The 56,379-nt window shown below is 65.8% G+C and carries 52 protein-coding genes (2 of these 52 cut by a window edge); 18 read left to right on the forward strand and 34 right to left on the reverse strand.

The features are described from left to right. Both H9638_RS11730 and H9638_RS11735 read right to left on the reverse strand, forming a co-directional pair. On the reverse strand, positions 1–152 hold the start of the coding sequence (locus H9638_RS11730) for an AzlD domain-containing protein (protein ID WP_191747522.1). 160 nt of this gene lie to the left of the window's left edge; only the first 152 of its 312 coding nucleotides appear in the window; its start codon is at positions 150–152; its stop codon lies off the left edge, out of view. After that, the gene (locus tag H9638_RS11735) at positions 152–826 is read right to left on the reverse strand and encodes an AzlC family ABC transporter permease (protein ID WP_191747524.1); all 675 of its coding nucleotides are present in this window, start codon (positions 824–826) and stop codon (positions 152–154) included. The genes H9638_RS11730 and H9638_RS11735 overlap by 1 nt, the downstream gene beginning before the upstream one ends. Before the next feature lie 58 nt (positions 827–884). On the opposite strand from H9638_RS11735, the gene H9638_RS11740 reads away from it, so the two are divergent. Further along, positions 885–1,439 carry a helix-turn-helix domain-containing protein gene (locus H9638_RS11740; RefSeq protein ID WP_191747526.1) on the forward strand — a complete coding sequence of 185 codons (555 nt, stop codon included), beginning with the start codon at positions 885–887 and terminating at the stop codon, positions 1,437–1,439. 42 nt (positions 1,440–1,481) lie between these two features. Here H9638_RS11740 and H9638_RS11745 read toward each other — a convergent pair whose 3' ends face one another. The 8 genes from H9638_RS11745 to H9638_RS11780 all read right to left on the reverse strand — a co-directional run bounded on the left by H9638_RS11745 (position 1,482) and on the right by H9638_RS11780 (position 12,106). Further along, on the reverse strand, positions 1,482–2,246 hold the full coding sequence (locus H9638_RS11745) for a CPBP family intramembrane glutamic endopeptidase (RefSeq protein ID WP_191747528.1): 765 nt from the start codon (positions 2,244–2,246) through the stop codon (positions 1,482–1,484). Between the two features lie 67 nt (positions 2,247–2,313). Then, entirely contained in the window at positions 2,314–3,189 is an 876-nt protein-coding gene (locus H9638_RS11750) for an NAD(P)H-hydrate dehydratase (protein ID WP_318241861.1), read from the reverse strand. Further along, a complete protein-coding gene (locus H9638_RS11755) occupies positions 3,167–3,892 on the reverse strand; it encodes a histidine phosphatase family protein (RefSeq protein ID WP_191747532.1) in 726 nt (241 codons plus the stop codon). The genes H9638_RS11750 and H9638_RS11755 overlap by 23 nt, the downstream gene beginning before the upstream one ends. Positions 3,893–3,931: 39 nt before the next feature. Continuing rightward, entirely contained in the window at positions 3,932–5,167 is a 1,236-nt protein-coding gene (locus H9638_RS11760) for a nitrate/nitrite transporter (RefSeq protein WP_191747534.1), read from the reverse strand. Positions 5,168–5,188: 21 nt separating this feature from the next. Further along, the gene (narI, locus tag H9638_RS11765) at positions 5,189–6,016 is read right to left on the reverse strand and encodes a respiratory nitrate reductase subunit gamma (protein WP_191747536.1); all 828 of its coding nucleotides are present in this window, start codon (positions 6,014–6,016) and stop codon (positions 5,189–5,191) included. Continuing rightward, a complete protein-coding gene (gene narJ, locus H9638_RS11770) occupies positions 6,013–6,711 on the reverse strand; it encodes a nitrate reductase molybdenum cofactor assembly chaperone (protein WP_191747537.1) in 699 nt (232 codons plus the stop codon). Before narJ ends, narI begins: the two co-directional genes overlap by 4 nt. Then, entirely contained in the window at positions 6,708–8,384 is a 1,677-nt protein-coding gene (gene narH / locus H9638_RS11775; protein ID WP_191747539.1) for a nitrate reductase subunit beta, read from the reverse strand. Before narH ends, narJ begins: the two co-directional genes overlap by 4 nt. Continuing rightward, positions 8,384–12,106 carry a nitrate reductase subunit alpha gene (locus H9638_RS11780; protein WP_191747541.1) on the reverse strand — a complete coding sequence of 1,241 codons (3,723 nt, stop codon included), beginning with the start codon at positions 12,104–12,106 and terminating at the stop codon, positions 8,384–8,386. The genes narH and H9638_RS11780 overlap by 1 nt, the downstream gene beginning before the upstream one ends. A gap of 128 nt (positions 12,107–12,234) precedes the next feature. Between H9638_RS11780 and H9638_RS11785 the strand changes: the two genes are divergently transcribed. The 3 genes from H9638_RS11785 to H9638_RS11795 all read left to right on the forward strand — a co-directional run bounded on the left by H9638_RS11785 (position 12,235) and on the right by H9638_RS11795 (position 15,383). Further along, positions 12,235–13,188, forward strand: coding sequence for a 1,4-dihydroxy-2-naphthoyl-CoA synthase (locus tag H9638_RS11785; protein WP_191747543.1), 954 nt, complete (start codon positions 12,235–12,237; stop codon positions 13,186–13,188). Between the two features lie 6 nt (positions 13,189–13,194). Then, positions 13,195–14,331, forward strand: coding sequence for an AMP-binding protein (locus H9638_RS11790; protein ID WP_191747545.1), 1,137 nt, complete (start codon positions 13,195–13,197; stop codon positions 14,329–14,331). Between the two features lie 164 nt (positions 14,332–14,495). Beyond that, positions 14,496–15,383: a 1,4-dihydroxy-2-naphthoate polyprenyltransferase gene (locus H9638_RS11795; protein WP_191747546.1), complete on the forward strand. Its 888-nt coding sequence runs from the start codon at positions 14,496–14,498 to the stop codon at positions 15,381–15,383. Positions 15,384–15,678: 295 nt separating this feature from the next. Here the strand turns inward: H9638_RS11795 and H9638_RS11800 are convergent, their stop codons facing one another. After that, positions 15,679–16,362: a response regulator gene (locus H9638_RS11800; protein ID WP_191747547.1), complete on the reverse strand. Its 684-nt coding sequence runs from the start codon at positions 16,360–16,362 to the stop codon at positions 15,679–15,681. Further along, positions 16,355–17,755, reverse strand: coding sequence for a sensor histidine kinase (locus tag H9638_RS11805; RefSeq protein WP_191747548.1), 1,401 nt, complete (start codon positions 17,753–17,755; stop codon positions 16,355–16,357). The genes H9638_RS11800 and H9638_RS11805 overlap by 8 nt, the downstream gene beginning before the upstream one ends. A 615-nt stretch (positions 17,756–18,370) precedes the next feature. Here H9638_RS11805 and H9638_RS11810 point away from each other — a divergent pair. The 5 genes from H9638_RS11810 to H9638_RS11830 are packed head-to-tail and all read left to right on the forward strand — an operon-like array spanning position 18,371 to position 24,373. Then, the gene (locus tag H9638_RS11810; protein ID WP_318241862.1) at positions 18,371–19,636 is read left to right on the forward strand and encodes a nucleotide sugar dehydrogenase; all 1,266 of its coding nucleotides are present in this window, start codon (positions 18,371–18,373) and stop codon (positions 19,634–19,636) included. Positions 19,637–19,673: 37 nt separating this feature from the next. Further along, a complete protein-coding gene (locus H9638_RS11815; protein ID WP_191747550.1) occupies positions 19,674–20,675 on the forward strand; it encodes a GDP-mannose 4,6-dehydratase in 1,002 nt (333 codons plus the stop codon). 49 nt (positions 20,676–20,724) lie between these two features. Further along, entirely contained in the window at positions 20,725–22,350 is a 1,626-nt protein-coding gene (locus tag H9638_RS11820) for a polysaccharide deacetylase family protein (protein WP_191747551.1), read from the forward strand. Positions 22,351–22,367: 17 nt separating this feature from the next. Next, on the forward strand, positions 22,368–23,114 hold the full coding sequence (locus H9638_RS11825; protein WP_191747553.1) for a hypothetical protein: 747 nt from the start codon (positions 22,368–22,370) through the stop codon (positions 23,112–23,114). Between the two features lie 29 nt (positions 23,115–23,143). Then, on the forward strand, positions 23,144–24,373 hold the full coding sequence (locus H9638_RS11830) for a glycosyltransferase family 2 protein (RefSeq protein ID WP_191747555.1): 1,230 nt from the start codon (positions 23,144–23,146) through the stop codon (positions 24,371–24,373). A 28-nt stretch (positions 24,374–24,401) separates the two neighbouring features. Here H9638_RS11830 and H9638_RS11835 read toward each other — a convergent pair whose 3' ends face one another. After that, positions 24,402–25,496 (reverse strand): SdpI family protein, encoded by a 1,095-nt coding sequence (locus H9638_RS11835; RefSeq protein ID WP_191747556.1) that lies wholly within the window; start codon positions 25,494–25,496, stop codon positions 24,402–24,404. 232 nt (positions 25,497–25,728) lie between these two features. Further along, positions 25,729–26,046: a DUF4229 domain-containing protein gene (locus H9638_RS11840; RefSeq protein WP_191747558.1), complete on the reverse strand. Its 318-nt coding sequence runs from the start codon at positions 26,044–26,046 to the stop codon at positions 25,729–25,731. A 112-nt stretch (positions 26,047–26,158) separates the two neighbouring features. Between H9638_RS11840 and H9638_RS11845 the strand changes: the two genes are divergently transcribed. Then, positions 26,159–26,536, forward strand: coding sequence for a PLD nuclease N-terminal domain-containing protein (locus tag H9638_RS11845; RefSeq protein WP_191747560.1), 378 nt, complete (start codon positions 26,159–26,161; stop codon positions 26,534–26,536). Between the two features lie 466 nt (positions 26,537–27,002). Here H9638_RS11845 and ccsB read toward each other — a convergent pair whose 3' ends face one another. The 5 genes from ccsB to H9638_RS11870 form a co-directional block, all read right to left on the reverse strand. Beyond that, entirely contained in the window at positions 27,003–28,046 is a 1,044-nt protein-coding gene (gene ccsB / locus H9638_RS11850) for a c-type cytochrome biogenesis protein CcsB (RefSeq protein ID WP_191747563.1), read from the reverse strand. After that, a complete protein-coding gene (gene resB, locus H9638_RS11855; RefSeq protein WP_404799661.1) occupies positions 28,046–29,815 on the reverse strand; it encodes a cytochrome c biogenesis protein ResB in 1,770 nt (589 codons plus the stop codon). Before resB ends, ccsB begins: the two co-directional genes overlap by 1 nt. A gap of 67 nt (positions 29,816–29,882) precedes the next feature. Continuing rightward, entirely contained in the window at positions 29,883–30,599 is a 717-nt protein-coding gene (locus tag H9638_RS11860) for a cytochrome c biogenesis CcdA family protein (RefSeq protein WP_191747898.1), read from the reverse strand. A gap of 77 nt (positions 30,600–30,676) precedes the next feature. Further along, entirely contained in the window at positions 30,677–31,276 is a 600-nt protein-coding gene (locus H9638_RS11865) for a TlpA family protein disulfide reductase (RefSeq protein ID WP_191747900.1), read from the reverse strand. Between the two features lie 95 nt (positions 31,277–31,371). Next, positions 31,372–32,034: a histidine phosphatase family protein gene (locus H9638_RS11870; protein ID WP_191747565.1), complete on the reverse strand. Its 663-nt coding sequence runs from the start codon at positions 32,032–32,034 to the stop codon at positions 31,372–31,374. Between the two features lie 145 nt (positions 32,035–32,179). Between H9638_RS11870 and H9638_RS11875 the strand changes: the two genes are divergently transcribed. From H9638_RS11875 to H9638_RS11885, 3 genes are all read left to right on the forward strand, one after another. Next, a complete protein-coding gene (locus H9638_RS11875; RefSeq protein WP_191747568.1) occupies positions 32,180–32,719 on the forward strand; it encodes a YceI family protein in 540 nt (179 codons plus the stop codon). A 221-nt stretch (positions 32,720–32,940) separates the two neighbouring features. Continuing rightward, complete coding sequence (locus H9638_RS11880) at positions 32,941–33,777, forward strand: hypothetical protein (protein WP_191747570.1); 837 nt, start codon at positions 32,941–32,943, stop codon at positions 33,775–33,777. A 672-nt stretch (positions 33,778–34,449) separates the two neighbouring features. Then, entirely contained in the window at positions 34,450–34,848 is a 399-nt protein-coding gene (locus H9638_RS11885) for a hypothetical protein (protein WP_191747572.1), read from the forward strand. Positions 34,849–34,852: 4 nt separating this feature from the next. On the opposite strand, the gene H9638_RS11890 is transcribed toward H9638_RS11885, so the two are convergent. Both H9638_RS11890 and H9638_RS11895 read right to left on the reverse strand, forming a co-directional pair. Further along, the gene (locus H9638_RS11890) at positions 34,853–35,569 is read right to left on the reverse strand and encodes a redox-sensing transcriptional repressor Rex (RefSeq protein WP_191747574.1); all 717 of its coding nucleotides are present in this window, start codon (positions 35,567–35,569) and stop codon (positions 34,853–34,855) included. Positions 35,570–35,704: 135 nt separating this feature from the next. After that, positions 35,705–35,968, reverse strand: a complete 264-nt coding sequence (locus H9638_RS11895; protein ID WP_191747576.1) for a glutaredoxin family protein — start codon at positions 35,966–35,968, stop codon at positions 35,705–35,707. A gap of 67 nt (positions 35,969–36,035) precedes the next feature. On the opposite strand from H9638_RS11895, the gene H9638_RS11900 reads away from it, so the two are divergent. Continuing rightward, positions 36,036–36,848, forward strand: coding sequence for an HAD family hydrolase (locus H9638_RS11900; RefSeq protein WP_191747578.1), 813 nt, complete (start codon positions 36,036–36,038; stop codon positions 36,846–36,848). 132 nt (positions 36,849–36,980) lie between these two features. Here the strand turns inward: H9638_RS11900 and H9638_RS11905 are convergent, their stop codons facing one another. From H9638_RS11905 to H9638_RS11915, 3 genes are all read right to left on the reverse strand, one after another. Beyond that, a complete protein-coding gene (locus H9638_RS11905) occupies positions 36,981–37,079 on the reverse strand; it encodes a 30S ribosomal protein bS22 (protein WP_003792170.1) in 99 nt (32 codons plus the stop codon). Positions 37,080–37,263: 184 nt separating this feature from the next. After that, the gene (locus H9638_RS11910) at positions 37,264–37,476 is read right to left on the reverse strand and encodes a helix-turn-helix domain-containing protein (protein ID WP_055239164.1); all 213 of its coding nucleotides are present in this window, start codon (positions 37,474–37,476) and stop codon (positions 37,264–37,266) included. A gap of 237 nt (positions 37,477–37,713) precedes the next feature. Then, the gene (locus H9638_RS11915; protein ID WP_191747581.1) at positions 37,714–38,823 is read right to left on the reverse strand and encodes a 3-deoxy-7-phosphoheptulonate synthase; all 1,110 of its coding nucleotides are present in this window, start codon (positions 38,821–38,823) and stop codon (positions 37,714–37,716) included. A gap of 437 nt (positions 38,824–39,260) precedes the next feature. Between H9638_RS11915 and H9638_RS11920 the strand changes: the two genes are divergently transcribed. Then, complete coding sequence (locus H9638_RS11920) at positions 39,261–40,478, forward strand: alpha-hydroxy acid oxidase (RefSeq protein ID WP_191747902.1); 1,218 nt, start codon at positions 39,261–39,263, stop codon at positions 40,476–40,478. 99 nt (positions 40,479–40,577) lie between these two features. On the opposite strand, the gene gdhA is transcribed toward H9638_RS11920, so the two are convergent. The 3 genes from gdhA to H9638_RS11935 form a co-directional block, all read right to left on the reverse strand. Then, a complete protein-coding gene (gdhA, locus tag H9638_RS11925) occupies positions 40,578–41,918 on the reverse strand; it encodes an NADP-specific glutamate dehydrogenase (RefSeq protein WP_191747583.1) in 1,341 nt (446 codons plus the stop codon). An 85-nt stretch (positions 41,919–42,003) separates the two neighbouring features. Then, entirely contained in the window at positions 42,004–42,558 is a 555-nt protein-coding gene (locus H9638_RS11930) for an ArsR/SmtB family transcription factor (protein ID WP_191747585.1), read from the reverse strand. Positions 42,559–42,615: 57 nt separating this feature from the next. Then, entirely contained in the window at positions 42,616–43,824 is a 1,209-nt protein-coding gene (locus H9638_RS11935; RefSeq protein WP_191747587.1) for an acetoin utilization protein AcuC, read from the reverse strand. 109 nt (positions 43,825–43,933) lie between these two features. On the opposite strand from H9638_RS11935, the gene H9638_RS11940 reads away from it, so the two are divergent. Together H9638_RS11940 and H9638_RS11945 are read left to right on the forward strand one after the other, a co-directional pair. Then, entirely contained in the window at positions 43,934–45,343 is a 1,410-nt protein-coding gene (locus tag H9638_RS11940; protein ID WP_191747589.1) for a TrkH family potassium uptake protein, read from the forward strand. Then, complete coding sequence (locus H9638_RS11945; RefSeq protein ID WP_066296444.1) at positions 45,336–46,004, forward strand: potassium channel family protein; 669 nt, start codon at positions 45,336–45,338, stop codon at positions 46,002–46,004. The genes H9638_RS11940 and H9638_RS11945 overlap by 8 nt, the downstream gene beginning before the upstream one ends. Before the next feature lie 16 nt (positions 46,005–46,020). Here the strand turns inward: H9638_RS11945 and proC are convergent, their stop codons facing one another. From proC to H9638_RS11975, 6 genes are all read right to left on the reverse strand, one after another. Further along, a complete protein-coding gene (proC, locus tag H9638_RS11950; RefSeq protein WP_191747591.1) occupies positions 46,021–46,866 on the reverse strand; it encodes a pyrroline-5-carboxylate reductase in 846 nt (281 codons plus the stop codon). 93 nt (positions 46,867–46,959) lie between these two features. After that, positions 46,960–47,793: a sugar phosphate isomerase/epimerase family protein gene (locus H9638_RS11955; RefSeq protein ID WP_191747593.1), complete on the reverse strand. Its 834-nt coding sequence runs from the start codon at positions 47,791–47,793 to the stop codon at positions 46,960–46,962. Then, positions 47,790–48,824, reverse strand: coding sequence for a Ppx/GppA phosphatase family protein (locus H9638_RS11960; RefSeq protein ID WP_191747595.1), 1,035 nt, complete (start codon positions 48,822–48,824; stop codon positions 47,790–47,792). Before H9638_RS11960 ends, H9638_RS11955 begins: the two co-directional genes overlap by 4 nt. Before the next feature lie 87 nt (positions 48,825–48,911). After that, positions 48,912–51,629, reverse strand: coding sequence for a type I DNA topoisomerase (gene topA, locus H9638_RS11965; RefSeq protein WP_191747596.1), 2,718 nt, complete (start codon positions 51,627–51,629; stop codon positions 48,912–48,914). A 157-nt stretch (positions 51,630–51,786) separates the two neighbouring features. After that, a complete protein-coding gene (locus H9638_RS11970) occupies positions 51,787–53,553 on the reverse strand; it encodes a DUF7059 domain-containing protein (protein WP_318241863.1) in 1,767 nt (588 codons plus the stop codon). Between the two features lie 102 nt (positions 53,554–53,655). Continuing rightward, positions 53,656–55,113 (reverse strand): MDR family MFS transporter, encoded by a 1,458-nt coding sequence (locus H9638_RS11975; RefSeq protein ID WP_225217346.1) that lies wholly within the window; start codon positions 55,111–55,113, stop codon positions 53,656–53,658. A gap of 143 nt (positions 55,114–55,256) precedes the next feature. Between H9638_RS11975 and H9638_RS11980 the strand changes: the two genes are divergently transcribed. Continuing rightward, positions 55,257–55,859, forward strand: a complete 603-nt coding sequence (locus H9638_RS11980; RefSeq protein ID WP_191747598.1) for a TetR family transcriptional regulator — start codon at positions 55,257–55,259, stop codon at positions 55,857–55,859. On the opposite strand, the gene trhO is transcribed toward H9638_RS11980, so the two are convergent. Next, positions 55,856–56,379: the 3' portion of an oxygen-dependent tRNA uridine(34) hydroxylase TrhO gene (gene trhO, locus H9638_RS11985; RefSeq protein ID WP_191747599.1), read on the reverse strand. Its footprint extends 370 nt past the window's final position; only the last 524 of its 894 coding nucleotides appear in the window; the start codon falls outside the window, past its right edge — the gene reads right to left on this strand; its stop codon occupies positions 55,856–55,858. The genes H9638_RS11980 and trhO overlap by 4 nt on opposite strands.

Genomic DNA, 56,379 nt, shown 5'->3' on the forward strand with positions numbered 1-56,379 from the left:
ACGGCGGCCAGCAGCACCGCGATGGCTGCATCAACCGTCCGGTCGGCAGACTCAGGGAAGTTATCCTGCTGCCCCATGGTCACCCCGGCCAGCCGCACCAGGTAGGTGGCGCCAGCCAGCACCACACAGGCAACCAGCAGTTCAGCGTCCATTATGACGCCCCCTGCACGGGGAGCATGAGGGCCAGGGCTGTCAGGGCCAGCATGGGCGCCACGCCACCGGGAACCAACGGCGCCGCCGCGGCGGCGATCACTGCCCCGCCGGTTACCGTCAGCGCTGTCCGCCGGTCCCGCAGCTTCCCGAGCAGCATGACCAGCAGGACGGTGGGAAAAACGGCATCCAGTCCCAGCATGGCTGGGTCGGTGACCACCTGCCCAAGAACCGTCCCCAGGCCGGTACCCAGCGGCCAGGCGCACAGGACCGCCCCGCCGAGCCCCCAGAAAGCCTTCCGCTGCGCTGCCGGACCAGCCGCCCGCGAGGCATAGGCCACCGTCTCATCATTTACCAGGTGGGCACCCGCCAGGCGCGTCCACCCCGGCTCGAGGAACCGGGAGGCAGCCAATCCGTACACTCCGTTGCGCAGGTTGACCAGCACTGCCCCCAATGCGGCGGCCAGGGGTGCGGCCTCCGCCAGCAGGCCGCCCACGAACAACAGCTCGGCCGAGGCAGCCAACACGGTGACCGCCAGTGCGAGCGTCAGCCATGCCGGAAAACCCGCCTGGACGGCGAGGGCACCGTAGGAGACACCAATAAGCATCACGGCGGCCGCGATCGAGACCACTTCCAGGACATTCTGCGCCGAAACCCCCATCTTGAATGAACTCATGTTCGATATATTGAACGCGTGAGGCCGGTTCGTCAACCCAGTTTCGTATAGTGAACGAATGACAGATCCCGAACTTCGACAGCGCATCAGTGAAGCAGTCCGCAGGGAGCGGCTTCACCATGGCTGGAGCGCAGCCGAGTTGGCCCGGCGGGCAGGTGTTTCGAAGGGAAACCTCTCCCAGCTGGAAGCGGGAGCGGGCAATCCGACCGTTGAGACTCTGTGGGCACTCAGCGATGCCCTGGGAATACCGTTCTCCACTCTGGTCGACCCCGGTCCGGACGGACCCGTGCTGGTCCGCGCCGGCAGCGTCCAGGACGTTCCGGCCGCCGGTGCGAACTACAGTGCGTCCCTGCTTTCCGCCTGCCCGCCCGGCGCCCGCCGGGATATCTATCTGGTGCGGGCAGAACCCGGGGAGGCCCACCGGTCCGCACCGCACCAGCCAGGCACCGTGGAGCACGTTGTCCTGGTCACCGGATCCGCCGACGTCGGCCCGGAGGAGGCTGCCGTTCGTCTGCACCCGGGCGATTATCTGGTCTACCGAGGCGACGCCCCGCACGTCTTCGATGCCCAAAGCCCGGGCACATCGGCGGTCATTGTGTCGGAGCTGCGCTGAGGCACGGCGTTGGGTGACGTACCCAACGGGCCGGTCAGGACACTACTGCTGCAGCAGCTCCACCGGCACGGCGTAGGTGATCACCACGGCAAGCAGGTTCTTGGCGGCATGCACGGCGTAGGAGAGCATGAAGTTGTTCCCGGCCCAGACGTATACGCCCACCAGGACCGCACCCATGGCCAGGTACGGGGTCAGGACTGCCAGGGAGAATTCGGTTTCCTGGACAACGTGGATTCCGGAAAACAGCAGGAGCGAGAGCAGGCAGCACACCCAGAGATTCCACCGCCGGGACAGCTTGCCGATCAGCAGGTGCCGGAAGATGTACTCCTCCACAAACGGTGCCAGCACCACGAACAACGGAACGATCACCCAGGGGGACATGGAGACCAGTAAACCCTGGGCCGCCTCCTGGTTCACCGCCGTCTGCGGCGGGCCGGTGAACAGCACCAGGACCATGGTGGCGACCAGCATCGCGATCACTGCGAGCGGTATAACGCCGAGGGTGAGCCAGGGCCGGGTGGCAAGGATGCGGGTTTCCCGCACTACGTAGGCACGGGCTGCCGTGAACGCCAGGATGCCCGCGATGAGGTAGAAGGTGAAGTTCACCGCGTAGGACGCCGTCAACGGATCCGGCACAAACGCGGTCACCGCGAGCGCCGCCGGCGTCAGGCTCAGCAGCAGCAGCGCCCCGGCGTAGAACGCCAGCGCCACACCGTCCGCCCGGGTGAACCGGTAGTTCAGCGGAGGCTCCTGCAGGACCGCACGGCGCCGGTCTGCGGGACGGGCCGGGAATTCGGGGGTTGCCATCAAACCACAGTATCGGTCCCGCATCCGGCAGGCATCACCCGCCCGCCGGAGCGGGACCTCCAGGGAATCACACGGTCAGTTCGGCCATAATCTGCGGCATCGCCTCAAGCAGTTCGCTGGCCAGGAAGCTGAGCGGACCCTTCGACGAGGACAGCCGGTCACCGGCCGAGGCGTGCAGGTAGGTTCCCCAGCAGGCGCCCTGATCCGGAGCAGCGCCGCGCGCCAGGAACCCTGCCACCGCCCCGGCGAGGACATCGCCGCTGCCCGAGGTCGCCAGGCCCGGATTCCCGGCGGGCACCTCCCAGGCGCGCCCGTCCGGCGCGGTGATCCGTCCCTGGCTTGTAACCACGGCGCCGTAGGTCCGTGCGATGTCCGCTGCGGCGGCCGCGGCGTCGTCCACTTCCTCCCGGCCGAGCAGCAGCGCTGCCTCCGTACGGTTGGGGGTCAGGACAAGCCGTCCGGACAGCGGCTCATGAATCCCGGTCAGGTCCCGGAACACCCCGAGCGCGTAGGCGTCCAGCACCACAGCGGCGTCCCGGGGAATTTCCGGAACGAGCCCCCGCAGCAGTTCGGCGGTGTCCCCGGCATTGTCCAGCCCGGGACCCAGCAACACCACGTCGGCAGCGGCCAGGTCAGCCGCCAGCACGGCCGGGGCCGCTGCGCCATCGATCCGGCCGCCACTCTCCGGGAGGCCGACGGCGCCGCTTTCCGGCAGCGCGACGGCGGAGGCGACGGCCGCTGACTCAGCCACCGCCAGAGTCAGGCGGCCCGCCCCGACGCGGAGCGCGGTCCGGCCGGCCAGGAGCGCCGCCCCGGGCGTGCGGCGGGCACCGCCGATAACCAGGACTGTGCCGCGGTCGTCCTTACCCTGGGCGTCCCGGGAAACCTGCCACGTGCGCAGCAGCGCGGGCGTGATCAGTTCACCGCGGGTGGACATCGTCATCTCCTGCGTGTTCGGTGACCGGTGCGCCCGCACCGGCCAAGTGGTCCACAACGTTGAAGGCCGCAGCCTCCCAGCTTCCGGCACCGGTGGGCCGGACCAGCCGGGTGAGTGATCCGTTCCGGACACTGCTGGCCGCCGCGATGCCCAGCAGCTCCGCTTCCAGCAGGCCCTCGCAGACGTAGCGCAGCAGCAGGATTACGGCGTCGTGGCAGATCACTGCCACCCGCCGCCCGTCGTCGGCGTCATCGAGATCGCGCAGCAGCGAGCGCAGCCTCAGGGCGACGTCGGCCCAGGACTCCCCTCCCGGCGGACGGTAGGCGAATTTACCCAGCCACTGCTTCCGCTGCGCTTCGAGCGGATAGCGGGCGGCTACGCCGGCGGAAGTGAGCAGGTCCAGGATCCCCAGTTCCCGGTCGCGCAGGCGTTCATCGACCCGGTACGGCGCCAGCCCGGCCAAATCGGCGGTCTGCCGCGCGCGGAGATACGGCGAGCACCAGACAGATTCCGGCCGCTCCTCCGGCGGCAGTCCGGCCAGCCATTTCCCCAGTGCCTGGGCCTGCTGCACCCCGGCTTCGCTGAGCGGTACGTCCGGGTCCCGCAGGTCGACGTCGATTACCTCCGCCCCGGTGAGCTGCGCGTGAGTGGCAGCGACATTGCCCGCGCTTTCACCGTGGCGGATGAGGATTAGTTCAACAGCACCCATTCGTCCGACTCTACCCGCGGCCGCCACGGGGCCAAGGGGCTAGGTCTCGGAGCGGGCCCGCTCATCGGTTTTTCCGCCGTTGCGCACTGTGAAGGTCAGCAGCAGTGCCAGGGCGGCGAAGACCGCCAGCAGGGTCAGGCCCACGAAGTAGCTGGAACGCTCGGCGTCGTACGTTGCGCCCATGACCAGCGGCGGGAAGTAACCGCCCAGGCCGCCTGCTGCCGCGATGATGCCGCCCACCGTGCCCACCTCCTTCACCGGTGCCGCCCGTCCTACCCAGGCGAAGACCCCGCCGGTGCCGAAGCCGAGGAACAGGGCCATCAGCAGGAAAGCCGTTCCGTAGACGCGTTCCTGGCCGGGCTGGAACGCCACCACCATGGCCAGGACCACGGTTCCGGCCAAGGAGGTGAGCGTGACGATCTTCGGCCCGAGCTTGTCCGCGATGGTTCCGCCGATCGGCCGGGCGATCACCGCGGCGACAGCGAAGCCGGCCGTCCGGGTTCCGGCAGCCGTCGCATCGTAGTCGTAGACATTGCCCAGATACGTCGGCAGGTAGTTGGAGAACGCCACGAACGCGCCGAAGACCACGCCGTAAAGGAAGCAGAGCTGCCACGTCACCTTGAGGGTGAAGGCATGCCGGATCTTCGGCAGGATAGGTTCCGTCGGCCGGCTCCACGCAGGGGATTCGCGCAGCACCAGCCAGCACACCACTGCCATGGCGGCCACGATGCCGGCGATGATGAGGTGGGTATTGAAGTAGCCCACCCCGGCGACCAGCCGCGGTGTGAAGAACGCCGAGACCGCGGTGCCGACCATCCCGGCTCCGAAAATGCCGGTGGCGAAGCCTTTGCGCGTGCGGTCATACCAGGCCGAGCAGAACGGTATACCGATCGCAAAGACCGTACCCGCTATGCCCAGGAAGAACGCGACGACGACGATCAGCGCGTAGCTGCCCGTTTCTCCGGCCACGGCCGTCAACAGGACCAGCGGTGCCGTGACGCCCAGGACGATGGTGAACATCCGCCGCCCGCCGTAACGGTCAGTCCAGGCGCCGACCGGGATCCGAGCGATGGATCCGACAAGGATGGGCATCGCCACCAGGACAGATGCCTGGGTGGGGGTGAGGTCCATTTCCGCCGTGTAGCGGGCAGAGAGCGGTCCGATGATGGTCCAGGCCCAGAAGCCGACGGTCGAGGCCGTTGTGGCGGTGATGAGGTTCAGCAGCTGCCCGGACTTCAGATCCGGTGCAGCGGAGGGAGCGGATGACGCTGCCATGGCTTTCCTATCTGTGGTTCCTCACTGCCGGGGAAGACCCCGGCGGTCCCGGTCCGGGGTGCCCACCGGCGCCCACCCGGGACGCGCCGGCTGGGCTCCGGGAACCGGCCGCTTCCCGCGTGAGCGGTAAACGATGTAAGGACGGAAGAGATAATGCAGGGGCGCGGTGAAGGCATGCACCAGCCGGGTGAAAGGCCAAATGGCGAACAGTGCCAGGCCCCAGAGGGTGTGGATCTTGAAGGACAGGCTCGCCGCGGTCATCGCGACAATATCGGGCTGGAAAATGAAGATCGAACGGAACCACGGGGAGACCGTCTCCCGGTAGGCGGTGACGTTCTCGTCGAAGACCGAGATCATAGTGGTGGCGAGGCCGGCCAGCAGAGCTCCGAGCAGCACCACGTACATCAGTTTGTCGTTCTTGGTGGTGGCCATAAACACCGGTCCGGTGGTCCGCCGGCGGTAGATGAGCAGCACGATGCCCACCAGGGTGCCGATGCCCGCGATGATCCCGATACTCAGGGCCATGGCATGGTAGGCGCTGTCCGAGATCCCCACCCCCTCGGTCCAGGACCGGGGGATGAGCAGCCCGACGACGTGCCCGACGATGACCGCCAGGATCCCGAAGTGGAACAGCGGAGAGGCGATCCGCAGGATGCGGGCCTCGTACAGCTGGGAGGAGCGGGTGGTCCAGCCGAACTGGTCGTACCGGTACCGCCACACGGAGCCGAGGACAAGGACAGCTATCACCACGTAGGGCAGGACACCCCAGAGCATCACGTCCCCGAGGGTGACCTCCACATTTTCCGGCGGAGGCTTTTCCAGGGGTAACCCGGCAATTACGGAGCTCATGGTGTTTTCCTCTCCGTCAAGGGCAGCAGCCGCGAACTGTAGGGCTCCAGCCCCACGGTCTCGGTGGGCGGTCCGTAGCCGGCCGTGCGCATCACGGCCTGGGCGTCCTCGGGTGAAACCCCGGGCAGGGTGGAGCAGACCATGGCCAGCACATGCTGATAGGGCAGGTCAGCGTCCTTCAGAGCCAGGCGCAGCAGTTCCAGCGACGGCCGGTAACGCTGCAGCAGTTCATAGCCGTCCTTGGCGGAGACCTTCGCAGCGAACTCCAGCACCAGGGGCAGGTAGTCGGGGAGCTCCGTTCCCTCGGGCAGCATCCCGTGCTCCCGGTAGATCTCTTTGAACGCCGCCAGCGCTTCACCGCGGCGGCGGGTGTCACCGTCCGTCCAGTAGGTCAGGTGGAGGCTGTGACGTTTGGAAAGGTCGAATTCCTGGACGTAGTCCGCCTGCACCTGGGGCAGCGGCCGGTCGGTGAACCAGTCCAGGAATTCCTGCATACCGGAATCCGCCGCCCCGACTTCGGCCAGGCTTTCCCGCAGGGTCGGCAGGGCTGCCACCAGCTCTTCGTCGGGATACTCCAGCAGCAGCGCAGCCGCCTGCCGGATCACGGCGCTGCGCCGCGGAGACCTGTCCGCGTAGGCCTCCGGAGCCAAGGTGCCCTTGCCGGGTTTGCCCAGCAGTTTCTCCAGCAGGCTCATGTCCGTTCGCCTCCGTCGCCCTGGTCCGGCGGGAACAGTCCCTGCGGGGATCCGCGGCCGTCCCAGTTCAGCAGGTTCACCCGTCCGGTCATGTCCCGGTTCCCGGCCGGGTCATCACCGCGCTGGCGGGCTTCCAGGGCGTTGAAGTTCTCCACCGCCACCGGCATCGGGCGGCCGGAGGCTTCCCCGAACACTCCGGTCTGTCCCATGCCCGGGCCGCCCTCCGTATCCAGGGAACAGCCGATTTCCTCCAGGTTGTGTGCATCCTCAAGGTGCGCATTCGGAATCACGTAGCGTTCCTCGTACTTCGCCACGGCCATCAGCCGGTACATCCGCACGATCGCTTCCCCGGTCATCCCCGCGCTCTCGGCGATCGACTCATCCGGTGGGTCGCCCAGGGTGATGTTACGCATGTAAGCGCGCATCGCGGCGAGCTTCCGCAGTACCGAGGTGACCAGATCCGCGTCCCCCGCCGTGAACAGCTCGGCGAGGTACTCCACCGGAATCCGCAGCGAATCGATCGCGCCGAACAGGTTGCCGGCATCCTCGCCGTCGTGTCCCGTTTCCTTCAGGACGTCAACGATCGGGGAGAGCGGCGGCACATACCAAACCATGGGCATGGTCCGGTATTCCGGGTGCAGCGGCAATGCCACCCGCAGTTCCTTGGCCAGGGCGTACACCGGGGACCGACGGGCAGCGTCCAGCCAGTCCTCCGGAATCCCTTCAGCCCGGGCCGCGGCAATGACCTCGGGATCGTTCGGATCCATCATCAGGTCCAGCTGGGCTTCGTACAGGTCCTGTTCATTGGGGGTGGCCGCCGCCTCGGTGACCCGGTCGGCGTCGTACAGGAAGATGCCGATGTACCGCAGCCGGCCCACGCAGGTTTCCGCGCACACGGTGGGGATGCCCACCTCGATGCGGGGATAGCAGAACGTGCACTTCTCCGCCTTGCCGGAGCGGTGATTGAAGTAGATTTTCTTGTACGGGCAGCCGGTGACGCACTGCCGCCAGCCGCGGCACCTGTCCTGGTCCACCAGCACAATGCCGTCTTCCTCGCGCTTGTAGATTGCCCCGGACGGGCAGGAGGCCATGCAGGACGGGTTCAGGCAGTGCTCGCAGATCCGCGGCAGGTAGAACATAAACGTCTGGTCGAATTCGAACTTGACCTTGTCCTCGGCATCCCGGCGCAGCTTCTCCACTATGGGGTCCCGCTGCGCGAGCTCCGGTGCCCCGCCCAGGCTGTCATCCCAGTTGGCGGACCATTCGATCTTCATGTTGTCCCCGGTGATCAGGGACTTGGGCCGGGCAACCGGGAAATCCTTGCCCGCGGGGGCCTGGATCAGGTTCTCGTAGTCGTAGGTCCAGGGCTCGTAATAGTCGTTGAGTTCAGGCTGGACCGGGCTGGCAAAAAGTCCCATCAGCTTCGCCATGCGGCCGCCGGACTTCAGTTTCAGGTTTCCTCGGCTATTGAGCTCCCACCCGCCCTTCCACTTCTCCTGGTCTTCGTAACGCCGGGGGTAGCCCTGGCCCGGACGGGTTTCCACGTTGTTGAACCACACGTATTCGGTGCCGGCGCGGTTGGTCCACGCCTGCTTGCAGGTCACCGAACAGGTGTGGCAGCCGATGCACTTGTCCAGCGCCATTACCATCGCCACCTGGGCCATGATCCTCATCAGTAGCTCACCTCCTGCGAGCGCTTGCGGACCACCGAAACGATGTCCCGCTGGTTCCCGGTAGGACCGAGATAGTTAAAGGCCCATGAGAGCTGGGCGTATCCGCCGATCATGTGGGTGGGTTTCACCAGGATCCGGGTGACCGAGTTATGGATGCCGCCCCGGCGGCCGGTGGCCTCCGACTTGGGGGTATCGATGATCCGCTCCTGGGCGTGGTGGACGTAGACGACGCCGGCGGGCATCCGGCTGCTGACGATCGCCCGGCCCACCAGCACGCCGTTGGTGTTCACGCATTCCACCCAGTCGTTATCCGCCACTTCGATCAGGGCCGCGTCCTGCGGACTCATCCACACGGCGGTTCCGCCGCGGGACAGCGAGAGCATAAACAGGTTGTCCTGGTATTCGGAGTGGATGGACCATTTGTTGTGCGGGGTCAGGTAGCGCACGGCCACGGACAGTTCGCCCCGGGTGCCGAGCTGGGGTTCCCCGAACAGCCGGTGCATGTCCAGCGGCGGGCGGAAAATCGGCAGGGCCTCCCCCATGTCCCGGATCCAGTCGTGGTCCAGGAAGAAGTGCATCCGCCCGGTCAACGTGTGGAAGGGCTTGAGCCGCTCGATGTTGATGGTGAAGGGGGCGTAGCGCCGGCCGCCCGACTCGGAACCGGACCACTCCGGGGAGGTGATCACCGGCGTCGGCCGGTCCTGGGTGTCGCGGAAAGTAATCAGTTTCTCTTCCATGCCCTCGGCGAGGTCCGCCAGCCGCGTGCCGGTGCGTTTCTCCAGGGTCTTGAAACCCTGGACGGCCAGTTCGCCGTTGGTGGTCCCGGAGAACAGCAGGATGGCCTCGGCCATCCTGGAATCGGTGTCGATGGCGGGCCGCCCGCGTGCCGCTCCGGAGTCGAAGACCCCGTGTTTGGCTGCGAGCTGCCGCACCTGCTTCGTCACGTCGAACTTGACGTATTTGGTGGTCAGTCCCAGCTTGTCGGCCAGCGGGCCCAGGGCCACGAACTTCTCGCCAATCGCGGTGTAGTCCCGTTCCACAAAGGCGAAGGATGGCATGTTCTTCCCGGGTATCGCCGGGATGTCAGTGCCTTTCCAGTCCGGGGCGTGCCCGCCGGGCTGGGCGATTTCGCCGGGAGTGTCGTGGGTCAGCGCGGTGGCCACCACGTCCGTGCGGACGCCGAGGTGCTTTCCGGCCTGGCGGGAGAGTTCCTCGGCGAGCAGCCGGAACAACTCAAAGTCCGACTTCGCCTCCCAGGGCGGCGAGATCGCCGGGGTGAACGCATGCACGTAGGGGTGCATGTCGGTGGAAGAGAGATCGTACTTTTCGTACCAGGTGGCGGCAGGGAACACGACGTCGGAGAGCAGGGTGGAGCTGGTCATCCGGAAGTCCGCGGAGACCAGCAGGTCCAGCTTCCCCTGCGGTGCGTTTTCCCTCCACACCACGTCCTTGGGCCGGGAGTCACTGTGGTCTTCGCCCATCACGTTGTTCAATGTGCCCAGCAGATGCTTCTGGAAGTACTCCTCCCCCTTCGCGGAGGATCCGAGCAGGTTGGACCGCCACAGCACCAGGGTCCGCGGCCAGTTCTCCGGCGCATCAACGTCCTCCACCGCGAAGCGCATGCTGCCTTCCTTGAGCCGGTCCGCCACCCAGCGGGCTTCGGTCCGGGCCTCGCCGCGGGCGACGCCGGCAGCGGCTTCGTCGGCGACGTCCAGGGAGTTTTTAGCGTCGAACTGCGGAAAGAACGGCATCCAGCCCATCCGGGTGGACTTGGCCACCACGTCCGCGGAGTGCATTCCGCGCAGGTGCCCCTCGGCCAGCGGCGACTGGATCGCGTCGGCGGAATAGCCGTCGGAGCGGAACTGGTCCGTATGCATGTACCAGAACGCCGTGCCGATCATGAACCGCGGCGGCCGGTTCCAATCCCCGGCGGAGGCCATGGTGGCCCAGCCGGTGATGGGCCGGCATTTTTCCTGGCCGACGTAGTGCGCCCAGCCGCCGCCGTTGCGGCCCTCGCAGCCGGTGAGCATCAGCATGGCGAGGATCGACCGGTAGGTCACGTCCCCGTGGTACCACTGGCAGATCCCGGCGCCGAGGATGATCATCGACCGGCCCTTGGACTTTTCCGCGTTGGCCGCGAATTCCCGGGCCGTGCGGATCACCGCCGACGGCTTGATCGAGGTCAGCTCCTCCTGCCAGGCCGGAGTGTAGGCGGTGCCGGCGTCGTCGTAACCGGCGGCCCAGTCCCCCGGCAGGCCGTCCCGGCCCACCCCGTACTGGGCCAGCATCAGGTCGAAGACCGTGGTGACCCGCTTCCCGGCCACTTCCATCACCGGCACACCGCGGTGGACCACGCTGCCGGTGCCGGAGGGATCCTCGAAGACGGGCAGGTCCACGGTGCCGGTCTCCCGGGCCCAGGAAGCGGCGTCGGCCAGGGACAGGGCCGGGCGCACGCCCTGCAGGTCCAGGTTCCACTTGCCCGCGTCATCGTCGTTGTAGCGGAAGCCCAGCGAACCGTTGGGAACCACCGGCTGGCCGGTGTCCCGGTCCAGGAGCACCGTCTTGAACGCCGCGTCCGCTGCCTCCGTGGCCGGGTCAAGGTCCGCTGCGTTGAGGAACTTGCCCGGGACTGTGGTGCCGCCCGGTCCGTCCACCAGGGTCACCAAAAACGGGAGGTCGGTGTACTGCACTACGTAATCCTCGAAGAACGGAACCCGCCGGTCCACGAAGTTCTCCTTGAGGATCACGTGCCCCATGGCCATGGCCAGCGCGGCATCGGAACCGGCCTGGGCAGGCAGCCACTCATCGGCGAACTTGGTGTTGTCCGCATAGTCGGGGCTGACCGAGACCACCTTCGTCCCCCGGTAGCGGCCCTCCACCATCCAATGCGCGTCCGGCGTGCGGGTGACCGGGATGTTCGAACCCCACATCATCAGGTAGGTGGCGTCCCACCAGTCCCCGGATTCCGGGACATCCGTTTGGTCCCCGAACACCTGCGGGCTGGCCACCGGCAGGTCCGCGTACCAGTCATAGAAACTGTTCATCACCCCACCAACCAGGTTGATAAACCGGGCACCGGCCGCGTGGGACACCATGGACATGGCCGGGATCGGGGAGAAGCCGGTGCAGTGGTCCGGCCCGTAGTTCTTGATCGTGGAGACGTGCGCGGCAGCCGTCATTTCCAGGGCTTCCTGCCAGCTGGAGCGCACCAGGCCGCCCTTACCGCGCGCCTGCTGCCAGGTCCGCCGTTTCTCCGGATCCGCGACCAGGGATTCCCACGCCAGCACCGGGTCTCCGCCCGCTCCGCGTTTGGCTTCCCGGTAGAGATCCAGCAGCACCCCGCGGATATAGGGGTAACGGACCCGGGTGGGCGAGTAGGTATACCAGGAAAAGGCGGCTCCGCGGGGGCAGCCGCGGGGTTCATACTCCGGGCGGTCCGGGCCAACCGTGGGATAGTCGGTTTCCTGTGCCTCCCACGTGATGATCCCGTCCTTGACGTAGACCTTCCAGGAGCACGATCCCGTGCAGTTCACCCCGTGCGTGGACCGCACCACCTTGTCGTGGCTCCACCGGTTCCGGTAGAAGGCGTCACCCTTCCGGCCGCCCTCACGGAAGACCGCACGGCCATCGGCCGTCTCGTCCCAGCGCGTGAAGAACCTGCCCAGTTTGAGTAGTGCATCGGATGCGGGGCCGTCTGTCCCCGTAACGGAGCTGCTAGCCATTCCTACAAGCTACGCCCGGGCGGAAAGCGTCAACAGGGACATTCCCCAAACCGGGTCCCGGACCGTCCAGTCTGCTGCTGCCCGGAGGCTCCGAGGGTTATCCTTTCCGCCGCGATAAACTCAACACCGTGAGCACTCAACTTCCCGCGCAGGTCTCTGACATTTTCGATCCCCGGCAGTGGAGGGTGGTTGGCGGTTTCGAAGACTTCTCGGACATGACCTACCACCGCCAGGTGGAGCGCGACGGCGACGGCGCCGTCCTGCGCGACCTCCCCACGGTGCGGATCGCCTTCAACCGCCCGGAGGTGCGCAACGCGTTCCGGCCCGGCACGGTGGACGAACTCTACCGGGCCATGGACCACGCGCGGATGACCCCGGATGTCGCCACCGTGCTGCTCACCGGCAACGGCCCCTCCCCCAAGGACGGCGGGCATTCGTTCTGTTCCGGCGGCGACCAGCGGATCCGCGGCCGGGACGGGTACCGGTACGCCGACGGGGAGACCCAGGAAACCATTGATCCGGCCCGCGCCGGCCGGCTGCACATCCTCGAGGTCCAGCGCCTGATGCGGACCATGCCCAAGGTGGTCATCGCCGTCGTCAACGGCTGGGCTGCCGGCGGCGGGCACAGCCTGCACGTGGTCTCGGACCTGACCATCGCTTCCCGCCAGCACGGCAAGTTCAAGCAGACCGACGCAACCGTTGGCAGCTTCGACGCCGGCTACGGGTCGGCGCTGCTGGCCCGGCAGATCGGGCAGAAGCGCGCCCGGGAGATCTTCTTCCTGGCCCGTGAATACTCCGCCGAGGACATGGTCGCCATGGGTGCGGTCAACGAGGCCGTGGACCACGCGGACCTGGAGAAGGTGGCCCTGGAATACGCCGCGGACATCGCCAAGCAGTCCCCGCAGGCCATCCGGATGCTGAAGTTCGCGTTCAACCTGGCCGACGACGGCCTGGCCGGCCAGCAGGTCTTCGCCGGCGAAGCGACCCGCCTGGCCTACATGACTGACGAAGCGGTGGAGGGCAAAGAAGCGTTCCTGGCCAAACGGGACCCGGACTGGTCCAACTTCCCCTACTACTTCTAGGACACGATGGAACTGCTCCCCGTCCACACGCCCGCCGGCTACAACGCCGGGGACCTGCTGGCCCCGCTCGCGGCGGCGCTGGCCGGTGAAGGCCCGGCGGTGGCACCCCATGCCGACCCGGCCCAAACCTTCTCCGGGGACCTGCCCAACGATGACATTGCCCTGGTGATCAGCACCTCCGGTTCCACCGGCACGCCGAAGCAGACCATGCTCAGCATCGACGCGCTGGCTGCGTCCTCGATGGCCACCGCCCTGTCCCTCAAAAAGGACGGACAGTGGCTGCTGGCGCTGCCGGTGCACTACATCGCCGGGGTCCAGGTGCTCATCCGGTCCCTCTTTGCGGGAACGGAACCGGTCCTGCTGGACACCGCAAAGCCCTTTGATCCGGGAGCGTTCACCACTGCGGCCCTGGAGATGACCGATAAGACCCGGCTGACCTCACTGGTACCCACCCAGCTGCACCGGCTGCTCGCCGAACCGGCAGCGGATACCCTGAAGGTCCTGCGCCGGTTCGACGCGATCCTGCTCGGCGGTGCGGCCGCCGGCCCGGCGCTGCTGGCCGAAGCCCGCGGGCTGGGACTGAACGTGGTGACCACCTACGGCATGAGTGAAACCGCCGGCGGCTGCGTGTACGACGGTGTTCCGCTGCCCGGCGCGGACATCCAGGAATATCAGGGCCGGCTCTGGATCGCCGGGGACATGCTGGCCGACGGTTATCTGGGCGCGCCGGAGCTGACCGCGGACCGGTTCGCGTTCCACTCCGGCAAACGCTGGTTCCGCACCGACGACACCGGCTCCGTTGCTGCGGACGGGACGGTGTCGGTTTCCGGAAGGCTCGACGACGTTATTGTCACCGGCGGGGTCAAAGTCTCCGGCGCTGCCGTGGCTGCCGCCGCCGAACAGCTGCCGGAGGTGCACCGGGCCGTGGCCGTGGGCCTGCCCGACGCCGAATGGGGCTCCGTGGTGGGGCTCGCCGTCGTCGGCCCGGTCAATCTGGAACGCCTGCGCGGGACGATCCGCGCGGCGCTCGGCGCACCGGCGGCCCCCAAGACCGTGGTGGTGCTGGAACGCATTCCCCTGCTGCCCAACGGGAAAACCGACCGGCTGGCTGTCCGCAGCCTGCTCAGTGCCGCCCGTTCCTAGGAAGTGCCCGCCCGTTCCTAGGAAGTGCCCGCCCGTTCCTAGGAACAGCACCCTTCTGCCTGTTTTCGCCCTGCGCTGCGAGGTGCGGGAGAATATGAGTGCCCGGCACTGCACCGCCGGGTAATCCGCACAACCTGACTGAGCATGTAAAGAAGGAAGATACTGTGGCCACAGCGGCGCAATGGTTCGAAGGAGCACGCCCCCGGACACTGCCGATGGCGGTGGCCCCGGTCATCATCGGTACGGCGGCGGCATTCGATCTGGGTTCCTTCCGCTGGCTCAATGCCCTGCTGGCCGCCGTCGTGGCGATCCTGCTGCAGGTGGGCGTGAATTACGCCAACGACTACTCCGACGGTGTGCGGGGAACCGATGACAACCGGGTCGGCCCACTGCGCCTGACCGGGTCCGGCGCAGCCGCGGCGAAGCACGTCAAGTACGCAGCGTTCGCCTGCTTCGGTGCTGCGATGGCGGCCGGACTGGCCCTGGTTCTGCTGTCGCAGGCCTGGTTCCTGCTGCTGGTGGGTGTTGGCTGCATCGCCGCCGCGTGGGGCTACACCGGCGGACGCAACCCGTACGGCTACCTGGGCCTGGGCGACGTCTTCGTGTTTGTGTTCTTCGGTCTCGTCGCCACGCTGGGCACCACCTATACGCAGGCCGGCCAGGTCAATGCGGCAGCCCTGATCGGCGCGGTCTCCACGGGTCTCTTCGCCACGGCACTGCTGATGGCCAACAACGTGCGGGACATCCCGACAGACCGCGAATCCGGGAAACGGACGCTCGCGGTCCGGCTGGGAGACGACGCCGCCCGGATCACCTACGTCATGATGCTGGCCCTGGCGCTGCTGCTGCCCCTGCTGCTGGTTGGCGACTACCCGTGGGTGCTGCTGGTCCTCCTGCTGCTCCCGGCCTGCCTGATGCCCAGCTGGCTCATGCTCAAGGGCAAGAAGCGGCGCAGCCTGATCCCGGTGCTGAAGCAGACCGGCCTGATCAACCTCGGGTTCAGCGTGCTCTATGGCCTGGCACTGGTGCTGACGCACCTGCTTGTCGGGTAGTAGCCGCCTGCGGTCCGCTGCGAGGCCGGAACCGGACCACGCCCAGGACCACGCCCAGGAACAGGACTGCGGAGGCGAGCAGGAACACCAGCGCTGTGATCCACCCGACGTCAGCCCAGGTGGCGTATTTCCCGTCAGCATGGCCGGGTGCCACACTGGCCAAGACTCCGACGCCGCACCAGGAGAGCAGGTGGACAACCGCCGCCGCCACGCCGAGGTGCCCGCCGGAGCCCCGGCGGGCTCCTTCCTCCGCCGGATATCCCGCGGGATTCAGCGGCCGCGCAGGTACCACAGCTCAGCCGCCCAGCAGGTGGCGCTCATGGGCAAAGCTCACCAGCTGAATCCGGGTACGGAGCTCCAGTTTGTCCAGGACGCTGCGCAGATGCGTCTTGATAGTGGCTTCGGAAACGAACAGGCTCTGCGCCATTTCCCCGTTGCTGAGTCCTTTCGCGGCCAGCAGGAACACGTCCCGCTCCCGGGCCGACAACACCTCCAGGACAGACAGGTCCGGCTGCGCCGCCGGAGCATTGCGGGCGGCGTGGTCGAAAAGCGAGTGGATTGAGCCCGGGGCGATCACGGAGTAACCCGAGTGGACGGTCCGGATGGCGGCCAGGAGAAATTCGGGCTCCGCGCTTTTCAACAGGTAACCGCTGGCTCCGGCCTGGACCGCCTGCACCACCGCCTGGTCCCGGTTGAACGTGGTCAGCGCGATGATCCTCGGATGTTCGGTTCCGGCTGCGTCCGCGTCCCCGATGATCCGGCGGGTCGCGGCAACACCATCCATCACGGGCATCCGCAGATCCATGAGCATCACGTCGGGCCGCTGCTCGGCGGCCAGGCCAACGGCCTGCTGCCCGTCGCCGGCCTGCCAGCAGAACTGCATGTCGGTCTGGCTGTCGATGAGCATGCGGATCCCGGCCAGGAACAGCGGCTGGTCATCAACAAGTGCAACGGAGATGCGGGTGCCGGATTCAGGCATTTTCGGTTTCCTCTCCGGTCGTGCCGGGAGCCGTTCCGGCAGGCGCGGGTCCCGTCAGTGCCGGTTGCCGGTGCTCGCGGTCCCGTTCTGGCTGCTCGATCCCGGCTCTTTCCCCGGCCCCGGCTCGATCTCCCGCGCCGGCCCCGTCCCTGTCCCTGTCGCCGGGATGTCCGTACGGGATGAAGACCGTGACCCGGAAGTGTTCGCCGTCGGGCCCGGCTGTGAGCCAGCCGCCCGCCAGATGAGCCCGTTCACGCATACCGGCCAGCCCGCGGCCCGGCCGGCCGGGTTCTTCAGCTGTTGCGGGCTCTTGGGCCAGTGCGGAAGCTGCGTGAAGGGTCAGCCCCGGTCCGCTCCAGTCGAAGTGCAGGCGGACCTCGGCACCGCGGCCCCCGTGTTTGAGGGCATTGGTCAGGCACTCCTGCACAATTCGGAAAACCGCCAGCTGCTGCCCACTGGAGAGTTCAACCGGCTGGCCGGAGGTGCTGTCGCGGATGGCCAGGTTGCTCCGCATCCCATCGACCATGTCCGTGATGTCCTTCATCTGCGGTTGTGGAGCGGTCATTCCGTCCTCGCTGACCCCCTCGATCACGCGCTGGGCATCGACGAGTGCGCTCCGGGCTGAACCGGCGATGGTCTCCAAGGCCTTTAGTACGGGCTGTGGCTGGTCCTTGACCAGGTACCGGGCGCCGTCGGCCTGGGCTGCAATCACCGCCAGGGAGTGTGCCAGGACGTCGTGCAGATCCCGGGAGATCCTGGTCCGCTCCTGTTCCACGATCAGGTCGATTTCCGTGTCTTTGAGCGTGTTCTGCGCCAGTTCCCGGGCGTGGAAAAGGCTGCCGCGTTCCTGGTACAGGGAAAGCAGCAACCCAACGAGGAAAATGCCCGCGCCGATCATCAACAGGAGTGCGAACAGCTGCGGTCCATACGTTCGGAACGTGTACCAGTCTCCGCTGTAGAGCTTGGGGAACCAGCCCAGGCCGGCGCTGTAGCGCCAGGAGAGCATCATTACAGCCATCACGGCGGCGAACACGGTGTTGGCCGCCGCGGCAATAATCCGCATCCGGGCTGTCCCGGTCCAGGCGATAAATCCCAGCGCGATAAAGGAGCCCAAATAGATGGCCCAATTGTTCGAGTACATGGGCGCAACCATGCGGGTGAGCTGACCGAGCAGCAGAAGACCGGTCAGTGCCAGCGACAGCATCGGCCACCTGGCAGCGACGGCGATGGCCGCCGTCATCAGCAGGAGCGGAACGGTACCGGGCCACTGCATAATGATCACGCCAGCAAAGGGTCCCATCCGGCCCGCTTCCGCGACGCACCACAGGACGAAGAAGAGCACGGCCGCCGCCGGGGCACCCCAACACCGCGCATGGTTCAAGACTGGTTCCATGCCTGTCACACTATCCACGGCTGGAGGGCGCAACGCGCAGAAACCGCCAGACGGCGGCGATCTCCAACCAGCGGCCAGCAGAATTCATCCCGGAAGCCAGCAGGTATGGGCCGCGGTTTCGGCGTCGGGCATTGCGAGGACATACCGCTGCGCGAAGCGGCCTCCAGAACCAGCGCCGGGTCGCTGCCCATGATGAAGTCGATGCCCTGTGCCCAGCTGGCTCATGCTCAAGGGCAAGAAGCGGCGCAGCCTGATCCACGTGGCCATCCGCCCGGCTCCGGTCTTGTCGGTGCCCGCGGCAAGCACGCGGATGCTCTAAGTACCCGCCTCTGAGCTGAGTAGAGCCCCCGATTTCTCCACGTAGATTCCCCCTGGAAAGCCGTAGTAGTTACGTATGTTTCCGGACCCCGGTGTCATTAGCCTGAACCAGCCGAAGCCGGAAGCATCCATTCCTTCCGACCTGGCCGGGGCAGATCCAGCTCGGGGCCGTCGGTGAAGAACTACACAATCCGACAGGGGGGTCCAGCCATGACTCTGCAAAACTCTCTTCTGCGTGAAACCCACCAGAATGCCCGACCAATCAGCCCGGCGGGCACAGCACTGCCACCGAGGCAGGTGCAATCCACGTTTCAATTCGATGTAGCCGTAGTTGGCATGGGCTACGTGGGCCTGCCAACCTCCCTCGCCCTCCGCGAGGCCGGTTACCGGGTGCTGGGCGTGGACGCCAGCGAACAGCGGCTGCAAACCATCCGTGAGCTGCGCGCAGACCTGCTTGCCGGCGACCGTGGCCGTCTGTCCCGGGCCCTGGCTGACCCGGACTTCGCGCTCACCTCCGATTCCACCCTTTTGGCTCAGGCCTCGGCTGTAATCATCGCCGTACCCACACCGGTGGATGAACATCTCGTCCCGGAGCTGAACATCCTGCGCGGTGCCTGCCGGACCGTGGTGGAACACGCCGTCGCCGGTCAGCTGCTGATCCTCACCTCAACCACGTATGTGGGCAGTACCCGCGACATGCTGGCCGGGCCCCTGCGGGCACGCGGACTTGAGCCCGGAACGGATGTTTACGTCGCCTTTAGTCCCGAGCGGATCAACCCCGGCGTCGATGACTTCAGCCAGGAAGAGGTCCCCCGCGTCGTCGGCGGCGTTACCGAGGCCTGCGGCCACCGTGCCGAAGCCCTGCTCGGTAAATACGTGCCCAAGGTTCACGCCGTTCCCACGGCCGAGGCTGCGGAAATGACCAAACTGCTGGAGAACACCTTCCGGGCCGTGAATATCGCCCTCGCGAACGAGTTTTCCACGATCTGCACCACGCTCGGCATACCGGTCATGGATGTCATCGATGCTGCGGCAACCAAGCCCTTTGGCTTCATGCGCTTCGTGCCCGGGCCCGGCGTCGGCGGCCACTGCATCCCCTGCGATCCGCACTACCTGCTGTGGCAGCTGCGCGGCAACAGGGTGACCGCACCCGTTATCGAACAGGCCATGCAGAACATCGCTGCCCGTCCGCGCCAGGTGGTGGACCGTGCCCGCAAGATTCTGTCCGACAAGTTCCGGGGGCTTGCCGGCACCCGGGTGCTGCTCGCCGGTGTTGCCTATAAACCGGATGTGGAGGATGTCCGCGAATCCCCCGCCCTGGAAATCCTTGCGGGGCTGGAAGCGGAGGGCGCGACGGTCGGTTACGTTGATCCGCTGATCGGCGGCATCCGTGTCAACGGAGCCAGCCTGGAAGCAATTAGCGATCCGGAAACCTTCGGAGCGGATCTTGTCATCATGCACACCGCGCACACGGAGTTCAATCTGGACTGGCTTTCCACGGTCCCGGTCGTTTTGGACACGACCTACAGACTGCCCGCCGCCGCAAACACCATCCAGCTCTAGCCCGCGCCCGACGCATTAAGCCAAAGGAAACCATCTTATGAAGACCGCTATCACCGGGGGCGCCGGGTTCATCGGCAGCCACCTCACGGAGTACCTGCTCGCAGCCGGCGACGAAGTCGCCGTACTGGATAACCTGTCCACCGGGTCCATGGACAACCTCCACGGAGTCTTGGACAATCCACGATTCCGGTTCGTCGAGGGGGACATCCTTGACCGGGCCGCTGTCGACAGTGTCGTCGCCGGTTCAGACCGCGTGTTCCATCTCGCAGCCGCAGTCGGGGTGAAACTCATTATCGAAGATCCGCTGACCAGCCTGCGCACCAATATTCACGGCACCGAGGTGGTGTTGGATGCCACGCTGGCCGCAGGCGCCGTCCTCCTCCTCGCCTCCACCTCAGAGGTTTACGGCAAGAACACCTCCGATGCCCTTACGGAGGAATCCGACCGTGTCCTCGGGTCGCCGCTGAAGTCCAGGTGGACCTATGCCGCGGCGAAAGGCATCGACGAGGCCTTCGCATATGCCTATTGGAAGGAGTACGGCCTTCGAGCTGCGATTGTCCGCCTGTTCAACACGGTCGGCCCGCGGCAGACCGGCCGGTATGGCATGGTCGTGCCCAATTTGGTGGGCCAGGCGCTCAGAGGCGAGCCGCTCACCGTGTTCGGCGACGGCCGGCAGACCCGCTGCTTCTCCTACGTCGGGGATGTGGTGCCGGCGCTGGTCCGCATTGCCGAAATCCCTGCGGCCTACGGGCAGGCATTCAACCTGGGCGGGACCCAGGAAGTGTCAATCCTCGACTTCGCCCATCGCGTCGTGGAACTGCTGGAGAGCCCGAGCAGCATTAGCCTCATCCCCTACGAACAGGCGTACGCCCCCGGATACGAGGATATGCGGCGCAGGGTCCCCGACAACACCAAGGCCCGCGACGTGGTCGGGTTCAATCCCACCACCTCGATTGACGAGATTATCGCCAATGTGGCAGTGGCCGGCCGGCAGCTGCCCGCGTACCTTCCGGCCTCTTCGGAACTGGCCGGGGCATAGGCAGGCAGCCTGAGGACAGGACTGCCGAGCTTCCCGAGGAGAGTTGATCATGGGTACCACGCGTCGTACTGATTCCGGCCGGGGGCGGGACACACCGCCGCATCTGGCCACCCGAAACCACAAGCGGTCCTTGCAGCTGTTTACGGCACTGCTTGTCCTGGCGCTGCCCGCGTCCTTTCTGGTTTTTGGCAGTGTCTGGCTGGCGGGCATGGGGCTGGGGCCCGCCGAGAACCGGGCCTCCACTATGTCATCCGCAGCAGAGACGGACGGCCCGTCTCTAGCGGCCTCGCCGTCCGCCGCCGAAAAGGCTGCGGCCGAGTTCGCCGCTGCGGCGGCCATTGACGTTCCGGACTATGTTCCAGCCGAGCCCCTTGAGGTGACGCCGGGCCAGACGGTAGTCAGCCTGACCTTCGACGACGGTTTCAGCGGCGCGGCGCGTGCCGCGGAGATCCTGGCGGAGTTTGAGTTCCAGGGGACGTTTTACCTCAATTCCGGCCTGTTGGGTGAGACCGGGTCCTTGACGGTCCGGCAGGCCAAGGAAATGGCGCTGGCCGGTCATGAGATAGGCGGACATACCTTCTCCCACCCGGATGTGGGGACCATCGGGGTGGATGAGGCGCAGCGTGAAATCTGCCAGGACCGGCAAAACCTGCTCGACCTCGGATTCGAGGTCACGAACTTTGCGTACCCCTTCGCCAGCAGTGCAGGAGTGACTTCGGTGGTCGAGGCCTGCGGCTATAACAGCGCGCGCGGACTCGGCGGCACCGTGGGCCCCGGGTGTGAAGGCTGCCCCACCACCGAATCCCTCCGCCCCGCGGAACCCCAGCTCCTCAAAGCCCCGTCCCAGGTGGAATGGGACTGGTCGCTGGCGGACTTGCAGAATAAAGTGCAGGCCGCCGAGGCCACCGGCGGCTGGGTCATTCTGACCTTCCATGGTCTCTGCCCGTATGAGTGCGATTCCATCGATATCGACGAAGACGTGTTTCTGGACTTTACCGAATGGCTTTCAAGCCGCACGGCGGGCGGCACCACCACAGTACGAACTGTGCAGCAGGTGATCGGCGGCCCGAAGAACCCGGCCGTACCCGCATCCGTCCCGGCTCCGGCACCGCCGGGGGTGAATGGGCTCCAGAATGCCGACTTGGAACAATGGTCCGGGGATGCACCCACCTGCTGGGGTAACGCCAGCTTTGGATCGAATGAGGCTACCTTCGGCAAGGCGACGGGCAGAAACGGAAGCAACGGCGCCGGTGTGACGATGCACCGGCTGGATGACGGCGATGCAAAACTACTGCCGACCCACGATCTGGGCGCCTGCGCCCCGTCCGTGCGGGCAGGTGAACGCTACTCGCTTCGACTTTGGTACACCTCCGATGTACCCACCCAGTTCAGCGTGTACTACCGGGATGGCTTCGGCAGATGGACCTATTGGCTGCCGAGCCCCACCCTGGCACCCAGCGATACCTTCAGGGAAGCGGAATGGACAACCCCGGCGGTGCCGGCCGATGCCACCGCGCTCAGCTTTGGCCTGTCTCTGACCACCGAAGGGTATGTGGTCACAGATGACTACGGGATGTACAGGGCAGACGGCGCCCCGCCTCTTTCGGAGGCTGCCACCATGCTGCTGCCCGGCGACGGCGACCTGGCAGGACTCGCCGCGGGCCAAACCCGATGAGGGGACGGATAAGGATCATGTCCGGAGCCGCCGTCACCGGCCTGATTGGGGCCGGGTGCGCGGCAGCGCTGCCGGAGGAAGCAAGTCCCAGTGCTGGTGAATACCCGTGGCACACGGACATAGTCTCAACCACATTCTGGGTCGGGGAAATCCATGATTCCGAGGCTGCAGACGGCAGCCAGGTGCGGTCCGCCTATGACCTGTTCTGGATGGAGAGTTACGGCGGCTGCGACGGGCTCGTGGTGGACGGCAGCTGCGAAACGCAGCGGCGGACGGCGGATAACGGCTATTTTCCAACGGAGCTGACGCCGCTGGAGAATCCCTTTTACCTGGACCTGCCGTTCGACGACGTTAATAACCCTGCGGCGTTCGCCATGCGCGGCGACGTCATTCCCTGGGCCGACGATCCGGGATACGCCGGCCGGGAAACAGACAAGTCCTTCAGCTATATGAAGAACCGCTGGGTCCGCCTCATCAAGGATGGCCGCGAATGCTACGGCCAGATTCAGGATGCCGGCCCATCCGTGTACGACGACGCCGACTACGTATTCGGTGAGGACGACCGGCGTCCAGCGAATTCCCTTTACAACGGAGCCGGGCTTGATGTCTCACCGGCCCTCAACGGCTGCCTGGGTTTCGCTGATCTGAACGGAGCATCGGACCGTGTCAATTGGCAGTTCGTGGAAGCCGACGAAGTTCCGGAAGGTCCATGGCGGGAGATCATCACCAGCCGGCAGGTGCAGCTCCCACCGGCCGCTAACTAATTTTTCACTTCAACCTTTGGGAGTAGGTTATGGAACCCTGGACGATACTGGTGATTGGTCTCCTAGTTCTCGGAATCAGCACGCCGTTTTGGAGCTTCGCGGGACTTTTGCGGGTGGTCGGAGAATGGCAGAACCGGTCCTCACCTCGGCAGCTTTCCCGAACGCAGGAGTCCCCCATTGACCCCGGCGAAGTGGCGGTGCTGATTGCCGCGCACAACGAGGAACTGGTGATCGCTGAAACCATTGCGTCTGCACTGACTCTGGTCCCTCCAGAGAACATTCATGTGATTTCCGACGGGTCCACGGATTCCACCGCGGCAAAGGCTATGGCTGCCGGAGTAAAGTGTCTCGAGTTGTCACCGAACCGTGGCAAGGCAGGCGCCCTCAAAGCGGGAATCGAGCATTTTGAACTCGCCGACAGATTCGAGGTCGTGCTGCTGCTCGATGCCGATACCCGGCTGGCCCCGGACTACCTGCACACCGGATTGCAGCTGTTCAAAGACCCGGAAGTAGTTGCCGTCGCCGGACGGGCGAAGTCGCTGCCCGAAAGGGGGAGGCAGGGACTGGCAGCGCGGATTCTGCTGGGCTACAGGGAACGCCTGTACGCCGCCGTGCAGCTGCTGATCAAATATGGGCAGGCGTCCCGCCCTGCCAATGTCGTGAACATTGTTCCGGGGTTCGCGAGCATGTACCGGGCGCGCATCCTTCCGTCCCTGGACGTGGAGGCCCGCGGACTGCTGATCGAGGATTTCAATATGACCTTCGAGGTGCACGCCAAGCGGCTCGGCCGGATCGAGTTCCATCCGCAGGCGGCGGTGGCGTACACCCAGGACCCGGATAATCTGGCTGAATACACGCGGCAAGTCCGGCGGTGGACGTTGGGATTCTGGCAAACCGTCCGCAGGCATGGATTGCATGTGGGCCGCTTCTGGGCGATGCTCGCACTGCACATCACAGAGCTCGTTTGCGCCAGCCTGGTCCTGCTCCTGTGCCTGCCGGTGCTGCTGATTTCCGAGATGACGGAATTCGTACTGCTGCGTCCGGTAGATCTCCTGATCGGCGTCGTCCTGCCCGATTATCTTCTGACCGTCTTCGCTGCATGCAGCCTGCGACGTCCCAGCCTGCTTCTGGTGGGACTTGTCTTCCCGCTCCTCCGGCTGCTCGATGCCGGCATTTGCATGGTTACGCTGGTTCAGGCGTGGACCAGGAAAACGAGCGGGGTGTGGGTCAGCCCGACACGCAGGCTGCAGCACACATAAATTCAGCCTTCACAGTCCGTAGGGCGGGTCACGAACGCGGCGCAGCGGAGGGGGTAACGGACTCATCCCGAGGCCCAGCCCGATACACGTTCACCAGGGCACAGGCGCGGGCCGCGGTCTCGGCGTCGGGCATTGAGAAGACATAGCGCTGCGCAAAGCCAGCCTCCAGAACCAGGGCGGGGCCGCTGCCCATGATGAAGCCCACGCTTCCCCCGTTGAGCCGGTAACCCCAGCCGCCAAAGTCCATGGCCTTAATATCCTGGACGGACGCGGCGCGTATCTCCCCGTAAGTCAGCGGCATGAGTTTCCAGAAGCCGCCGGCCAGGGCACGGACACCATCCGGATCGATGATGACCCGGCCTTGGCAGAAAACCCACAGCAGGGCGGCCGCCGGTACGCCGAACAGGGCCAGCGCCGGGTGGATGAAGACAAGGCTCAGCGCCACGGCTGCCCCGGTTCCCAAACTTGCCAGCCACTTCCACCGGCCCATCGAAACATTGACCTCCAGCGGCTGTTCATCGGCCGCCAATTCCCGGGCGGCCAGGGAGACGGCTGAGCCCTGATCCGCGGCGGCGTCGTCCAGGGCGGATGTTTCGGGGCTTTGCGTGCGGTCGTACGTGCCGGGCCGGTACAGCCAGACGCCGGCGGCCACAGCCAGCACCGCCAACGCGGCTGCAGCCCAGATGACCGGTGCGGAAATTTCAGCCTGCGAGGCGTCAGCCAAGCCAATCTGTCCGGCCACCACCCCAACGGAGAGCCCCGTCATCAGGACACCGAATCCGAGGCCAAAGCCAACACCGAGCCGGGCAACCAGCGGGGATTGACCACGTGCGAGGATGCTAAGCGCGGCGACCAGGGCACCACTCCCGCCACCCACCAGAACCGCAATCAAGGCGTGGCCCGCCAATGACATATAGCCGTCCACACCGTCCCGGCCCCAGTGGCTGGCCAGCGGATCCGGCAGTTCTCCGGCGACGCTGAACATCCAGGCTGCGGCCAGCACGCCAAGCCCCAGGGCCCCAGAGAGGAGTCCGATCAGCCAGCGCCGGTTGTAGGCCTGCTCGGCCTGTGGCGTGCGCATTCTTGCTTCGGTGCGGCCGGCCTGGCTGCGGATGTCACTCATGGGGGCGAGCTTACCGGAGGCCGGGGCGGGAAGCGGGCGGGGATGCGGGCGGGGAGGCGTCAGGCGGACCTGCGCCGGGATATCAGGGGCCGGGACTTCAGGCGGACCTGCGCCGGGACTTCAGGGGCCGGGACTTCAGGCGGACCAGCGCCGGACTTCCGGGGCCGGGACATCAGGGGCCGGGACACCAGGGGCGGCGCCCTCCGGAAGCCGGGTGCCAGACGGCGCGATGTTAGCTTTCGCGGCTTTCGCGGGGCTTACGGTCGGCGTCGATTGCCACGTCCGGGTTGGCATCAAGCACGGAGTCCTCAGCTTCGGCATCATCCAGCTCGGCGCGGTTGCGCGTCGGCGGAGTCTTTTCACTGAACCGGCTCTGCACGCTGCGGGCAGCGGCGTCGCGCATGTCACGGAAGAAGAGGTATGTGACGCACCACGCCAGGATCGCCGCCACCAGGGCGGAGAGCACTATTCCGAGCTGCAGGAACAGCCCGGCTATGAAGAAGACGACCACCAAACCAAGGCGGAGAGCGGTAAATTTCCAGAAAGCCACGGCCCCATTCTACGGGCACTGCCGGAGAACGGTTTCCAGGTAAGTCGGGCATCCCGGAGGTTCCCGGAATTTGCCGGGCCGGGCCGCAGCGGTCTCCTCTACAATTGGGGGCATGCCCCGCTTCGTACTCCTCGGCGTCATTGTCGTCGCAGCCTTGATCATCTACTCGCTCATTGACTGCATCATGTCCAAAGCCCACGAAGTGCGCAGCATCTCCAAGACTGCCTGGCTCTTCACTATCGTGCTTCTGCCGGTCATGGGCGCCATCCTGTGGTTCCTCTTTGGCCGCCCGCTGCATGGTCCGGAGCCGAAGCCGCGGGCCACCCGGCACCCCACCGCCCCCGATGATGACCCCGAGTTCCTGCGGAACCTGGAAATCCGGCGCCGGCAGAAGGCGAAGGAAGAGGAACTCAAGCGCCGCGAACAGGAGCTGGCGGACCGGGAGAAGCGCTCCAGCCAGAAGAACGACGACGAAACTCCCAGCAGCTAGCCTCGCAGCCCAAGCTCCAGTGCCCCGTTCCGGTTCTTTCCGGGACGGGGCATTTTGCTGGTGGGTTTCGGAAGCAGGGAGAGGGACGGCGCTTACCCCCCCCATCCCCCCCGTTTCCCTCCCTTTTGGGACCAGCCTGCCGCCATGGGACTTTCCTGCCGTGGCGCGCAGCAGGATTGTCCCGCGGCGGCAGGGATGTCCCAAAGTGCAGGAGGTCGGGAACGGAGTCGCCGCCGGGCTTCCGGCCCGGGGTTCCCACACTTCGTTACCGGTGTGAAGAATGAGACCACACCAGTCACAGGGAGAACACTGGGTGGGAACGATGGTTGCCTGGCACGTCGCTCTCGTTCGACTGGCCAAGTCGAGGACCACCTGCCGGGGCCCGCCGCCCGCACCGCCACCACACCAAAAAACCCCGCCCCGGAACGAGTCCGGGACGGGGCCTTGGCGGGCGCTTGGCGAAGAGCTAGACGCCGGAGTAGCTGTGCAGGCCGGAGAAGTAGACGTTGACGATCGTGAAGTTGAAGACCACGCAGAGGTAGCCGACGATCGACAGCCAGGCGGCACGGGTACCGGTCCAGCCGCGGGTGGCCCGGGCGTGGAGGTAGCCGGCGTAGACAACCCAGATCACGAAGGTCCAGACTTCCTTCGTGTCCCAGCCCCAGTAGCGGCCCCAGGCCTGTTCGGCCCAGACGGAACCTGCCATCAGGGTGAAGGTCCACAGCACGAATGCCACGGCGTTGATGCGGTAGGAGAAGGTTTCCAGCGACTGGGCCGAGGGGACGATCTTCAGGAAGGCCAGGCGTTCGCGGCCGCCGGCCCGGACCTTGGCCTCGCGGTCGGCCTGCAGCAGCTGCAGGACCGACATAGCGAAAGTCAGGGTGAACAGTGCGGAGGCAATCACGGCAACGGAGACGTGGATGATCAGCCAGTAGCTCTGCAGTGCGGGGATCAGGTGGCCAACCGGGGTGGGGAAGCCGATGGTCGCTGCCATCATCATGATCAGCACCAGGCCGACGACGAACGTTCCCAGGAAGCGCAGGTCCCGGCGCAGCAGGACCAGCAGGAAGACGACGGCAACGACCATCGCGCCGGTGGTGCAGAACTCGTACATGTTGCCCCACGGCACGCGGTGCGCGGCGAGGCCGCGCATAACGACGGCGGCGCCGTGGATGAGCGCGCCCAATACCGTCAGTGCCACGGCGACGCGGGCGGCATTGCGCCGTTCCCCGGTGTATCCCATGGCGTCATCGGCGGTAAGGGCAGAGCTGGTGGCGTCCCACTGGCGGCTCGAGCCTTCCGGCCCGGACGGAGCGCCCACCGAAACCGTGGCCTTCTCCGCGGGAACCGCGGCCTGCACTGCGCCGGCCCTCTGGTCGATGGCGCGGAGCGTCTTGCTGCTCTTGGCCAGGTCCCAGGTGAAAGCCAGGAACGCCACCGTGTAGGTGAACGCTGCCAGCAGCATAAAGAGGTCGCTGTACTCAGCGAGCTGGTAGTCGATGGATGGCATTAGTCGTCCTTACCTGATTCTTCCGTGCGTCCGGTGCTGCCGGCCACTGATGCGTCGGCCAAGTTGTCCGGGCCGTCCTCCCGCGGAGCGGACCCGCCAACCATCCACTTCTTTTCCAACAAATTGCGCAGGGCTTCGGCCTCGGTTTCCAGGCGGGCGTCTTCACCACGGGCCAGCAAACCGTATTCGACCATTATGCGGCCATCCCCGTTCGTTCCGGTGCGGACCCACACCCTGCGCCGTGCCAGGAACAGCGATGCGCTGAGTCCGGTGAGGCTGAGCACAGCGAAGATCAGCACGGCGAACTTGGCCGGGTCGTAGTGGATATCCAACGCGGCATAACGCAGGAGGCCGTCGAAGCTGATGGATCCCTTGCCGTCAGGCAGGTCCTGGATCTGGTTCATCGCCAGCACAATTCCGCCGGAGTCCAGGTCGCGGTTGTTCAGCGGGGTCAGGTCCTCGGTGTCGAGGACGAACACGTTTCCGGGGACGCCGTCGTCCAGCCCAAGGTCTCCGTAGTAGGAGTTCAGGTTCAGCTGCGGATTGGCCGGGTCCGGATCGCCGGAGAAGGACACGCCGTTGCCGTCGATCAGGGCGGTGGGCAGGAAGAACCCGACAAACCCAAGCTGCTCCGGCTTCGCGTCCGGAGCCTTGATCACCATCAGCGAGGTGTACACGCCGTCCGTGGGGACACCAACCACCGGCCCCTGGAAGGCGATGTTGCCATCGCCGTCGCGCACCGTAACCACCGGTGCGTAGCCGTTGCCGACCAGGAAGACCCGGGTTCCGCCGATGGTCAGCGGCTCGTTGACCTTGATGGTTTCCGCCCGCGGCTCGTCATTGGGATCTTCCTTGACGGTCACGGAGGCGGTGAAGTCCAGCGGCTGGACGTTGCCCGTGCTGCTCTGCCGGTCGAAGGTGACCTCAAAATCGTCCAGGGTGATTGAGTACGGGGCCAGCTGCGACTCGGCGAAGTTCGTGCCGGGGCTGAAGGTGTCATAGCCAACCAGCGTGTTCACGAAGGTGTCGCCTTCAACGACCACGCGCTGGCCGTTGTACCCGAACAGTCCGCCGACGGCGATCGACCCCAGCACACCGATCAGGCACACGTGGAAAACCAGGTTTCCGGTTTCCTTGGCGAAGCCGCGCTCGGCAGCGACGGAGGGCCGGTCGGTATCCAGATCGCGGGCCTCTACCCGGTAGCCGCGCTTGCGGAGCAGCTGCGCAGCGTCTTTGGCTGCTTCGGCTGCCGTCAGGCCGGCACCGGCCGGGACGGCGAGCGTGCCGTATTCGGGGAGCCGGGAGAGGTTCTTCGGGGTCCGCGGCGGCTTGGAGCGCAGCGCTTTCCAGTGAACCTTGGCCCGGGGAATCACACAGCCGATCAGGGAGATAAACAGCAGCAGGTAGATCGCCGAGAACCAGGCGGAGGAATACACGTCGAACAGCTGGAACCGGTCCAGCCAGGGGCCGGTGCCCGGGTTGTCCTCGATGTACTGCGTGACGGCGCCGGGGTTGGCCGGCCGCTGCGGGAACAGCGAGCCGGGAACCGCGGCAACTGCCAGGAGCAGGAGGAGGAACAGCGCGGTCCGCATGCTGGTGAGCTGGGTCCAGGCCCAGCGCAGCGTGCCGAGCAGCCCGAGGGCAGGCAGCGCGACGTCGTCGCGCTTGCGCCCGCGCTTTGTCTTGCCGCCGGGCGTCGGTGCTTCCGCAGCCGCGGGGGTTTCCTTCGGCGGGGTCTGCGTCTTTTCGCTGTCCGGTTCAGGTTTCAACTGGTTCTCATTGTTCTCTGGGGACTGGTTCCGGGTATCCGGCGGACTGGGAGCATTGTGCTGTTCATCAAATCGGCAGGGTCACACTATCGACCCAACCTTGGAGTTCGTTGATCCAAAGCGTCCACACGCCGGTGGCCATCAGCACGCCGAGGACGATCAGCATGCCGCCGCCGAAGCGCTGCATGGCGACCCGGTGACGGCGGAAGAAGGAAAGCGCGCCCATGCCGCGGCGGAATCCCAGGGCGATGAACAGGAAGGGCAGACCCAATCCAAGGCAGTAGACAAAGGTAAGCAGTGCGCCCTTGGCCGCAGAGGCATCGTCGCCGGAGAAGGAAAGCAGCTGCACCGCCGAAAGCGTTGGACCCATGCAGGGTGCCCAGCCAAGACCGAAGGTGACACCCAGCAGTGGTGCTCCCCAGAGTCCGGCGGGCGGCTTCGCTTCGATCTTGCGGTCCCGCTGGAACCAGGACAGCCCGCCCATAAAAATAACGCCCATCAGGATAATGAGCACACCCAGCAGCTGCGGGATCCAGCCCTGTTCCGCCCCGCGGAGCCACGCTCCAAGCTGCCCGATGCCTGCGCCGATGGCGACGAAAACCACCGAGAAGCCCAGGACAAACAACCCGATTCCGGTGAGCATCCGGCCGCGGCGCTGGTTCTCCAGGTCCACCCCGGAAAGTCCCGTGACGTATCCCAGGTAGCCGGGCACCAGGGGCAGGATGCACGGCGAGAGGAAGGACACCAGACCCGCGAGGGCAGCAACGGGGATAGCCAGCAGCATCGATCCGTTGAGGATCGTTTCCGCGAAGACATTGGCCGTAGGCAGGGCTGCGGACAGGAGGACAGGGGGCACGGCTGCTACGCAGCCAATGCGTCGCTGATCAGGGCTTTAAGGGTGCCCTTTTCGGCCAGTCCAAGAATCCTGGCTGCGACCCGGCCCTCACGGTCCAGGACCAGCGTGGTCGGAACGGCCTGCGGCGGAACGAAGCGGGTCATAGCCAGCAGGACCTCCCCGTTGCGGTCCTCGAAGCTGGGGTACGGAATGGCGAAGTTCCGCTCGAAGGCCTCGGCAGTCCGGGCTTCGTCCCGGACATTCACACCGTAAAAGCGTGCCCCCTCTGAAGCAAAGGTCTCGTGGAGTTCCACCAGGTCCGGCGCTTCCTTGCGGCACGGGGCGCAGGCGGCGTACCAGAAATTGAGGACGACGACGTCGCCGGCCCAGTCAGCGGCACTGACTTTTGAACCGTCGAAGAGGGTGCCGGTGAGTTCCACGGGCTCGCCGCGGTCGGAGGCGGCGTACTCAGTCACTGAGCCGTCACCGGCAATGTAGTTTTTGTTGTCGCCGGCTTTAGCCTGCTCGGCCAGCGGGTCTTCCACCGTGCATCCTGCCAGGACGGCGGCCAACGGCACGCCAACAGCCAGCCCGGCACCAATCCGCAGGAAGGACCTGCGGTGCATGGCTCCGGCCTGGTTTTCGCTCTCAGATTTCTTCAAGGACATCCAGCTTTCATCGCGGCAGGGGGTGGCCACTTCTACAACGCGTAGTAATTGTATTATGCGCCGGGGATGTTCGCCGCACCGGGCAGCAGGTCTGCGGACGGTTCGGCATACCGGACACCGGTGAGCCGTCCGCCGTCGAAATCCAGGGTGGTGACTGAGGTAAGCGTGCATTCCCGGTTGCGCGGATCGTGCCAGAGGCGGCGCCCTTCGCCGGCCAGGCGCGTGACCCAGATCGGCAGCTGATGGCTCACCAGGACAGCTTCCGACCCCTCGCCACCCAGTTCCAGGGCGCGGATACGTGCGTCGTCCACGGCTGCCATAACCCGCTCCACCTGCTGGGCGTACGGCTCACCCCACGAAGGCTTTACCGGGTTCCGCAGGAGCGGCCAGTACTTCGGATTGCGGAGCCGGCTCTTGACACCGGAGAGCCCTTCGAAGCGGTTCTCGGCTTCAATGATCCGTTCATCGGTGGCAATCTCCAGGCCGAGGGCCGCTGCGATGGGTGCGGCTGTCTCCTGCGCGCGGGTCAGCGGTGAGGCCACCACATGCACCAGCTTGGCACCGCTGCTCTGCTGCTCCTGGAAATAGGCCGCTACGCGGCGTGCCATCTCCCGGCCCAGGTCGGAAAGGTGGAACTCGGGCAGGCGGCCATACAGAACACCGTCCGGGTTGAAGACTTCGCCGTGGCGGACGAGGTGGATCGAGGCTCGGGACATGCAAACAAGTCTCGCAGAGACCCCGGTGAAGATTAAATCTTCACAATCACTTGAACCTTTGAGCATCCTGTGCCAAGCTTGATGCAAATGCATCTACTGGTAGCGTTGCAAACGCAGCACTGCCGACTATCACAGGAGAAAAAACATGATCCCCACCGGTCTTAACGCAGGCACCTGGAACCTCGACTCATCCCACAGCGAGGTCGGCTTCACTGTCCGCCATGCCGGCATCAGCAAGGTCCGCGGCAGCTTTGACAAGGTCACCTCCGTCCTGGAGGTCGGACAGAGCCTGAGCGATTCGAAGCTCAGTGCCGTTATCGACGCCGCATCCTTCAACTCCAACGACGCCAACCGCGACGCCCACATCAAGAGCGCCGACTTCTTCGACGTCGAGCAGTTCCCGGAGCTTTCCTTCACCGCCACGAATGTTGAAGGTTCGGGCGAAAACTACAAGGTCTCCGGCGATCTCACCATCAAGGGCATTACCCACCCGGTCACCCTGGACGTGGAGTTCAACGGCGTTGCCGTTGATCCCTTCGGCGCTACCCGCGCCGGTTTCTCCGGCACCACCTCCATCAGCCGCAAGGAGTTCGGCCTGACCTGGAACGCTGCCCTCGAAACCGGCGGAGTCCTGGTTGGCGACAAGGTCACCATCAACCTGGACGTAGCCTTCGTCGCAGCGTAGGGCTTCCCGCTTCTGACTCAGGTAAGGCCCGGTACGCCACACGGCGTGCCGGGCCTTACCTGTGCCCGGTTCACCGGCCGGGGCGCCGGAGCAGGTGCTCCAGGTCTCCCGCACGGCGTGGAGGGATAGACTGGACTGACTTCGCAGACGGGGGATCTGCCTTGCGTCGATACCACCCGGCACCATCCTCCGGCAGACCATCCACACGGCAGGCGGCTGACATGACCACCCCCAATACCCCCGAATCACAGGACCCCCAACGCCCGGAGGGAACGCCTGCCGGCGGGCCTGGCCCGGAAGAGGCCCCGGGCAGCACGCCTAACCAGGACGGCGCGCAGGCACCGCAGCGTCCTGAGCCGCGCTACGGGCAGTACAGCCAGCCCGAGCAGCCCCATGTTCCTCCCCACACCGGCCAGCAGCCCGGCCCCTACGGACAGGACCAGTACGGGCAGGGCCAGTACCAGGGCCAGTACCAGGGGCAGTACGGCCAGGGGCAGTACGGCCAGGGGCAGTACGGCCAGACGCCGTACGGGTACCAGGCCGCCCAGCCTTCGGGCTATGCATACCCCGGTGGACAAGCCAGCCAGTCCGGGCCCAAGGGACCGCCCCCGCGCGAGGTAATGATCGGTTTCTGGCTAATCCTCGCCGCCGGCGTCCTGGCCTTCCTCAATAACCTTTTCACGTCCTTCAACCTTCCGGACCTGCTCACGCCATCCCAGATCCAGGACCTTCGGCAGGCAAACATTGATGTCCAGGATGTCAGCGGATTCCTGGTAACTTTCTCGGTCGTAATCGCCCTGGTCGGTTTGAGCCTGTACGTCCTGATCGCACTGTTTGTCCGCAAGGGCCATAACTGGGCACGCATTGTCGGGACGGTCTTCGCCGCGTTCTCAGTTTTCGGCCTGCTGGTTTCCCTCCCGGCCTACTTCATGTCCGCACTGGGCTTCCTCTCCCTGCTCTCCACCCTGGCCGGGATCGCGGGCATCGTCATGCTCTATCTCAAGCCCAGCAACGCCTACTTCCAGCGCCACCAGTACAACCCTTACCGCCCGTACTAGAACAGGCTGTAACAATCTCGCCACAGGCAGTGCGGGTTCGCCGCAGCAGTGGTCACAGCACGGTGCCGGGGACGTAGCGTTTAATGCTCCACGAGGGGCCTGCGGGTCCCTCGTGGAGCACCACTTTCCGGTCTCCTGAAGGCGGCGACGACTATGACGACTCCCCCTGCAGCACCCAATTCTCCCGGGGCTGGCCCAAATCCCCCCTCCCAGCGGTCCGCGCATCTGCACAGCGGCATCCAGGGGACCCGGCGCCGCACTGAACCGTCAGCGGAGCAGGAGAACCCGTCCCACTCATCGCCCGAAACCAATGCGGGACGGGCGTGGCGTCCGTGGCCAAGCATCGCGCTCCGGCAGGCCATCCACACCAGGTCCGCGTCCCGGCGGCGGTCCGCCCCCCACAGCCCCCCTGAGCGGGACCTCAGGGCCCCCGGGCCGGCAGCGCAGGACGGTGCCGGATCCGGGACGCGGTCCGGTACGTCGGCTGCTGACGTTCCCGCCCCGGACCCGGCCGCGGCACCGCGCCCGCGGATCCAGCGGACCCCGGCTCAGCCGGCGGCCAACCTCCCGCCCCGGCCGGAGCATCCCCCGGCCCCTGCGCCCGAACCACCCCGGCGGCTGCCGGACCGCCGGCCCCGGCGCAAGGCCCCATTCGCCGTCAACGCTGCTGCCTTGCTCATAGCTTCAGCCGGTGTCCTGCTCCTGGTCGTGGGACTGCAGGCAGCCCTTGACCCCGCCCGTCCGTTCCCCGCAGCTGCCCTCCAACTACAGCAGCTCAAAGTGCCACCGGAATCTGTGCTTGCCGTAGCAAGGGTCGCAGATGTGGCCCTTGCGGTCGTGACCTTCGGTCTCTATGTCTTCCTGGCCACCCTGGTCCGCGAAGGAAGGAACTGGGCGAGGGTCTGCTGCTGCCTGCTTATTACCGCAGCCCTGTTTTTTGGGATCCGGGACAACCTGTCCCAGCATGTGGGGGCCGCGCTGCTCGCCGGCGCCGGACTGGGGCTGCTGTTCCTGCCGCGCGCTGGCCGCTACTTCGCGCCGCGCCGCTCCGGTCCGGAGCCGCTGCGCTAAGCAGTCAGCGGAGCATTCTGGCCTGAGCGTCCGTAGCGAGTGCAGATACTTGGGCGCGCTGCGCGTGATAGGCGAGGATCTGCAGCTCGGTTGCCATATCCACCTTGCGGATCTGCACCTCGGCGGGAACCTGCAGGACCACGGGGGCAAAGCTGAGGATGCTGGTAATCCCGGCATCCACCAGGCGGTCGCACATTCCCTGCGCTGCCTCCGCCGGTACGGCCAAGACGGCCATGTTGGCCCTGGTTTTTTCCAGGATGCTCTCCATTGCCTCAACCGGACTGATCCTGAGCCAGCCGACTTCCTGGCCGACTGCCATCTGGTCGGCGTCGAACAGGGCCACCACTTCAAAACCGCGGGAACCGAATCCGGGATATCCGGCAAGCGCCCGGCCCAGGTGCCCGGCACCTACGATGGCCACCCGCCAGTCCAAGGTGAGGCCCAGGGCCGCTGAAATCTGCCCGCTCAGGTACGGGACGTCGTACCCCACGCCCCGGGTACCGTAGGAGCCGAGGTAGGAAAGGTCCTTCCGGAGTTTGGGGGAATTGACCCCGGCCGCCTCGGCAAGTTCCTCCGAGGAGACCCGTTCGATCCCTTCCGTCATCATGGTGCCCAGCACCCGGAGGTAGACCGTCAGCCGGGCAAGGGAAGCCGGTGGGATGTGCCGCCCGTGGCCGGACGCCGCCGGGCTGACCAGGTCACGCTCATCCGGGATACTCACGTCTGCAACTCCGTCATGTCCTCAGCACCGGGTCGGTCCCTGCGGACCGCCGGTCCGGTAATTTCCCACTCTAGGACCGTGCCCACTGCCTGACCAAGTGTGTTTTACCATCCGGTCCCCGCATGCGGCTGCGTGTTACGCAGCCAGCAGGCGCCGCAGCCGCGCCTCATCGATCTGCCAGAAATCACGCTGGACACCATCGATCATCAGCACCGGGATCTCCTCCGCAAAACGTTCCAGCAGGTCTGCATCCTGCTCGACGGACCTTTCCTGCCACGGAATTCCCAGGTCTTCCGAGACCCGGCCGAGGATCTCCCGGGCTTCTTCGCAGAGGTGGCAGCCGGGGCGGGTCAGCAGGAGGAGGTCTGGAACCGAAGGATGGGACTCGGGATCATTCATGACATCAAAGATAGTCCCCAGCGCGGCACGTCGGCGCGTGGCCTGTGTTTTTCAGTAGACTCAATGCATGCCCCGATCCCGTGCCGTCCGAGCCGCTGATTCACCGGCCGCGGCAGGTACCCCGGGAGAAGCAGCGTTTTTCGACGTCGACAACACCCTGATGCGCGGTGCCAGCCTGTTCCATGTGGCCCGCAAAATGTACCAGCGCCGGGTTTTCACCCTCCGTGAGGCTGCCGGCTTTGCTTCCAAGCAGCTGCGGTTTGTGCTCCAGGGCGAGAACCTCAAAGATGTCCACAGCGTGCGTGACGCCGCCCTGGCCTTCGCGACCGGGCTCGCCGCCGAGGACTTCCGGACGCTTGGCGAAGAGGTCTACGACGAGATGATCGTTTCCAAGATCTGGCCGGGAACCCGGGCCCTGACCGAGCAGCATATGAAAGCCGGGCGCCCTGTCTGGCTCGTGACGGGGACCCCCGTGGAGGTGGCCTCGGTGATCGCCAGCCGGCTGTCCCTGACCGGAGCACTTGGCACGGTCAGCGAAGTAACCGACGGACTTTATACGGGACGACTGGTTGGTGATTTCCTGCATGGCCCCGCCAAAGCCGAGGGCGTCCGTGTCCTGGCGAAGCAGGAAGGGCTGGATCTCTCCCGCTGCTGGGCCTACAGCGACTCCTTCAACGATGTTCCGCTGCTGACGATCGTTGGCCACCCCGTAGCCATTAATCCGGACGCACGCCTGCGCCGTCACGCCCGCGAACACAATTGGCCGGTCTACGACTTCCGGTCAGGCCGCCGGGCCGCCACCTTTGGGCTCAAGACAGCGTCAGTGGCCGGAGCCGCCTACGGGCTGTGGCGCGGGTTCTCCTGGGTCCGCTCCCGCTGACACACAGCGTACCGAGCATCATCTGACCGCTCCTGGACCATCTTCCGGAAGCTTCCTGAAGCCGTCGCGTTAAAGAGCTGAAGCCCGCCTAATCCTTGTCGGACGGCGGGCTTCTGCGGCACTAAGAAGAATCTACTTCTTATTACGGCGCTGGTGGCGGGTCTTGCGAAGCAGCTTGCGGTGCTTCTTCTTGGCCATACGCTTGCGGCGCTTCTTGATAACTGAACCCACAGAGTCCTCACAAACTGAAATAGGAGCCATGCCGGTCCCGGGTGCCGGGGGCCTGTTGGCCCGCACAGCTTCGGTTCCGGCAGATACTAGCCATGATTGAAACGTTCCTTAACAGGGTACCGCCTTCGCACTGCCTTTCCGGACAGTGCCAGGGCGCACCCGCGGCCGGTTACGGCCGGCAGGCTCAGGCCGTCCCGGACTGGCGGTCGATCACGGCGTTGCGCAGAACCTGCTGCACCGCAGATTCCGGAACGCGGTAAGACCGTCCGAAACGGACTGCCGGAAGTTCTCCGGAATGCACCAGCCGGTAAACGGTCATCTTGGACACACGCATGACATCCGCGACTTCTGACACCGTCAGAAACCGCACGTCCGAGAAATTGCTCTCGTCTGCCATTGATCTATTGTTCCTTCCGCAACCTGCGCCTGATACAACTACAGCGCGGAACCCCGCGGTTTGCGGCGTTCCACTTATCCGTTCGTACTACAGCCGGCGGCGTGTCGTCTTGATGACCATCTCGTGACCGTCTAGCACTCTACTCTAGTGGCTAAAGTAACCATAGTGGAAGTTTTTCCCGGTATTTCAGGCTCGTCATGAGCGATCCGTCCCTTCACCACGGCCCCTGCCGCTACCTCAGTTCGATGATTCCCGTGCCGGGCGGCGGCGGCGGGCCGCACTGGCCAGGACCTCCAGTATTCCGGCCGAGGTATCCCAGTCCATGCACGCATCCGTGATGCTCTGCCCGTAGGTGAGCGGACCGGGGTTGGTGCTGTCGTGGGCCTGTGCCCCGCCAACCAGGAAACTCTCCAGCATGACGCCGGCGATGCGGTGCGCGGAATCCGTTCCCGATTCGATCTGGGCCGCCAGCTCCAGCGCCACTTTGGCCTGCCGGTGGTGGTCCTTGCCGCTGTTGGCATGGCTGGCATCCACGATGAGCCGCGGATTCAGCCCCTTGGCCGCCAGTGACGCAGAAGCGGCCGCAACGTGGCCGGCGTCGTAGTTCGGCCCGGAGCTGCCCCCGCGGAGGATCAGGTGGGTATCCGGATTCCCTGAGGTTCCCACCATCGAAGCCCGGCCCTCGCCGTCGATACCCAGGAAGGACTGCGGCGCGGAGGCGGCGGCGCAGGCATCCAGGGCGATCTGCAGTGAGCCGTCCGTGCCGTTCTTGAAGCCCACGGGCATGGACAGCCCGGAAACCAGCTGGCGGTGGACCTGGCTTTCCGTGGTGCGGGCACCGATGGCGCCCCAGCTCACCAGATCCGCAACGTACTGCGGGCTGATGGGTTCCAGGAATTCCGTCGCGACCGGCAAACCCAGTTCCCCGGCGGCAATCAGGAAGCGCCGCGCGGCGAACAGCCCGCCGGCGATGTCGTGGCTGCCGTCCAGGTGCGGATCATTGATCAGGCCCTTCCAGCCCACCGTGGTCCGGGGCTTTTCGAAGTACGCCCGCAGCACCACCAGCAGGTCCTGGCTGTGTTCCCGGGCGGCTTCGGCGAGGCGGCGCGCGTAGTCCAGCCCGGCCTCCGGATCGTGGATCGAGCACGGCCCGACGATGACGAGCAGGCGGTCGTCGACGCCGTCGAGCACCGCCCGGATCGCGTCGCGGCCGCTGCTGACGGTGGCGGCAAGGTCTTCCGAGAGCGGCAGCTCCGCCATGAGGCCGGCAGGTGCAGGCAGCGGACGGAATTCGCTGACCCGCAGGTCCGAAGTGGATTGTGAGTGCTGCGTTGTGGTGAGGTTCATGGTCCCGTTATCCGTGTGTGAGCCGGCGGGAGATGACTTCAGAACCCCGCCGGATATGGCGAAGGGCAAGGGATGGATCCCCTGCCCTGTTGGCTCTGAAGGTTGGCGTCAGCGAATTATCGCGCGGGCTCCTCCAGAGCCAACGAAAAATACGCATACCAACGGTTAGTCATGATTAGACCGTAAGCCCGGCACCGGCGCATGGCAAGTTGGGCCTGCCCTGCCGCCTTTGTGACGCTGGCCCGGCCCCTGATGACGACGCTTGCAGCTGCGCGGTACCCCGGGTGCAACATGCCTTGTCACAGGCCCGGGCGCGTCCGTAGGCTCAATCCGTAGGCACAGAGCAGAATGCTTCGAAAGGCAGTGTTATCCCCTTGACTTCCAAACCCCAGGCCCTGACCCGCCGGATTCCCCGGGTCCATGACCTTGCGCCGTTGATGCAGTTCAAGAAACCGCAGGTGGGACCGGCAGCGAAGCTGAAGCGGGCCAGCACCGTCTGGGACCTGAGGGATCTGGCCAAGCGGCGCACCCCTAAAGCGGCCTTCGACTACACGGATGGGGCTGCCGAGGCGGAAATCACCATCCGCAGGGCCCGGGAGGCGTTCCAGAACCTGGAGTTCCGTCCCGGAGTCCTGCGCAACGTCGAGTCCGTGGATCTCTCCACTACCGTGCTGGGGCAGGAGTCTGCCCTTCCCTTCGGAATCGCGCCGACGGGTTTCACCCGGATGATGCAGTCAGAGGGCGAGTACGCCGGTTCCCAGGCCGCGGCAGCCGCCGGGATTCCCTACACCCTCTCCACCATGGGCACAGCCTCGATTGAAGATGTGGCCGGTGCGGCACCGGACGGGCGGAACTGGTTCCAGCTTTACCTGTGGACGGACCGGGACAAATCGCTGGAGCTGATCAACCGCGCCGCCGCTGCCGGGTTCGACACCCTGATGGTCACCGTGGACACCGCCGTCGCCGGTGAGCGGCTGCGGGACGTGCGCAACGGCATGACAATCCCGCCGGCGCTGACCGTCCGCACCGTGCTGGACGCTTCCTACCGGCCGGCTTGGTGGTTCAACTTCCTCACCCATGAACCGCTGTCCTTCGCCACGCTCAACCGGTATTCCGGAACCGTGGCGGACCTGATCAATTCGATGTTTGATCCCACGCTGACCTTCGATGACCTCGCCTGGCTGCGCCGGGTGTGGAAGGGCAACCTGGTGGTGAAGGGCATCCAGACACTGGAGGACGCCCGCCGGGCAGTGGACCACGGCGCCGACGGAATCGCCCTGTCCAACCACGGCGGACGCCAGCTGGACCGGGCGCCGATCCCGCTGCATCTGCTGCCCGAGGTGGCGGCCGAACTCAAGGGGAAAACCAGCATCATCCTGGACACGGGCATCATGAGCGGCGGAGACATTGTCGCTTCCCTGGCCCTGGGAGCGGACTTCACGCTGATTGGCCGTGCCTACCTGTACGGTTTGATGGCCGGGGGCCGGGCGGGCGTGGACCGAACCATCCAGATCCTCTCCTCACAGGCTGCCCGGACCATGGCGCTTATGGGCGTGGACCGGGTGGCGGACCTGACCCCGGACCACGTCCGGCTGCTCTCCGCCTACTCCCCCGTGTCCGCGGCACCGGCACTGCAGCAGCCGCTCCTGAGCTAGGTCCGGTCTGGACCAGGACAGAGCGCGCAAAAGCCAAGGCCCGGCCCGGCTCCCTGAAACGGGAACCGGGCCGGGCCAACGTGTGTGTGAAGTCCGGGGCTAGATGACGCCCAGGGCCAGCATCGCGTCGGCTACCTTCACGAAGCCACCAATGTTGGCACCAACCACGTAGTTGCCGGGTGCACCGTATTCATCGGCGGTTGCCGCGCAGCGGTCATGGATGTTGACCATAATCTCGCTCAGCCGCCGCTCGGTGTGCTCGAAACTCCAGGCGTCACGGCTGGCGTTCTGCTGCATTTCCAGCGCTGAGGTTGCCACGCCGCCGGCGTTTGCGGCCTTGCCCGGGCCGAACAGCACGCCCGCTTCCTGGAAGATTTCAATCGCCTTCGGGGTGCAGGGCATGTTGGCACCCTCCGCAACGGCGACGACGCCGGATTTCAGCAGCGAGACGGCGTCCGCCTCACCGAGTTCATTCTGCGTGGCGCAGGGCAGCGCGACGGTGGCTCCGGCGTCCCAGATGGAACCGCCCGCAACGAAGGAGGTGCCGTTGCCGCGGCGGGTTGCGTAGTCGGAGATCCGGCCGCGTTCGGTTTCCTTGATCTGGCGCAGGAGCGGAACATCGATTCCGGCTTCGTCCACGACGTAACCCGAGGAATCCGAGCAGGCGATGACCTTGCCGCCCAGATACTGGGCTTTGGCAATCGCGTTGATGGCCACGTTCCCGGAACCGGAAACGATCACCCGCTGTCCGTCCAGGCTCATCCCCTTGGTCTTCAGCATTTCCTCAACGAACATCACCGCGCCGTAGCCGGTGGCTTCGGGCCGGACCAGTGATCCGCCCCAGCTGACACCCTTGCCGGTCAGGACACCGGACTCATAGCGGTTGGTAATCCGCTTGTACTGGCCAAAGAGGTAACCGATCTCCCGGCCGCCCACACCGATATCCCCCGCAGGGACATCCGTGTATTCGCCGATATGCCGGTACAGCTCGGTCATAAAGGACTGGCAGAAACGCATGACTTCAGCGTCGGACTTGCCGCGTGGGTCAAAGTCGGAGCCGCCCTTGCCGCCGCCGATGGGCATGCCCGTCAGGGCGTTCTTGAAGATCTGTTCAAACCCGAGGAATTTTACGATTCCCAGGTAGACCGAAGGGTGGAACCGCAGACCGCCCTTATACGGGCCCAGTGCGGAGTTGAATTCGACGCGGAAACCACGGTTGATGCGGACCTGGCCGGCGTCGTCCACCCACGGCACCCGGAAAATAATCTGGCGCTCGGGTTCGCAGATCCGCTGCAGGATAGCCGCTTCGCCGAATTCAGGATGCTTGCGAAGTACCGGTTCGAGGGTTTCGAAGACTTCAACCACCGCTTGGTGGAATTCCGTTTCGCCGGGGTTGCGGCGGAAAACGTCTTCGCGCACGCGCGTGAGTGTTGCGTCCATGTATTGCTCCTTATAGGTTCCCCGCCTGCTTACTACGCTAGACCGATTGGTGCCGGGGTGCGATTGAAGACCGGGGCAGCGCCGCTTATGGGCGGCGGCGGCGGAACTTGGGTAGTGAACCCAGCAGGTCAGCGGCGCGTTCCGCGGCACGGCCGACGGTGCGGCCAAGCTGCTGCTGGACGCTGGCGTCAGCGGCCGAAGGGGTTTCGGCAGCGCCGGACGGCAGCTGTGCCGCCACGGCAGCGGCAGCATTTTGCCGTCCTGTTCCGGGCGCGGGGCGCCCCGGGAAGAAGGATCGGCCGCCGCGGAAATCGGCTGTCTCCAGGCCGGCGGCGACGCCGGCCAGGCGCGGAGTGGTGGCCTGGTCGGCGGTAAGTGATGGCAGATCGAATGCGCTAAGCCATAGTACTACCTCGTCGAGCGGCTCGGTCTTCAGCGCGTAGTAACGCCGCTGACCTTCCGCCCGCATTGTGACCAGCCCCGCTTCGCGCAGGACCTTCAAATGCTTCGATACCGTGGGCTGGCTGACTTCGAGTTCCTCCACCAGTTCACCCACGGATTTGTCGCCGCTGCGCAGTGCACCCAGGATTTCGCGCCGGGTGCCTTCCGCGATGACAGCGAATACATCATCAATGACCATATCCATTACCTTAGCCGCATACATTCGCCCGGCTGCTCACGGAGGGGTCCGCGCCGGTCAGTCGAACCAGGGGTCCAGGCCGTGCAGCGGAAAAACTTCCTTGCGGGTCGCCATGACTGTCCGGTCGATCTCGTCATTGGGGTCGTAGCCGACCTCCCAGGAGCGCCACCACACGTCCTCACCGTCGCCCAGGGCGGGCGGGGTTTCGATGCCGTGCCGTTCGCGGACGTAGTCCCGCCAGCTGCGCGGCACCGGCGTTGTGACCGGCATCCGGGTGTTCGCTGCCACCGCCAGCAGGAGGCTCCAGGACCGCGGAACCACGCTGGCCACGTTGTATCCGCCGCCGCCGGTGGCCACCCACCGGCCTTCGCAGAACTGATCCGCCAAGCCGGAGATGCTGAGTGCGGCCTGCCGCTGTGTCTCCACGGACAGGCGAAGGTTGGAAAGCGGATCGTCCCGGTGGCCGTCGCAGCCGTGCTGGCTGATGATCACCTCCGGCGCGAACGCCCCGGTCAGCTGGGGGACGACGGCGTGGAAGGCCCGCAGCCAGCCGGCGTCCGTGGTGCGCGCAGGCAGCGCTACGTTCACGGCCGTGCCGGCCGCATCCGGTCCGCCCGACTCGTTCGCGAAACCCGTGCCTGGGAAAAGGGTCAGCCCGGTTTCGTGCAGCGAAATAGTCATGACGCGCGGATCGTTCCAGAAAATCGACTGGGTTCCGTCGCCGTGGTGCGCGTCGACGTCGATGTACAGGACCCGGGAATAGCCTGCATCCAGGAACCGCGCGATGGCGGCGGCGGCGTCGTTGTAGATGCAGAAACCTGAGGCCCTGCCTGCCGCGGCATGGTGCATGCCGCCGCTGAAGTTCACGGCGTGCAGGGCCTCGCCGGACAGCACAGCCTCCGCGGCGGCGAGCGAGCCGCCCACCAGCCTGGCGCTGGCCTCATGCATTCCTTCGAACGCCGGGTCGTCCTCCGTTCCCAGGCCCAGGGCCTCGTTGCAACGGTCAGGGTTGCGGCTGGCCTCCCGGACGGCCGCAATATAACCGGGCTCGTGCACCGTGGCGAGCTGGGCGTCCCCGGCGACGAACGGTTCCCCCAGGGTGACCTGCGGCAGGTCAAAAATTCCAAGCTCCTTCGCCAGCCGGGCGGTCAGGTCCAGCCGGAGCGGATTCATGGGATGACCGGGGCCAAAGTTATAAGCCAGCAGTGACTCGTTCCACACGATGCAGGTGGGGATCGAGGGGAGGCTGAGCCCGGTACTCGTCATGGTCACAGGCTACGCGATCCGCTCTCCGTGCCCCGCACCGCCGCCGGCAACGTTAAGTGGTTTACTACTCAGCAGGACCACAGCGCACAGAACTGGAATTTTTCGACCCATGGCATCCCCACAGCAGCCTCCGCTGCAGACGCGCCAACGCCGTCCCCTCGGCTTTGTCGCAGCAGGCCGGGACTTCATTGACGCCGTCGCCAACAGCTCCCCCGCGCGTCTGGCCCTCATTGTCTTCAGCCTGGTGATCCTGGTCTTTACAGCGCTGCTGTCCCTTCCGGCGGCCTCCGCGTCCGGCGAAGTCACGCCGCTGCATGATGCGATGTTCACGGCCGTTTCCGCGGTCTGCGTTACCGGCTTGACCGTAGTTTCCACCGCAGCGTACTGGTCAGTATTCGGGCAGGTGCTGATCCTGGTGGCCATCCAGGTCGGCGGGCTGGGCATCCTGACCATGGCCTCGCTCCTGGCGCTGGCTGTGAACCGCCGCCTCGGTGTGCGCGGGAAGCTGATTGCCCAGGAGGGCATGAACACCGGCCGGCTTGGCGAGGTGGGTTCGCTGCTGCGGATTGTTGTGGCCACCACCGTGTTGATCGAGCTGGCCCTCGCTGCGGTGCTGGCCCCGCGCTTTATGGTGCTCGGTGAATCCCCGGGCCAGGCCATCTGGCACGCGGTGTTCTACTCCATCTCCTCGTTCAACAATGCCGGGTTCACTCCGCACTCGGACGGCCTGGTTCCGTACGAAAACGATCCCTGGATTCTTATCCCCCTGATGCTGGGCGTGTTCATCGGTTCCCTTGGTTTCCCGGTCATCATGGTCCTGCTCCAGACCCGGCTGCGGCCTCGGGGATGGAACCTGCACACCAAGCTGACGCTGGTGGTCTCCTTCATCCTGCTGGGTGCCGGAAGCCTGCTCTGGGCCGCGTTCGAGTGGTTCAACGAGCGGACCATTGCCGGCATGGGCGTTGGCGAGAAGATCCTGCACGCCATTTTCGCCTCAGTCATGATGCGCTCGGGCGGGTTCAGCCTGGTCGAGATGGCCGACCAGGATGCCAGCACCCTGGTGATCACGGACATGCTGATGTTCGCCGGCGGAGGTTCCGCTTCAACCGCCGGCGGCATCAAGGTCACCACCATCGCAGTGATCTTCCTGGCCATCATCGCGGAGGCCCGCGGTGACACGGATGTGCGGGCCTTTGCCCGGAACATCCCCGCAGGTGCCCTCCGGGTTGCGATCTCCGTGGTGATGCTCGGTGCCACCATGGTCGCCGTCGCAACCCTGGCGCTGCTGGTCATCACGGACGAGACCCTGCAGCCGGTACTGTTCGAGGTGATCTCCGCATTCGCTACCGTAGGACTAAGTGTTGGGCTGAGCCCTGAGCTGCCGCCGGCAGGCAAGTACGTGCTGGCCGCAACCATGTTCGCCGGACGCGTCGGAACGATCACGCTCGCGGCCGCCCTAGCACTTCGGCAGCGCAAGCCGCTGTACCACTACCCGGAAGAAAGGCCCATCATTGGCTGAAAGACCGCCGCATAATGCTCCCGTCCTGGTGATCGGACTGGGCCGTTTCGGTTCCGCCACGGCCGAGCAGCTTGTGAAGCAGGGCCGGGAGGTCCTGGCCATCGAACGGGATCCGGATCTGGTCCAGAAAGCAGCCGGCAAGCTCACGCATGTGGTGCAGGCCGATGCCACCAACATCGACGCGCTCAAGCAGCTGGGCGCGCAGGACTTTTCCGCCGCCGTCGTAGGCGTGGGCACCTCGATCGAATCCAGCGTGCTGATCACGGTGAACCTGGTGGACCTGGGCATCGAGCACCTCTGGGTCAAGGCCATCACCCCGGCCCACGGCAAGATCCTGACCCGGATCGGCGCCAACCACGTGATCTACCCGGAGGCTGACGCCGGGCAGCGCGCCGCGCACCTGGTCGGCGGCCGGATGCTCGATTTCATCGAGTTCGACGACGATTTCGCCATCGTGAAGATGTATCCGCCCAAGGAAACCCAGGGCTTCACGCTGCGCGAATCCAATGTCCGGTCCAAGTACGGCGTGACGATCGTGGGCGTGAAATCACCGGGCGAGGACTTCACCTACGCGCAGGCTGACACCAAGGTATCCAGCCGGGACGTGCTGATCGTCTCCGGGCACGTTGACCTGCTGGAGCGCTTCGCGGCCCGGCCGTAACCCACCCGGCTGCGCCCTAGGAAGCCGCGGTGAGCTCCGCGGTAATCGCCGCTGAACGGTCCGCGGCGGCAGCCATGCCGGCCGCGATGGTTCCGGGCAGGTCCTGTTCGTTGAAGACGCGGATCGCGGCTTCCGTGGTCCCGTTGGGGCTGGTCACTGCCTTGCGCAAAGCAGCAGCGTCCGCGCCCGGCTCGGCCAGCATGGCGCCGGCACCCGCCACGGTCTCAGCCGCCAGGACGGCGGCGAGCTCCGGGTCCAGGCCCAGCTCCACGCCTGCCTTGGCCATCGCCTCCGCCAGGTAGAAGGCGTAGGCGGGGCCGGACCCGCTGACGGAGCCGACGGCGTCCAGCTGGTTTTCGGGCACCTCGACGACGCGGCCGGTGCTGGAAAGCAGGGAACGAACCACTTCCACCGATTCGGGGGTGGCCGAGGAACCCGGAGCCAGCGCGGTGACGCCGCGGCCCACCTTGGCGGGGGTATTGGGCATGGTGCGGATCACCTGTGTCCCGGCCGGCAGCGCGGCTTCCATGAGTTCCAGGGGCACTGCTGCGGCGACACTGACGACGACGGCTCCCGGGGCCAGGGAACCGGCCACCTCGGTGAGCATGGCGCGGACGCCAACGGGCTTCACCCCAACAATCACAATGTCGGCTTCCGCTGCGGCGGTGCGGTTTGCGCCGCCGTCCTCCGAACCGGCCAGGACAGTGATCCCGTGCCGCTGCCGCAGTTCCGCTGCGCGGTCGGCACGGCGGACCGTGGCAGTAATCCGGTCCGCCGGGAAACCGCCGGCCAGGATACCGCCGAGGATGGCTTCGTTCATGGAACCGCAGCCGAGGAAGGAAAGTCGGGGGAGATTTTGCATGCCCCGATTCTTTCACGGGCCCGCGGCTGGGCCGAACGTTGTCCGACGCGCGGAATTGCCGGTGGGCTGCCCGCACCCGGCAATCAAGGCGGTCTATTCGTCGAGCACCTGATTGAGGTTCACCCGGGCGAACTCCAGGGTCTGCCGCAGCATCTCCTCGCGTTCCCCCGGTTCCTTGGCCCGGCGGGTACTGACTTCAATGGCTACTGTCCCACTGTAACCGGTCTCTGACAGGTACTGCAGTGTCTCGGCGCAGCGCTGAGTCCCCTCCCCCGGCAGCAGGTGTTCGTCCTTGCCGTTCGGGGTTCCGTCCGTTAGATGCACGTGGCTGAGCCGGCTGCCGAGTTTGCGGATCTCCTGATAGGAATCCATTCCGGCAATCGCGGCGTGGGAGAAGTCCCAGGTCACGTGCTCATACGGTTCCGGCAGCGGATTCCAGTGCGGCAGGTAGGCCTTCGTCTCGCGGCCGCGGACACGCCACGGATACATATTTTCCACAGCGATGATGACGCCGTAGTCCTCAGCGATCCGCCGTACCCCTTCAGCGAAGTTCTCCGCGTATCCGGTCTGCCACCGGAACGGTGGGTGCGCCACCACGATTCGTGCGCCGACTTCAGCGGCCATCGCCGCGGAAAGTTCAATCTTGGTCCAGGCCTTGCCCCAGACCTGCTGGGTGAGCAGCAGAGTGGGAGCATGGATGGCCAGCACCGGCAGCTGGTACCTCTCGATCAGCCCCTTGACGGTGTCCGGGTTCCGGCTGATCTGGCTGCCCGTGACCATCACCTCCACCCCGTCGTAGCCCAGGTCATGCGCCACGGCAAACGTGTCGTGGACGGACAGCGGGTAGACCGAGGAGCTGGACAGGGCCACCGGGATGGTTGGCAGGTTGACAGCCGGCTGGACCGGCTTGGGGGAGGTTAGGGTCATGGCGTTGCACTTCCGCTCGGTTCACCGGCAGCAGCCAGGACCAGGGTCCCGGCAGAATCTGGCAGGTAAGGTTCAGGCCCGGCCGGCAGGGGGCCCGGGGTATCAAAGCGCAGCGTATCCAAACGCTGCAGGATCAGGCCTTCGCGCAGCGCCCAGGGGCAGATCTGCAGGGACTTGAGGTCGAAGGCTTCCATCGCCGCCTCAGCGACCAGCGCGCCGGCCAGCAACTGGGGTGCCCGGAGGGCGGAGACCCCGTCAAGGCTGGACCGCTCGGTCACGCTCATGGTGGAAAGCCGCAGGGCCAGCCGGGTGAGGTCCTTCCGGCGCAGCTTGCGCCGGGTGTAGGGACCGGCCGACGACGGCGCCGCGCCCGTCAGGCGGGCCAGCGAACGGAACGTCTTGGAGGTGCCGGTAGCCAGGTTTGGTGTCCCGTACGGCAGGAATTCCAGGGCCGCGTCATGCACAGTGTTGCGGATGTACGCACGCAGCGCATCAATGCTTTCCGGGGCCGGCGGATCACCGTCCAGCCAGTCCCGGGTGAGCCGGCCGGCGCCCAGCGGCACGGAGACGGCGACGTCGGGCAGTTCATCCTCGCCCTGCGCCATCTCGAAGGAACCGCCGCCGATGTCCAGGTCCAGGAGTGTCCCCGCGCCCCAGCCGTACCAGCGCCGCGCGGCCAGGTAGGTCATGGACGCTTCCTGCCGTCCGCTTAGTTCCCTGAGTGCGACGCCGGTTTGGAGTTCCACGTGATCCAGCACGGACGGACCGTTGACGGCTTCCCGAATGGCCGAGGTGCAGAAGGCCAGCAAGTCCTGCGCCCGGTGGCGTTCGGCAAACTCACGGGCTTCTTCCACGAATTCGACCAGCAGGCGCTGGCCCTCGGCTGTGATGGCTCCGCTGTCATCCAGGTGGGCCACCAGCTGCAGCGGCCGCTTGTGGGAGGCGAAGGGCACCGGGCGGGCACCCGGATGGGCGTCCACCAGGAGCAGGTGGACGGTGTTGGAACCAATATCCAGGACGCCTAGTCGCATGGTTCCATTATGGCTCCGCCGCGGCCGCACGCCTGCGCCGGGCCCCGCGCAGGGACCCGGAGCAGACGCCCGGCAGCCGGCATCGGCCTACTTCTTCGCCGTGGCGCGCTTGCGGACGGGCTTTTTGGCCGGGCCCTTCTCGCGCTTCTCGGCCAGCAGTTCCACGGCCTGTTCCCGGGTGAGTTCCTCGATCGCAGTGGAGCGCGGAACCGTGATGTTCGTGATGCCGTCGGTGATGTACGGGCCGAAGCGTCCGTCCTTCACCACAATGGGCTTTTCCGAAACGGGGTCGGTGCCGAACTCTGCCAGCGGAGCGGCGGCCTGGCGCCCGCCGCGCTGCTTGGGCTGCGAGTAGATCTCCAGTGCCTGCTCGAGGGTGATCGTGAAGATCTCCTCCTCCGACCCGATCGAGCGGGAGTCCGTCCCCTTCTTCAGGTACGGGCCGAACCGGCCGTTCTGCACGGTGATCTCGTTGCCCTCAGCGTCGGTGCCCAGCACGCGGGGCAGGCGCATCAGCTTCAGGGCTTCTTCAAGGGTGACCGTCTCCACGCTCATCGACTTGAACAGCGAACCGGTGCGCGGCTTGACCTTGACGGGCTTCTTCGGCGGCTTGGGCTTGCCGTTCTTGTAGTACTCCACCGGCTGGTTGGCCAGTTCCTCGGCGGTCGGTTCCGGAATGAGCTCGATGACGTAGGGTCCGTAGCGGCCGTTGCGCGCCACAATGGTGCGTCCGGTTTCCGGGTCCTCGCCGAGCACTCGCTCCTCGGGGCCGGCGCTGTTCATCAGTTCGATCGCCTTTTCGGCGGTCAGCTCATCCGGTGCCAGGTCCTCCGGCACGTTGGCCCGGTCCGGCTCGGTGCCTTCGGGAGCGTCCGCGGGCAGCGGGCGTTCCAGGTACGGACCGAATTTGCCCACGCGCAGCACAATGCCGTCCGCGATCTCGATCGAGTTCACCGCACGGGCGTCGATTTCGCCGAGGTCGTTAACGATGGTGTGCAGGCCGGTTTCGACGCGGTCGCCGTAGTAGAACTGGTTCAGCCATTCCACCCGGCCGGCTTCCCCGCGGGCGATCCGGTCCAGGTCCTCTTCGAGCTCGGCCGTGAAGTCGTAGTCCACGTAATCGGTGAAGTGTTCCTCGAGCAGGCGCACCACGGAGAACGCGATCCAGCTCGGGACCAGGGCCTGGCCGCGGCTGGTCACGTAGCCGCGGTCCATGATGGTGGAGATGGTTGCCGCGTAGGTGGACGGACGTCCGATGCCCAGTTCTTCGAGCATTTTCACCAGCGATGCTTCCGTGAAGCGCGGCGGTGGGGAGGTCTCATGGCCGGCGGCTGCCAGCTCGGCTGCCGTCAGCGGATCGTCCTTCTTCAGGATCGGCAGGCGTCCGTCGCCGGCGCCGTCCTCCTCGTCCCGCGAGGCGTCATGGCCTTCTTCATAAGCGGCCATAAAACCGCGGAAGGTGATGACCGTGCCGGAGGCTGAGAATTCGGCGTCGCGCCCGTCGGCGGCCACGGCACCCAGCTTGACGGACGCCGTCGAGCCCTTGGCATCTGCCATCTGCGAGGCGACGGTCCGCTTCCAGATCAGTTCATAGAGCTTGAATTCGTCGCCGCGCAGCGAGGACGCCACCTGTGCCGGAGTGCGGAAGGAGTCACCAGCGGGGCGGATGGCCTCGTGTGCTTCCTGCGCGTTCTTGGACTTTCCCTTGTAGACACGGCGGGCCTCGGGCACGTATTCGGGTCCGTAAAGCTCCGAAGCCTGGCGGCGCGCAGCGTTGATGGCCTGGTCCGACAGCGAGGACGAGTCGGTACGCATATAGGTGATGTAGCCGTTTTCATACAGCCGCTGCGCCACCTGCATGGTCACGCGGGAGGAGAAGCGCAGCTTGCGGCTGGCTTCCTGCTGCAGCGTGGAGGTGGTGAACGGTGCTGCGGGACGGCGGGTGTAGGGCTTGGTTTCCAGCGACCGGACAGTGAACGACGCCGATTCCAGGCCGGCGGCCAGCGATACGGCCGCTGCTTCATCCAGGTGGGTGACGGCCTTGGACTTGAGCTCGCCGCGGTCGGTGAAGTCCTTGCCGGTGGCGATCCGGGCCCCGTCCACCGAGGTCAGGCGGGCCTTGAAGGTCTCCGAGGAGGAGGTGGCGAAAGTGCCCAGCAGGTCCCAGTAGGACGCGGAGCGGAAGGCCATGCGTTCGCGTTCGCGCTCCACGACCAGACGGGTGGCAACGGACTGGACGCGGCCGGCGGACAGGCCGCGGGCTACCTTGCGCCAGAGCACCGGGGAGATCTCGTAGCCGTACAGGCGGTCCAGGATGCGGCGGGTTTCCTGCGCGTCAACCATGGAAATGTCGATGTCCCGCATTTCCAGCAGCGCGCGCTGGATGGCTTCCTTGGTGATTTCCGGGAAGGTCAGGCGGTGGACGGGCACCTTCGGCTTCAGGACCTGGAGCAGGTGCCACGCGATGGCTTCGCCTTCGCGGTCACCGTCAGTTGCGAGGTAAAGTTCGTCGGCGTCCTTGAGCGCAGCCTTGAGCTCTGCGACCTTCTTCTTCTTGTCGGTGGAGACGACGTAATACGGCTCGAAGTCCTTTTCGACGTCGACGGCGAACTTGCCCAGCGAGCTCTTTTTCAGCTCCGCGGGAAGGTCCGAGGGCTGGGGAAGATCGCGGATATGCCCCATGGAGGCCGTCACTTCAAACCCTTCGCCGAGGTACCCGGCGATGGTCTTGCCCTTGGCCGGGGACTCGACAATTACCAACTTCTTCTTTTTGCCGGCCGACTTGTCCGTTGCCTTAACTGGCACTGTTCTCCTACGTACGGGGTAGATCAAATGAAAATGAGGAAGGCGCGGAAAGGACCGCTGGCCTGCTCATCCTAAGACAGTATGGGGTTTTCCCAAGCACAAGGGTAACCTCAACCGGTCTGGCCCGCCGACGCACCCCCAAATCCGTGCAGTGCTGCTAAGGCTGCACGGGCAGCAGGAATCCGTCCAGGATAAGGTTGCGCACTTCCGCTTCGAGTCCCGGGGCGAACTCCGGATCTTCCCGGCCAAGCAGGGAGCCCAGCGCGGCGATAATCGCCCCGGCGGACAGGTCGCCGTCGCAGGCGGAGACGAACCCGGTGAGCTCGGTGCTCATCAGGTTGGTCCGGCGCAGGCCGGCACCCTGCCGCAGGAGGATGACACCGGGATGTTCCGCGCCGGGACGCTGGTGGCGTTCCTCCGTAACGTCCCCGGCAACCACCAGGTGCTCGCCGGAAAGGTCAGGATGGGCCGCTGCCCAGTCAAAGAGGTCGACGGCGGCACCCAGGTGCGGGCCAATCGGAGACTCGAGCGGGTGGGTGATTTCCTCAAACCGGTGCAGCGGGGCAGCGGCCGGATCCGCCCGGCGGCGCATCCAGACCAGGCCGAAGCCGACGGCGGTAGTGCCCCGCGAGGCAAAGTCCTCAAGGTAAGCGGCGTAGGAGGCAGCATATTCGTTCTTGTCGCGGTTCTCCGCCGCGTCCCGCAGCCACATTTCGGCATATTCCGCCGGGCTCAGGGTTTCCCGCTGGATGACCCAGGCGTCCATGGTTTCCGGCAGCCAGGAACGCAGCCGTGCGCTCCATCCGTTCCGGTCTTCCTGGTCAGGGTCCTGAATCTCCCAGTTGCCGAGCATCTGGGCGGTGCCGCCGGGCGCCAGGACAGATCCGAGATTCCGGAACAGTCCTTCGACAATGCCGTCGCCGGCCATGCCGCCGTCGCGGTAGGTGAAGCGGCCCTCAGCGGTTTCGGCCGCAGAGCGCGGGGTGATCACGAACGGCGGGTTGGAAACCACCAGATCGAACCGCTCCCCCGCCACCGGTTCCAGCATGCTGCCCAGCCGCAGATCGATGCGCTGTTCCGGGCGGGCCGGGTCGAGGCCCAGGGCGGGTGCATTCAGGAGGAGGTTAAAGCGGGTGAAACCCAGGGCCCGTTCAGAAATGTCAGTTGCGGTGACGTGCCCGGCATGGCTGAGCAGGTGGAAGGCCTGGATGCCGCATCCGGTCCCCAGATCCAGTGCCCGTGCCACGGGCCGGCGGCTGGTCAGCTGGGCCAGGGACAGTGAGGCCTGGCCTATCCCCAGGACATGGTCGTGGGGCAGCACCCCGGGACGCTGGTGGGCCCCGAGGTCGCTGGCGACCCAGAGCTGGACTGCGGCGCTGGGTGCGGGAGGGCTGTCTGCCAGGGCGTCCCCGTCCCGGGCGGGGGCGTCGCCGTCCCGGGCGGGGGCGTCGCCGTCGTCGTCGGCGTCGCCGTCGTCGTCAGTGGCGGCGCCCTCATTCGCATCGGCGGCGCCCTCATTCGCATCGGCGGCGGCGTCAAAAGCATAGGGCCGCAGGTCAACGGCGGCCCGGAAAAGCTCCGGACTCTCCGGGTCCTCCTCGGCAAGTCCGAGCTGCAGCAGCCCGGCGGCACCGGTGCGGGGGAAGGCGGCATCGAGCCGGGCCGGGCTCACAGACTCACCGGTAAGCCACAGCTGCACGGCGGCAGCTAGGGGCACCGGCCCCCCTGCCTCGACGGCCGCCCGGCAGATCAGCAGTGCCGGAACCACCTGCTCCCGGCCCAGCGCCGCGCTGGCCTCCTCCCCCAGGAAGGCGGCAACGCCGTCGACCGTGTAGCCGGCGTCCTGCAGGTCAGCGGCGAGGCCGGCCAGAAGCGGAAGGTTCGAACTCTGCGGAGCGCCAGGGGTCCGGGAAAAATCAGTCACCGTTCCAGTCTAGGTTCCGCTGCCGGCCTTCATTGCCCGCCCAAAAACCAGGAGCCGGGCCGTTTGACCCGCAAACGACCCGGCTCCGGCGCCTGAAGTGCCTTAGTGCGCCCTGGTGACCTTGATGAACGGTGCGAGCACCAGGCTAAGGGTGGCCAGGACGGCTCCGATGATGAAGGAGACGTGGGCACCCGAGAACAGTGCCGACGCCAGATCCGAGCCGGCTTCCAGTTTTCCTGCGGACAGCAGCGACATCACGGTGACGAAAATGGTGGTGCCGATGGCGCCACCGAGCTGCTGGCCTGTGTTGAAGATTGCCGATCCGTGGCCATAGAGGCGGGGTTCGAGGGAAGCCATGGCGGAAGCGAGCAGACCGGTCATCAGCATGGCCAGGCCAATGCTGAAGACCACATGGCTGACCACGAACATCCACAGCTCGGTATCCGTAGTCACCGTGACGAAAAGCCACTGGCCAAGCGCCAGCATGGCAGCGCCGGGGATCAGGACCGGCCGGGGGCCGAAGCGGTCGTAGACACGGCCGAAAATCGGAGCCACAAATGCCTGCACCAGGCCACCGGGCAGCAGCAGCATTCCGATGGTCAGGGTGCTCAGGCCGCTGCCGGTCTGGAGGATGATCGGAATCATGACCACGGTGCCGAGCATGGTGCCCATGGCAATCATGATCATCACCACACTGAAGGTGAAGGGGCGGTGCTTGAACGGAGTGAGGTTCAGGAGTTCGCGGCCGCTCCGGGTGAGGCGGACCTGCCGCCGGATAAACAGGGCAAGCCCGGCAATGCCAATGACGAAGGAGGCGATGGTCACCGCCAGGTTCTCGCTGGCGTGTTCAACGCTGGAGATCGCGTACACGAGGAAACCGAAGGCAACCGCGGACAGGATGACCGAGAGCACGTCCACCGGAATCTTGCGGGTATTGGCCGGAATCTTGATGAAGATCATCCCGAAGATGAGAATGAGGACGGCAAGCGGTGCCATCATCACGAAAATGTAGTGCCAGCTGAAGGCATTCACGATCGCACCGGATACGGTCGGCCCGATGGCCGGACCCACGGAGATCACAATCGAGTTCAGCCCCATGATCGCTCCGCGGTTCCGGACCGGAACCAGCGACAGCGTAGTGGTCATCAGCAGGGGCAGGACGATAGCGGTGCCGACAGCCTGGATGACCCGGGCGATCAGCAGGAAGACAAAGCTCGGTGCGAAAACCGCCAGGAGCGTGCCGGCCAGGAAGCTGAGCAGCGCAAAGATGAACAGGCTGCGCGTGGAGAACCGCTGGATCAGGAAGCCCGTGGTGGGGATGACAACGGACATGGTCAGCAGGAAGCCGGTGGTCAGCCACTGGCCGGCTGCCGCTGAGACATCCAGGTCGGCCATGATCGACGGCAGCGCCACGCTCAGGACGGTTTCGTTCAGGATCATCACGAAGGCCGCGAGGGCCAGGGCGCCGATGATTCCCGTCAGTTGTTTGGTGGAAAATACCGGCGGCGCGGCGGCGTGGGGCCGCTCTACTGCCGGGGCTGCGGGACTGTCGTGACTCAAATGCTTCCTCTTCCTGAATAATTTAGAACTCATAGATTGTGTCACAAACTGACAGTATTTTTGACCAAACGTGGCATACTGTGACAGAAACCAAGGCGGGCCGACGACCGCCTGCACGCGCATGAAGCAGGGAGGAGCGCGGAATGGGAATACGGGACGACCGCAAGGCAGCAACCCGGGGCGAGATTCAGCGGGCAACGCTTGATCTGCTGGAAACCGCCGGATTCGAGGCCACGACCGTCGCCCGGATCGCAGAGCAGGCTGGCATCTCGGAGCGCACTTTCTTCCGTTACTTCGACTCGAAGGAGTCTGCCGCGATGCCGGGGCAGGGCGAATTGGTGCAGGCGCTCCTGACCCATCCGCTTCACCCCGCGCTGACCTCCGCCCAGGTTCTCCGCGAGCTTATTGAGGTGTGCCGGAAGCACTTCGCCTACGAGGTCCAGCAGTACGAGTTCCTGCGGATTTCCCGTTTGGTCCTGCGCGAACCCGGACTCCTGCAGGGCGTGGCCCGGCAGGAACTGCAGCTGGTCTCGGCGCTCAGCGGATCGCTGGTCGAACGGAATATCCTCGGCCAGATGCCTGCCCTGCTCGTGGCCGAGCTCATCGCCTGCACGTGGCGGGTGGCCTGGCAGTGCTTTGCCCAGGAGGAGGGCGCGGGCCTCGGCTGTGACCCCGCTGAACTGTTCGAAAAGGCCGTCATCAACCTGGGTGAGATCGTTTCGCCGGCTGCTGGAGCCGCGGACTAGGCTGCGCAGCCGTCCGGGCAGCGAAGGGTTGAGGGGTCGGAGGCGCACCCGGCGCAATACAGCGTGAGTTCGCGGCACGCGGGGTTGGAACAGTTTTCAAACTTGCTCGTGGGCGCTGCGCAGCGGACGCACTCGCCGATCGTGGCGGCGTCGTCCGTGAATTCCATGTGCATCCGCTTGTCGAAGACATAAAGGGAACCCTCCCAGAGCCCTTTGTCGCCGTAAGTCTCTCCGTACCGGACGATCCCACCCTGCATCTGGTACACCTCCTGGAAACCGCGGTCCACCATCAGGGCGGAGAGCACCTCGCAGCGGACACCGCCGGTGCAGTACGTCACCACCGGCTTGTCCTTGAGGTCGTCGTACTTCCCGGAGTCCAGTTCGGCGATGAAGTCGTGGGTGGTCGAGACGTCCGGGACAACGGCGCCCTTGAACCGGCCGATCTGAGCTTCGAAGGCGTTGCGGCCGTCGAAGAAGACGATCTCCTCGCCCTCGGCCTTCTTCTTCTCCACGAGTTCGT

It is taken from the genome of Arthrobacter pullicola, from assembly GCF_014836875.1.
GTDB lineage: Bacteria > Actinomycetota > Actinomycetes > Actinomycetales > Micrococcaceae > Arthrobacter_B > Arthrobacter_B pullicola.

What these genes read in the sequence shown, in the direction of transcription:
- H9638_RS11735 (WP_191747524.1), bottom strand. Translation starts at nt 826, where the DNA reads ATGAGTTCATTCAAGATGGGGGTTTCGGCGCAGAATGTCCTGGAAGTG.
- H9638_RS11740 (WP_191747526.1), top strand. Translation starts at nt 885, where the DNA reads ATGACAGATCCCGAACTTCGACAGCGCATCAGTGAAGCAGTCCGCAGG.
- H9638_RS11745 (WP_191747528.1), bottom strand. Translation starts at nt 2,246, where the DNA reads ATGGCAACCCCCGAATTCCCGGCCCGTCCCGCAGACCGGCGCCGTGCG.
- H9638_RS11750 (WP_318241861.1), bottom strand. Translation starts at nt 3,189, where the DNA reads ATGACGATGTCCACCCGCGGTGAACTGATCACGCCCGCGCTGCTGCGC.
- H9638_RS11755 (WP_191747532.1), bottom strand. Translation starts at nt 3,892, where the DNA reads ATGGGTGCTGTTGAACTAATCCTCATCCGCCACGGTGAAAGCGCGGGC.
- H9638_RS11760 (WP_191747534.1), bottom strand. Translation starts at nt 5,167, where the DNA reads ATGGCAGCGTCATCCGCTCCCTCCGCTGCACCGGATCTGAAGTCCGGG.
- narI (WP_191747536.1), bottom strand. Translation starts at nt 6,016, where the DNA reads ATGAGCTCCGTAATTGCCGGGTTACCCCTGGAAAAGCCTCCGCCGGAA.
- narJ (WP_191747537.1), bottom strand. Translation starts at nt 6,711, where the DNA reads ATGAGCCTGCTGGAGAAACTGCTGGGCAAACCCGGCAAGGGCACCTTG.
- narH (WP_191747539.1), bottom strand. Translation starts at nt 8,384, where the DNA reads ATGAGGATCATGGCCCAGGTGGCGATGGTAATGGCGCTGGACAAGTGC.
- H9638_RS11780 (WP_191747541.1), bottom strand. Translation starts at nt 12,106, where the DNA reads ATGGCTAGCAGCTCCGTTACGGGGACAGACGGCCCCGCATCCGATGCA.
- H9638_RS11790 (WP_191747545.1), top strand. Translation starts at nt 13,195, where the DNA reads ATGGAACTGCTCCCCGTCCACACGCCCGCCGGCTACAACGCCGGGGAC.
- H9638_RS11800 (WP_191747547.1), bottom strand. Translation starts at nt 16,362, where the DNA reads ATGCCTGAATCCGGCACCCGCATCTCCGTTGCACTTGTTGATGACCAG.
- H9638_RS11805 (WP_191747548.1), bottom strand. Translation starts at nt 17,755, where the DNA reads ATGGAACCAGTCTTGAACCATGCGCGGTGTTGGGGTGCCCCGGCGGCG.
- H9638_RS11815 (WP_191747550.1), top strand. Translation starts at nt 19,674, where the DNA reads ATGAAGACCGCTATCACCGGGGGCGCCGGGTTCATCGGCAGCCACCTC.
- H9638_RS11820 (WP_191747551.1), top strand. Translation starts at nt 20,725, where the DNA reads ATGGGTACCACGCGTCGTACTGATTCCGGCCGGGGGCGGGACACACCG.
- H9638_RS11825 (WP_191747553.1), top strand. Translation starts at nt 22,368, where the DNA reads ATGTCCGGAGCCGCCGTCACCGGCCTGATTGGGGCCGGGTGCGCGGCA.
- H9638_RS11830 (WP_191747555.1), top strand. Translation starts at nt 23,144, where the DNA reads ATGGAACCCTGGACGATACTGGTGATTGGTCTCCTAGTTCTCGGAATC.
- H9638_RS11835 (WP_191747556.1), bottom strand. Translation starts at nt 25,496, where the DNA reads ATGAGTGACATCCGCAGCCAGGCCGGCCGCACCGAAGCAAGAATGCGC.
- H9638_RS11845 (WP_191747560.1), top strand. Translation starts at nt 26,159, where the DNA reads ATGCCCCGCTTCGTACTCCTCGGCGTCATTGTCGTCGCAGCCTTGATC.
- ccsB (WP_191747563.1), bottom strand. Translation starts at nt 28,046, where the DNA reads ATGCCATCCATCGACTACCAGCTCGCTGAGTACAGCGACCTCTTTATG.
- H9638_RS11860 (WP_191747898.1), bottom strand. Translation starts at nt 30,599, where the DNA reads ATGCTGCTGGCTATCCCCGTTGCTGCCCTCGCGGGTCTGGTGTCCTTC.
- H9638_RS11865 (WP_191747900.1), bottom strand. Translation starts at nt 31,276, where the DNA reads ATGCACCGCAGGTCCTTCCTGCGGATTGGTGCCGGGCTGGCTGTTGGC.
- H9638_RS11870 (WP_191747565.1), bottom strand. Translation starts at nt 32,034, where the DNA reads ATGTCCCGAGCCTCGATCCACCTCGTCCGCCACGGCGAAGTCTTCAAC.
- H9638_RS11875 (WP_191747568.1), top strand. Translation starts at nt 32,180, where the DNA reads ATGATCCCCACCGGTCTTAACGCAGGCACCTGGAACCTCGACTCATCC.
- H9638_RS11880 (WP_191747570.1), top strand. Translation starts at nt 32,941, where the DNA reads ATGACCACCCCCAATACCCCCGAATCACAGGACCCCCAACGCCCGGAG.
- H9638_RS11895 (WP_191747576.1), bottom strand. Translation starts at nt 35,968, where the DNA reads ATGAATGATCCCGAGTCCCATCCTTCGGTTCCAGACCTCCTCCTGCTG.
- H9638_RS11900 (WP_191747578.1), top strand. Translation starts at nt 36,036, where the DNA reads ATGCCCCGATCCCGTGCCGTCCGAGCCGCTGATTCACCGGCCGCGGCA.
- H9638_RS11910 (WP_055239164.1), bottom strand. Translation starts at nt 37,476, where the DNA reads ATGGCAGACGAGAGCAATTTCTCGGACGTGCGGTTTCTGACGGTGTCA.
- H9638_RS11915 (WP_191747581.1), bottom strand. Translation starts at nt 38,823, where the DNA reads ATGAACCTCACCACAACGCAGCACTCACAATCCACTTCGGACCTGCGG.
- H9638_RS11920 (WP_191747902.1), top strand. Translation starts at nt 39,261, where the DNA reads ATGCAGTTCAAGAAACCGCAGGTGGGACCGGCAGCGAAGCTGAAGCGG.
- gdhA (WP_191747583.1), bottom strand. Translation starts at nt 41,918, where the DNA reads ATGGACGCAACACTCACGCGCGTGCGCGAAGACGTTTTCCGCCGCAAC.
- H9638_RS11930 (WP_191747585.1), bottom strand. Translation starts at nt 42,558, where the DNA reads ATGGTCATTGATGATGTATTCGCTGTCATCGCGGAAGGCACCCGGCGC.
- H9638_RS11935 (WP_191747587.1), bottom strand. Translation starts at nt 43,824, where the DNA reads ATGACGAGTACCGGGCTCAGCCTCCCCTCGATCCCCACCTGCATCGTG.
- H9638_RS11940 (WP_191747589.1), top strand. Translation starts at nt 43,934, where the DNA reads ATGGCATCCCCACAGCAGCCTCCGCTGCAGACGCGCCAACGCCGTCCC.
- proC (WP_191747591.1), bottom strand. Translation starts at nt 46,866, where the DNA reads ATGCAAAATCTCCCCCGACTTTCCTTCCTCGGCTGCGGTTCCATGAAC.
- H9638_RS11955 (WP_191747593.1), bottom strand. Translation starts at nt 47,793, where the DNA reads ATGACCCTAACCTCCCCCAAGCCGGTCCAGCCGGCTGTCAACCTGCCA.
- H9638_RS11960 (WP_191747595.1), bottom strand. Translation starts at nt 48,824, where the DNA reads ATGCGACTAGGCGTCCTGGATATTGGTTCCAACACCGTCCACCTGCTC.
- H9638_RS11980 (WP_191747598.1), top strand. Translation starts at nt 55,257, where the DNA reads ATGGGAATACGGGACGACCGCAAGGCAGCAACCCGGGGCGAGATTCAG.